The following is a 57671-nucleotide window of genomic DNA, read 5'->3' as shown; positions in this document are numbered from 1 at the left end:
AAGCTTTTTCCGGAAACGTAAGAGCATAGGGCGCTCACGATCTTAGGTCACTTCTCCTCGGAACCGGAAAGATTTTCACCGGATCACCCGCGGGTTCGTCATTCCGCGTTCTGAGACGCGGGAAAAGCCGGCGCACTAGAGCCGAGGCCGCCGATGCAGACATATTTGGTGTCGAGGTAATCCTCGATGCCCTGATGTCCGCCTTCCTTGCCGAGGCCGGATTCCTTGACGCCGCCGAAGGGTGCCTCCGGCGTGGTGATGAGGCCTTCATTGACGCCGACCATGCCGTATTTCAGCCCTTCCATGACGCGGAAGGCGCGGCCGAGATCGCCGGTATAGAAATAGCAGGCGAGGCCGAATTCGGTGTCGTTGGCGAGCGCTATCGCTTCCTCTTCGGTCTCGAACTTGAACACCGGGGCGACCGGCCCAAAGATCTCTTCCTTCATGAAGCGCATATTGGGTGTCGCGTTGGCGATGACGGTCGGCTGGAAGAACGAGCCGCCGAGCGCATGGCGCTTGCCGCCGGCAACGATCTTGCCGCCCTTGGATGTGGCGTCGGCGATCAGTTCTTCGACCTTCTCGACCGCCTTCTCGTCGATCAGCGGCCCCTGCTGCACGCCGTCCTCGAGGCCGGAGCCGACCTTCAGCCCATTGCTGGCGGCAGCGAGCTTCTCGACGAACTTGTCATAGACACCAGCCTGGACAAGGAAGCGGTTGGTGCAGACGCAGGTCTGGCCGGAATTGCGATACTTGGCGGTGATCGCACCGGCGACCGCACGCTCGAGGTCGGTGTCATCGAAGACAATGAACGGCGCGTTGCCACCGAGTTCCATCGACACTTTCTTGACCGTGACCGACGACTTCTGGATGAGAAGCTTGCCGACTTCGGTCGATCCGGTGAAGGTGATCTTCGACACCAGCGGATTGGCGCAGATCTCGTCGCCGATCTCGCTTGCCGAACCGGTCAGGATGTTGACGACGCCCTTGGGGAAGCCGACCTCCTCTGCGAGCGCACCCCAGGCGAGGCCCGAATATGGCGTCTGCGAGGCCGGCTTGACCACTGCGGTGCAGCCGGCGGCGAGCGCCGGGCCGAGCTTGCGGGCCAGCATCGAGGACGGGAAATTCCACGGCGTGATGGCGGCGATGACGCCGACCGGTTCCTTGGTCACCAGGATACGGCGATCCGCCCACGGCGACGGCACCACGTCGCCATAGGTGCGGCGGCCTTCCTCGGCGAACCACAATATGTAGGCCGCGGCAGAGCCAATCTCGCCCTTCGATTCGAACAGCGACTTGCCCTGCTCGATGGTCAGCAGTTCGGCCAGCACGTCCTGATTGTCCATCATCGCGTCGTGCAGCTTGCGCAGCAGCTTCGAGCGCTCGAGCGCGGTCGTCTTGCGCCAGGTCTTGAAAGCTTCCGCGGCGGCTTCGATGGCGCGGCGGGTCTCGGCTTTGCCCGACTTCGGCACGGTGCCGATCTTGAGACCGGTGGCCGGGTTGTTGACGTCGACCGTCTGGCCGCTGTCGGCCTGCACCCATTCGCCGTTGATGAGATTGGCCTGGCGCATGAAATGGCTGGTTTTCTGAAGCATGGTCTGGCCTCCGTTCGGATAAGACAATCAGGATCCTGTATGCTGGCTGCGGCTCGCGCTTGCCCAAGCGCCTTTCGCGCGGCCGGCCGCTCCAGCGACGTCTCGCCGCACGCCGGGCGGGTTCATGCCGACTGGTCAGTCCGCGCATGGGCCGCCGCGGTCTCATCAAGAGCCGCGCGAATGCCATCAACCATGTAATCGATCTCTTTAGGGGCGATGACGTAGGGCGGGCAGATTGCCAGCACGTCGCCCATGTTGCGGATCATGACTCCGTGCTCGCGGCACCGCCGCTCGACATCGGTGCCAATTCGCAGCTCCGGCGCAAAGGCGCGACGGGTGGCGCGATCCTCGACGATCTGGATCCCCGCTATAAAACCGCGGCCGCGGACCTCGCCGACCAGTGTATGGTCGTTGAGCGCGTCCGCGAGCGCTGCATGCAGATAATCGCCGAGACGGCGCGCCTGGCTCACGAGATCGATCTCGCGGTAGATCCTGATCGCCTCGGCGGCGACGGCGGCTGTCACCGGATGGCCGGAATAGGTGAAACCGTGGCCGAACACGCCGACCTTGTGGGCCTCGTCGGCGACGCACTGGTAGACCTTGTCGGAGATAATGACGCCGCCAATGGGCAGATGACCGGATGAAAGCCCCTTGGCGACCGACAGCATGTCCGGTTCCATGCCAAAAGTCTGGCTGCCGAACCAATTTCCGGTGCGTCCGAAACCGCAGACCACCTCGTCGGACAGCATCAGAATGTCGTATTTGCGCAGCACCGCCTGAACCTTTGGAAAATAATTCTCCGGCGGTACCAGCACGCCGCCGGCGCCCATGACTGGCTCTGCGATCATCGCGGCAATCGTCTCTGGCCCCTCCGCCAGGATCAGGGCCTCGAGTTCCTGGGCCAGGCGCGTGGCGTAGTCATGCTCCGCCTCGCCCGGCAGACCGTCGAGATAGTGGAACGGCCGCGCGGCGAATATGACGGGAAGCGGCGGCAGGTTGAAGGACTTGTGCATGTGCGGCAGCCCACTCAGCGCCGCGCCCATGATCGTACTGCCGTGGAAGGCGCCAAACCTGCTGATGATCTTGCGTTTCTCCGGACGTCCCCGCGCGGCCTGGTAATACCAGGCGAGCTTGACCATCGTGTCATTGGCTTCCGAACCGGAGCCGACCAGAAAGACGCGCGCGTGGTCGAACGGCGCCAACGCGGTAAGCTGTTCAACGAGTTCGACGGTGGGCTCATTCGAGCGGTGATTGAAGGTGTGATAGACGGCGAGCTTGCGCATCTGGCGGTCAGCAGCGGCGGCCAGCCGGCTGTCGCTGAAGCCGAGCGAGGCACACCAGAGTCCGCCCATGCCCTCGATATAGCGGTTGCCCGCGTCATCCGTGACGGTCGCGCCTTCGCCGGCCACGATCGTCAACGGACCATGATCCTCATGCAGGCGTGGATCCGTTTGGGAATGAAAGTGCCTGGCCATGTCCAGCACGCGCGATTCGTTGTTCATCAAAATTCTCCTTGCGACCAGATAGGCGGTTGCTTCGGCGAGGAATATCTTATAACTTATAAGTTGTCGAGAAAAAACGATCCTGAGAGTGACGTCCAATGGCCAACGCACCCACTCCTTCAAACAACACCCTGCCACCCGACGCGGAGCGGATCGCCCTGTTGCGCGACAGGGCAGAGTTCGTCCGGCTCGAGACGCTGCGCCTCATCCAGATCGCCAAGGTGGGCCACTATTCGTCGGTGTTCTCCTGCGCGGAAATATTCGCCACGCTCTACTACGATGCGATGCGGCTGAGGCGCGGCGAGCCGCAATGGCCGGATCGCGACCGCTTCCTGATGGGCAAGGGACATGCCGCGGTCGGCCTTTACCCGCTGCTGGTCGACTGGGGCTTCTTCTCCAAGGACGTCCTCGATGGCTACACCCGGCTCGGCAATCCGCTTGGCGATCATCCCGACATGCGCAAGGTGCCCGGCGTCGATTTCAGCTCCGGCTCGATCGGCCATGCCCTGTCCGGCGGCCTCGGCATGGTGCTTGGCGGCCGTGCGGCCAACCGGCGCTTCGATGTCTATGTCCTGCTCGGTGACGGCGAGATGCAGGAGGGCCAGGTCTGGGAAGCGGCGCTCTCCGCCGCCCACCATAAGGCCGGCAATCTGATCGCCATCGTCGACCGCAACGGATACCAGCTCGACGGGCAGGTCGACGACATCATCGGCATCGAGCCCTTGGCCGACAAATGGGCGGCGTTCGGCTGGCGGGTGCACGAGGTCGATGGGCACGACGTCGTCGCGCTCGCGACGCTGCTGCGACAGTTGAAGGCCGAGGCAGACCGCACCCGGCCCGTCTGCATCATTGCCAAGACCTCCAAAGGCAAGGGCGTTGGTTACATGGAAACCGAACCCGGCTGGCATCTGGGCTATCTCGCGCCATCGGACGAGGCCTTGGCCGCCGAAGAGATCAAGCGTGGAGGCAAAACACAATGAACGGCCCGATCGATACCAACTCCTGGCAGTACCGCCAGATCAACGCGCGTGCGCCTGGCCTGAGTTATCTGGCCAACGCGCTCATTGATCTGGTCGAAGACGGTTATCCGGTCGTGGCCGGTACGGCCGACCTTCAATATTCCAACGGGCTGGTGCGGTTCGCGCAACGCTTTCCCGAACGCTTCACGCAATTTGGCATTTCCGAGCAGAACATGGTTTCGGCTGCTGCCGGCATGGCCAGCACCGGCGCCATGCCGTTCGTCGCTACATTCGCTTCTTTCCTGGCGCTGCTGTGCTGCGAACAGATCAGAACCGACGTCGCCTATTCGGCGCTGCCGGTGCGGCTGATCGGTCATCATGCCGGTATTTCACTCGGCTTCTACGGCACCTCCCACCATGCGACGGAAGATCTTGCCATCATGCGAAGCATCGCCGACCTCACGGTCGTCGCGCCAGCTGACGGCCCGCAACTGGCGGCCGCCGTCAAGGCGTCTGTCAATCATGCCCAGCCAATCTACTTCCGCATTGGCCGCGGCCAGGAACCGCTGGTCTATGAAGACGACGGCGTCGACTTCCAGTTCGGCAAGGCGATCGTTCACGGCGAAGGATCGGACCTGACCATCATCGCCTGTGGCTCGATGGTCCATCCCTCAAGGGAGGCTTACCGCGCGCTGCGCGCGGCGGGCAAATCCGTCGGACTGATCGACATGCATACGGTGAAGCCAATGGATACGAAGGCAGTGCTCTCGGCCGCGGCTCACTCCCGCTTCATTCTAACCATCGAGGAACACAATATCCTGGGCGGTCTGGGCGGCGCCGTGGCGGAAATCCTGGCGGAGGCGGGCAGCCCGGCACGGTTGATACGCCATGGCATCCGCGACGAATACAGCCTGATTGCGCCGCCAACGCATCTCTACAAGCACTACCGGCTGGACGCGGCGGGAATCGAGGCCACCGTTCTTGAAGCCCTCGGCTGAGCCGGCGGACCATAGCCATGCACGGACATTCCGATGACCGATCAGAATAACACCGCCCGACTCATTGAGCGCGCCGGTGCGGTGATGCCGGGCGGATTGCTCAGCCCGAGCCGCAGGCTCGGCGCGCCGCATGTATTTGCCCGGGCGCAGGGTGCGTTTCTCTACGACGTCGATGGACACCAGTACACCGACTTCCACTGCGGCTTCGGCGCCAATGTGCTTGGCCACTGTCATCCGGCGGTGCGTGAACGCATCGCTGCGGTCTCCCAGGACATCGATCTTGTCGGCGCGGGAACGATGCGGCTAGAGATCGAGGTGGCGGAGGCGCTGGTCGACTGCATCCCTTGCGCGGATCTCGTCGCCTTCTGCAATTCCGGATCGGAGGCGACCTATCACGCCCTGCGCCTTGCCCGTGCCGCCACCGGTCGCAAGCGCATCATCAAGTTCCAAGGCGGCTATCATGGCTGGCACGACTATGTCGCCATGAACGTACAGTCGCACGCGCAGGCGATCGGCAAGTACGATCCCATCAGTGCTGGCATCCTCGAGGATGCCGCCCGTCACACCATCGTGCTGCCTTACAACGATGCCGGCGCCGTCGAGGATTATCTCAAGGCCAATCCAGGCGATGTCGCGGCGATCATCATCGAGCCAATCGCTCACAATATGGGGTCGGTGATCGCGACGGATGTTTTCCTGCGCGAGCTGCGTCGCCTGACCAGCGATCATGGTGTCGTGCTGATCTTCGACGAGGTCATCACCGGCTTTCGCCACGCGCTCGGCGGCTATCAGTCGATCGCCGACGTCACGCCTGATCTCGCGACCTTCGGCAAGGCGGCCTCCTCAGGCTATCCCGTTGGCGTGGTGGCCGGTCGTCGCGATCTCATGGCGCTCGTCGGCCGGACCGGGGAAGGATCCGTGTTCATGGGCGGTACTTTCAACGGCACGCCGTCGACGCTCGCCGCCATGCAGGCGACGATCGAGGAGCTGTCGAAACCAGGCTTCTACGACCGCCTGTTTGCCCTCGGCGCTTTCATGCGCACGCAGCTGGATGGCATTATCGATCGCCTCGGCCTGCCCGCGCAGAGCGCCGGGTTTGGCTCGGTCTGGCTGATCTATTTCCTCAGCGGTCCTTACCGCGACTACCAGGACTTGCTGGGCAACGACGATGTTTTCGATCTTGCATTCCGCAGAGAGATGGTGGCGAACCGGCTGATCGGCCAGCCGCTTCCGCTCAAGCGTCTCTACCTGTCAGGGAGCCATGACCGGGCGACAGTCGAGAAATCGCTGGATATCATCGAGACAATCCTGCGCAAGCTCTCCGCTGGGAAACCCGCCAGCTCCTAGCCATGTTTCGCAACGGACTTATAGGATATAAGAGCGTCTCGCACTATCCGTTGTCGATTCGGTGCGGCCAAGATTGCAGCGGTGGACCATGAGCACGATGCAGCCAATCGAGCAAGGCAGTCTATCGGCGAGAACTTATATCTCGCTGCGCGAAGCCCTGATCGCCGGCAATTTCCGGCCCGGCGAAAGACTGTTGATGCAGGATCTGGCGCAACGGCTGGGCACCAGCGTCACGCCTGTGCGCGAGGCCTGTTTCAGGCTCGTCAGCGAGCAGGCGCTGGAACTGCGGTCAGGGCGGTTCATCACCGTTCCAGAGCTGACCCGGTCGCGTTACTGGCAGGTCCGGCTCATTCGCATCGCGCTCGAGGGACTAGCGGCCGAACTCGCCGTTGAGCATGTTTCGGAGAAGGACATTGCAAAACTGGTCGAGATCCATCGCGATTTCGTGGCCGGCGAAACGTCCGGCGATGCTGACCGCGCCCGTCGCGCCAATCGTGAATTCCACTTCGGCGTCTACCGCCTGTCCAAGATGGATATGCTGATCGCCCAGATCGAAAGCCTGTGGGTCTCGATGGGCCCTATCCTTAACGTGTATTATCTGCAGGCCGAGAACGATTACATCGGCGCGGAGGAGCACGAGACGCTGATCGAAGCGTTTCGGACCCGCAACAAGAAGGTGGCGCGTAAGGCGATCGAACGCGACATCGTGCGCGGTGGCATGAACCTGTTGCGGTATTTCGACGAACAGGACGCTGCCGCCAAGCGGGCGTGATCGAAGCCGCCGGTCATTTGCTGGCGACCTCTCTTCGCGCTGGCTCAGGCCGCCCGAAGGCGCGCGGTGGCATCCTGGTCGACGGCCCAGACGCCCTGCTCGGCGTCCAGCACCAGGGCAACCTTGTAGGATTGGCGAGCCGCTTCGCTCGTCAGCCAGCCGCGGTCAACGCTGGCCGCGACACGGCGGACATCGCGCTTGGTCGGGTCGCCGTAGCCACCGCCGCCACAGGCAACGAACTCGATGCGCTCGCCGGCGCGACACGCCTCCTCATGGAACGCAGGCAATTCCACCAGCTTGCCGTCCGTGCCGCGCTTGGCGCTGCGACTGGCCTTGGCGTCACCGCCGCCCAGCACGCCACGCGGCGGAAAGGTTGTGCCATCGGCCGAGTAGACCAGTGTCATCTCGTGGTCGACGGGATAGAAGACACCGCCCACCGCGGGAGCGCCCTCGAACTCGCCAATTCCTTGGGTATCCGCCACCACGCCGCGCGATTCAATGATGATGGGATACATAGATTCGTCCACCTCCACGGAATCCAGCGCGATCAGGCCGCCATTCGCCGGCCCGCAATATGTCAACCAGCCGTCATAGCCGTGACGCGCGCCGCCGCCGGCGTAGCCAATGAAGACCTGGTTGACGTAGGGCTGCCCGTCCTTGAACGGATCCTTGCCCGAAATCACCCCGATCCCCGCCGGCAGGTGCGAGCCGCTCTCGGCCTGGCCATAGGGTTCTCCCATCGTCGAGAACACGCAATTGCCGGCGATGATCAAGCGGTCGTTGACATTGGTGGTCGCCACCGAGGTGCCTACGGGGTAGCGGGGTTTGCCAACCACGCTTCCCTCCCGCATCAACACCTTGATCCGGCTCTTGGCGCCCTCGTTGTGCGGGATGCCGTCGTCGAGATTGTTGAAGACGCCAATGCGGCACGAGCCCGTGCAGGTGTTTTCCGACAGGTTGAGACCGCCAGGGACGTTATCCATGTTGTCACGCACGTCGACCGTGATCTCGCCGGCTTCAGGGTCGACATCGATGGTGATCCGGACCGGGATGCCCTCCTCCGCCACGCCGGGGACCGGGTCATGGCGGACCTCGTAGGAGAACTTGCCCTTCGGCAATTTGGCGATCTCGGCCATGGCGCGACGCGCACCGTAGTCGAACCAGTCCTCGACGAAATCCAGCAGCGTGTCGCGGCCGTATTTTTCAAGCAGTTCCAAGAGACGGCGTCGACCGGTCCTGCAGGCGCCGATCTGGGCTCGCACGTCGCCCAGCCAGATGTCTGGAACACGGTTGCGCATCATGCCGATGCGCAGGATGTCCTGCTTCTCCCGGTGCTGTTCGACCACACGCACGCAGGGAAAATGGATCCCTTCCTCATAAACGTTCTTGGCAAATGGCAGATAGGTCGAAGGTGTCGGCGCGCCAGTATCGGCGTGATGGGAAAGCGCCACGGCCCAGAACAGCGGCTTGCCGTCGAAAAAGATCGGCATCGCCATGATCAGGTCGGCATGATGGGTGCCGCCAGTGTATGGGCAGTTGTTGAGGAAGATGTCGCCGTCGGCGATATCGTCGAACAACTCCGTTATCGGACGGGTCGCCAGATCCATCGACATGACGTGGATCGGCAGCGCGTCCTCGGTGGAAACGAGGCGGTGATCATAGGTCAGGATCGCACAGCTCAGGTCGCGGGCGTTCTTGATCACCGCTGAGCGGCTGGCCCGCATCACGACCAGCGTCATTTCCCGCACGACGGCCTCGAACCGGCTTTTGAGAACCGACATCAGGAACGGATCGACGCGGCGCGTTGGCGTCTCCAGGCGAATGACAGGTGAATTCATTTTATGATGCCTTGCTCGGGAAGGTTGGTGTCAATCGACGGTCACGACGATGTTGCCTTGTGGGTCGACGCGCCCGCGATGTCCGTCCTTGAGGAAGGCGGTGAACGTCGTCGCCTCCACCAGGCATGGCCCAACAAGCGCCGCCCCCGCGCCCAGCTGGTCCATGTCGTAAACAGGCAGAGAGCTCGTCCGCCGGGTTTCATGCAAATAAGCTGACCGATGGGTCTTGGCGACCGGCGCCGTCGCCTGGTCGGCCAGCCTGAAATCCTTCCAAGCATCCTGATTGGCCCGCTTGCCCACCGCGCGCAGCTTCCAGTTGGTGAATTCGACAATGTCGCGGTCGGATCTGATCGAATAGATGCGTTCGTGCATCTGATGAAACGCTTCGACGAGACTTGGGAGTTTTTCCGCTTCGAGGCGCGCCTCGTTGGCTTCGAAATGGACCTCGATTTCCCAGGATTGGTACTCGTAGCGACCAAGAAAGGAGAACTCGAAACGCCGGAGATCTGGCTCAACGCCGGCCTGTTCGAGGAATGCCTCGCCCGACACCTTCAACCGCGCCAGGATGTCGGAGACGCCAGCGGCGTCGAAGCGCCGGGTCGAGGTCAGGAAAACCGCGCTTTCCTCGCGCGTGATATCAGAGATCAACCCGCCGAACGCGCTCAACCCAGCCATGAAGCGCGGGATCATGTAGCGTTTCAAGCCCAATATGTCGGCCATCTCGGCGATGTGGATGGCGGTCGCGCCGCCGCCGCAGACAAAGAAACTGTCGCGTGGGTTTATGCCCTCGCGAATGGTGATTTCCTCGATGGCCCCGACCATGTTGTGGTTGCTGGTGGTCTGGATGGCGTAAGCCGCGTCGAGCAGCGGGATGCCGAGCCGCGTCGCGATGCTCGCGACCGCTTTCTCGGCCAGTTCGCGGCTGATCTTGATCCGGCCGCCTAGAAAATAATCCGGGTCAATGATGCCGAGCACGACATTGGCATCGGTGACCGTCGGCGCCGTGCCGCCCGCTCCGTAGCATGCCGGCCCCGGCCGCGCGCCAGCGCTTTGAGGTCCGACCCGCAGCAGGCCGCCATCATCGACCCAGGCAATCGACCCGCCGCCGGCGCCGACCGATCTCACATCCACCTTCGCGATCCCCAGCGAGTCGTCGTGGATCATGCTGTCCGGGGTGACGATGATCTGGTGGTCGCGCAAAGCCGAGACGTCGAATGTGGTGCCGCCCATGTCACCGACGATGACATTGGCTTCGTCGCTCAGCGCCAGCGCGGCCATCGGCGCCAGCGTCGGCCCCGACATGACGCTGTAGATTGGCCGCCGCAGCATCTCGGCGGGAGGCATCATTCCACCGACGCAGTTGGCGAGCAGCAGCTCGCCCTGGAAACCCGCCTGCGAAAGTGCTTGCCGCAAGTCCTCGATATAGGTGCGCACGATCGGATTGATCGACGCGTCGATAGCGGCCGCGATGATGCGCTTGTACTCGCGCGACATCGGATTGACTTCATGGCTAAGCGTGACCGGGATCTCCGGCCATGCCTGCGCGATGATATCGCGCACCGTTGTTTCATGGATGGGATTGACGACCGACCAAAGCAGACCGACCGCTATCGCTTCGACCCCATAGCGCCGGAAGTCGGCTATCGCCGCCTCGACATCGGATCTCGACAGAGGCGTGAGCTCCCGCCCGCGCGCATCGATGCGGCCCCGCGCCGTCTTCGTCAGGTGGCGCGGGACATAGGGCTCGGGATAGTCGAGCCGCCACTGGAAGGCGCCCTTGCGCGGCCCCTCGCGCAGGACGAGGATGTCCTGATGTCCTTCGTTGAGGATCAATCCGACCTTGACGGTCTTGCGCTCGACCAGCGCGTTGGTCGAGACGGTCGAGCCGTGTACGATCAAGTCGATCTTGGTCATGAACGTCGCGGGATCGAGCCCGTATCCGGCCGCCGCCACGTGCAGCACGTTGATGAATCCCTTCTCGAATTCGCCGGGCGTGGTGGGCGATTTGAAGATCGAGATTTTCCCACCGGGCTCGGAAATCAGGCAATCGGTGAAGGTTCCGCCGATGTCGATGCAGACTTGATAAGCCATTTAAGGTCCGAAGCTGTTAGCGTTTCTTGTAATCGCGGCCCAGTATCAGGCTGGCCAGAATGATGAGGCCCAAAAGAACCTGCTGCAGATAGCCGTCGACCTGCATGAGGTTCATGGCGTTGGAAATGACCGTGATGAACAGGGCACCGAGCAGAGCCGCGGTGACGCCTCCCTCTCCGCCGGTGAGGCGCACGCCACCGACCACCGCCGCCGCTATCGATTCCAGGGTCAGGTTGCCGCCGAGATTGGGCTCGCCCGATCCGGTCCGCGCGGTGAGCAGCATGGCGCCAATCGCGGCCAGCAGCGAGCAGACCACGTAGTCGATCGCAACGACGCGTCCGGTGCGAACGCCCGCCGCCTTCGCCGCGCGAGGGTTGGCGCCGATGAGATACAGGCCGCGCCCGAACACGGTGAAGCGCAGGACCAGGAACAGCAGTGCGAAACACAGCGCGGCGAACAGGATGGGCACCGGAATGCCGATCAGCCGTCCCTCCGCCAAGGCGTCCGTAAAGGCTTCGGGAACGCCCGGCACGGGAAAGCCGCCGCTGACGGTTGACGCCAGTGCCATGACAATGTTGGCCATGCCAAGCGTCGTCACCAGTGGATTGATGCCGATACCGGCGATGAGGACGCCGTTCAGCCCGCCGATCAGCAGCCCGACGCCAAGGCCAGCGGCGATCCCCCACAGGATGGGCATATCGCCGCTTCCGGTCATCACCATCGCCGATATGACGCTGACGAGCGAGACGGTAAAGCCAAGCGACAGGTCGAAGCCGCGCGTCAGCAGCACCATGGTCTGCGCCATGGCAAACAGTGCGAGATAACTCGTCTGGATCGCGATGTTCCAGAGATTGCCGCTTGAAACAATGCGCGGGTCGAGCAGACCGAGACCCAGCAGGGCCAGGAATACGAGCCCCGGCAGCTTGGCCTGCGACGCGAACTGGCGGATGTCCGGGCGAGCGCGGTCAAGAACAACCGGAGCCGCCATGTCTGGACGATCAGACATTGGCCCGCCTCCCCTGAACAATTCGGTCGAAAGCCAGTGCGCCGATGAGCACCGAACCCAGCACCAGCGTCTGGAATTTGCTGTCGATCTGCGTGAGGTTCATCGCATTGGCGATGATCGCCAGGCACAGCGCCGCCATGGCGACGTTCTCGGCGCGGCCTGAGCCGCCGCGCAATGAAACGCCGCCGATCACCGCCGCTGCGATCGTCTCCAGTCCGAGCGTCCCGCCGATCGTCGACTGGCCGGAACCGATACGGGCGGTGATCAGCACGCCGGTGAGTGCGGCCAGGAGACCGGAGAGCACATACGCGGTAATCAACACACGGTGTGTGCGCACGCCCGACAGTCGGGCGGCGCCGACGTTGCCGCCGACGGCGTAGAAGTGGCGCCCGAGCGCGGTCCGACGCTGCAGAATGATGGCGATGGCGATCACCACGATCGCCAGCAGCAAGGCCGGCGGCAGGCCAAGCACCTGCCCTCGCCCGATGGCATAGACGAAGGCGTCGGAAACGCCATAGATCGGGATACCCTGCGTGTAATAGAGCGTAAGTCCCGCGACGATCGACAACGATGCCAATGTCACCATGAAAGGTGATAGGGAAAGGCGCGCCACCAGCGTGCCGTTTACCAGGCCAACACAGGCGCCGCAGGCCAAGGCCAGCGCTACCGGCATCAGCAGCTGGAGCCCATGCGCGTCGGGCATCGCGGCCATCGCCGCGGCCGTGACCACGGACGCCAAGGCCATGGTGGCACCGACCGACAGATCAAAACCGCCGGTGGTCATGACGATCATCTGGCCGATCGCCGGAACCGCCAGGAAGGAGAAATTGCGCAGGACGTTGAGGATGTTCAGGCGGTTCAGAAAACGCGGTTCGACGATCGCGGCCGCGGCCGCAACCGCGACCAGAAGCAGGATGACGATCCCGCCGGTTTCCAGAAAACGGCGCCGCAGCGTGTCAGGGCTCATGCTGCCTCCGTGGCGCCGGTTTCGGCGTCGAAATAGTGACGCAGCACAGTGGCCTCGGTGATGCCGTCGGCTTTGAGTTCGGCGACTATGCGCCCTTCGCGCATGACATAGACGCGGTTGGCCAGGTGAACGAGCTCTGGCAGTTCGGACGATGACAGCAGAATAGCCGCGCCGTTCTCCACCAGGCTTTTCATAAGCCGGTAGACCTCGCTTTTGGCGCCGACGTCGATGCCAACCGTCGGTTCATCGAAAATATGGACGGAGACCGGGCGCATCAGACCGCGCGCCAGCACGAGTTTCTGCTGGTTTCCTCCCGAAAACGACGCCGCCGCGCGTTCCGGCGCCATCGGTCGCAGAGCCAGGGTCTTCAACGGCGCGGCTATTGCCCGGCGCTCGCGCCATGACTTGAGCAGTCCGCCCTGGGACAGTCTCGGATCGTCGAGCGCGGCCATGGTCACATTCTCGCGACCCGGGCGGCTGAGGGCCAGTCCCTCGGCGCCGCGATCGGCCGGGTAGTAACAAAGTCCAGCACGCAACATGCTGTGCGGCACTGGCGCTCTGACCACCTCGCCATGGAGTTCGATCTCACCGGACGTCACACGCTCCAGGCCGAACACGGCTCGGCAAAGTTCGCTACGACCGCAGCCAACCAAGCCCGCCAGGCCGACGATTTCGCCAGCTCTGACCACGATGGAGGCATCTGATAGGGTGCCGGAGACACTGATCCCCCTGGTCGCCAGCACGATTTCGGCGGGGCGCTGGCTAATTGATGGATAAAGTCGTTCGACCGGCTGGCCGACCATCATCTCGATCAGGGTCGCGTCCGATGCCGCGGCGATGGCCACTGTGTCGATCTTGCGCCCTCCTCGCAAGACCGTGACACGGTCCGCGAGCCGACGGATCTCGGCCATGCGATGCGACACATAGATGATGCCGACGCCCCGCGCCTTGAGGCCCGCGATTGCGGCGAACAGTTTTTCCGCTTCACCGTCGGTAAGCGACGCGGTCGGTTCGTCGAGGATGAGTATCTTGGCATCCGAAAGCATGCCCTTGGCAATCTCGACCATCTGCTTTTGCGCCCGGGTCAGCGTTTCGATCTTGCTGTCCAGCTCGACGTGAAAGCCAACGTCGCGGAAGCGTTCTTCCGCGCGGGCACGCATCGCGCGCCGATTTAGGAAAAGCCTTCCCTTGATCTCGCGTCCAAGAAACAGGTTCTCCTCGACTGTGAGGTCGGGGACAAGACTGAATTCCTGGAACACAGCCGCCACCCCGGCATCGCGGGATTTCTGTGGGGTCAGCGCGGAAACGGTTTGGCCGTCGATACGGCAAGAGCCTTCGGTCCAGCCGTAGGTTCCCGCTATCAGATTGATGAGCGTCGACTTTCCGGCGCCGTTTTCGCCGAGAAGGGCATGGACCTCACCGCTCAGCAGCGTGAAATCGACGCCGTCAAGCGCCACCACCCCCCCGAAACGCTTCGTCATACCCGTAAGTTCAAGCATCGCTGACACCACCGAACTCGAAGCAAAACGGGCGGCAGGCCAGGCCGAGGTCTACCGCCCATCGAAGATGCGACTATTGTACCGAAAATTCAGGCTTCCACCCATCGGGCGCGAAAATCTGCGTCGGGTCGATTTTGTCGACGTTGTCCTTGGTCACGATACCCGGCGCGACCAGCAGAACCTTCTCATAGTCCTTCTTTTCCAAGGCGCGCACCGCGAGGTCGACGCTGATGCGGCCCATCATCACCGGATACTCGGCGGCAAAGCCAAGCACCTTGCCTTCCTTGACCAGCTTCAGCATCGTCTGGTTCTCGTAAGACGACATGATCACGACATCGTCGCGGCCAGCGTCGGCGACGGCGCTGACGGCCGCTTCCGCCGCAGCAGCCCCGCCCCAGATGACATTGAGATCCGGATAGGTCTGCAGGGCGTCCTCGACGAGGCGCAGGCTTTGCGGAACGCCGGGCTCACCATAGAGCTCGGCCGCGAGCTTGATGTTGCCGGTTTTGATGCTGTCGCGAAAGCCCGCCATATAGCTCTCCGCCCAACCCGATCCCTGCGGACCCGGAAGGCCGATTGCGGTCGTCTTTTTGTCGCCGAGATACTTCTTGAGGTACTCACCCTCCTGAAAACCCTTCTGGTAGGTATCGGGCGTGATGCGCGCGGTGATCGGAGTTTCCAGGATGGGATTGGCGACGGCGATCTGGACAAGACCCTTGGCGTCGCCCTCCTTCAGCTTGGCCGCCAGGCCGGCTTCCGAGATGGCGGCGACGAGGATGCCCTGGGCACCGGATGCGACGCAATCGTCATATTGCGACAGCTGCTTGGGCAGCGCGTCATAGCCGCCAGCCTGCAGGACCGTCACTTTGACACCCAGGCGCTTTGCTTCCTCAACGATACCGTAGTCGACCGAGACCCAGTAGCTGTCCTTGAGGTGCGGAAACAAGACGCACAGGTTCCAAGGCTTCTCGGCCTTTTCCAGCGGCACATAGTCGAGTGCCTCGACTTTTTTCAGATCGCCGCCCTTGGCCGAGTTGATCTTGAAGGGCCACCAATCCTTGGCCTGGGCGGCGTTGGGCAGGACGGCCACGCCGGTGACGAAAGCCGCCGCGAGGATGGATCGGAAAGCGTGATTCTTGGTCATGTGATTCCCCATTTTCGTGTGTTCCCGGGTCCGGAGCCGGCGATTTCGCCGGCTCCGCGGTCTGCCTTGGGAGCAGAGGCTTGCTGGCGGATCGTAGTACCGTCTAGGCGAGTCCGCCTTCAGGGCCATCCGCGCCGTTGTTCATTTTCACAGTGCTACCGTACTACTTATAAGTTATAAGTCAATAGGGTTTTCATTAGCCGGTGCTCAGCCGGGAAGGTGTCTTCAATCGCGGTTTCGCTGCCTCGACCGGGATCACAATCCATTTGACGAAAGACGAGGTCGGAGACAGCAGCCATGCAACTGGCCGCGGCGATGTGGGCTTCCTCGCGACCGACCGGTATGCGGCTTGTCGATCGAGTTGCCTGACATCAAGCGCCGGCGAATAAGTCAAAGCCATCAGCGTGGCCTTCGAATACAGAGCCATTGGTCAGCAGCCGCACTTCGCTAGCCACCAAATCGTCTAGGGTCTTTAGGGAGGAGATGTGCCCAGTGCATTCGCGTGCTGCAACAGCCGCGCTGAACCGCACGGCAGCGTGCCATAACACGCTGCGGTCGGATGATTGTTGAAATGACGGTTCCCCGCGCACGACCGTGCCCCTTTCCAACTTCTCTCGTCTGGCGCTTGCCAGCCTGAGTTCTTCCTAGAGGTCGGCGCCCGGATTGCGGGTGTTGTCTTGCGACATCATTCTCCCGGCAGCCGGGCAAAGGCCCGCAACGTGGAGGCTTCTAAATGGAACGCGGGTTCCCGATGCTTAGTGGGTGGTGCTGCTTGAGCAGGGGCAGGGCAGCACAGCCTCCGCCGGCAAGCCGTCGCGGCCGGTTCCCTTGATAGCGTGCCGGCGCAAGTCCCGCGTCACCAGGCTCGCAAATCGCGATGCACGTCCAGCCATTGCGACATGGTTTTGCCAGCTGAGAGGCCGATCCCGTGTGCGGCGAACAGTCGAAACACTGATTGGTCGGTGTGCGTTCTTGGCGTATTGTGCAGCACTTCTGGCATTACTGGCCTTGCGGGGATGACGAGTCGGTCATGCGACAGTATGGATGTCCCTATCGGAATAGCCGGTCCGCCTTATCGGTCGTCACACCCGCATATCGCTCCGCTTCTAGGGAAACCCCATCACGCGAGGAAAGACATGGCCAGCAGGATTGATTTTTGTTTCCGGCTTCAGCTCAAACGATTCATCATTGAGTAGTTCGAGGCCGAACAGATCACCGCCGACGGCAATGCGGGCGGGTAGAGAGGGTTCTATGATATGACAAGCGATTTTTCCGCCGCCCGAGTGCCTTTAGATCGAGCGTATGACTACCTTTGTGGGGATGACCCGATGAGTCAAAGGGGCCGCGAAGCCTTGGACCTGCTAATTGAGGCGGTTGCCGTCGAAGAGTTCAAGCAGCCACGCCAAAGCGCTGAGGTGCTAAGGTTTCCGATCGGGCGCCGCTGCTGAGGTAATCTCCACGGCCGCCATGTAGCCTCGCGGGTGAGGCGCTCACGGCAGGGACTCGCCGCCCCGTGAGGGCCGGAACGAACGCATGGGCAAACGGAAAGCCCACTTGCCAGACCAGCGCCCGGCCGGCGTGGCAAGTAGGCCGGCGGTTCCAAGCGGAGACATTGATGCCGGACTATGTCGTGCTTTGCATCGCATTAAGCTGCTGCGGGATATACGTAACGCCATCCCTAAAAACATCGAATGCGGCAGCGACAGCGCGAATCCCAAAGCGATGCTCCCGCCGTACGCGGACAAAGCCGTTTTCGAAGTCCACTATCCCGTCCTTGGCCAGCATGGCCAAGCGCTCAGCCGAATCGCGAAGATGGATCGGATCAGATCCGTGGGCGACACAGATTGCCGGCACGTCAGCCTCGAAATCGCACATTAATCGCTCGATAATTGCGGCTCGCACGCGGTCGTCGTCTGTGAGGCGATGGCCCTTCGATGTCGCCAGTCGGCCAGCTGCGATGTGCTGGATGTAGGACTCCCGTGTAACTTCGTTTTGAACGTATCCCTGGCCGATGCGGCCGATAGCCGACGCGCCGAAACCGATCAGGGTTCTGCAGGTATCGGCCGAGTAGCCCAACGAGTTACGTCGCAGGCGACCTGTTTCCTGTGCCAGCGCGAGCTCGTCGTCCGGCAAGGCGAAATGGTCGAGCCCGATCTGTCGGTAGCCGGCGGCAATCAGCGTCACGGCGACAGCCGCATACTGTTCAGCGCGGGCAGCGCTGTCGGGAAGAAATTCCGCCTTGATGAGGCGCTGCTTCTTTACTTGGGATGGGATGTGCGAGTAGCCGAACAAGGCAAGCCGGTCGGGGCGCATGGCGACCGCCGCCCTCACTGTTTCGACGCACGACTCCACCGTTTGACGCGGCAGGCCGTAGATGAGGTCGAAGTTGATGCGGCTTACTCCATGCCGGCGCAGCACTTCCACGGCAGCCGACGTCTGGGCCTCGCTCTGGATTCGGTTGATCGCTTTTTGAACAATGGGATCGAAGCTCTGTACGCCCAGGCTCGCGCGGTTCACGCCGGCCGCTCCCAAGCCTTCCGCCATCTCGGGCGTGAGCGTGCGTGGATCGATCTCGATGGCGACCGTAGCTGTTTTCGAGATGGCGAAGCGGCATCGCAGGAACTCCATCAGAGCGAGGAACTCGGCTGGTCCGATGAGAGACGGCGTTCCGCCGCCGAAATGTATGTCGCTCACGGGCAACGTCTTCGGCACTCGCACCGAAACCAGACGGATCTCGTCACGCAGCGCCGCCAGATAGTTGAGGATGGGCGCATCACGGCGGGTGATGGTGGTTGGGAAGCCGCAATACCAGCAGGCTGATCGGCAGAACGGAACGTGCAGATAGAGTGACACCGGATCATCAGCCGGCAGGTTCCTGAGCCATTCCTCATAAGCCTCGGCGCCGACCGCCCCAGAGAACTCCGACACAGCCGGATAGATAGTGTACCAAGGCAGCCGGGCCTCTCGAAATTTCGTGGTCTGCAACGGTCACCGTCCCATGCTGATAACATCCAACCTTACCGCTGCGCTCGCCTGCGTCTTTGCGCTATGTCAGTCCGTTCCGCTTTGGGCTCGAAATTTTTTAGCAATGGGCGCCGTTCAGTCTTGGCTGGACAGCGATGGTCTGAGCGCACTCGGTCAGCGTGGTGTTCCCGCCGCAACCCTCACGCGCACCGTTTTGTTCCACCGTACCTTCCCTTCATCTGCGCGTGGGAGATTCTTCTGAGCGCAGATGCCGCATCCGACGAGACTATACGGTGTTGGGACCAGACTTTGCTCGCCAGCTAGCGCCGCCCCATAGTGATCTCTGCCATCTCGATGAGCTCGTTGTGTGAATTGCTGGCAAGAAGCATTAGCTGTGGCGCGCCGCTTTCAGGACGAGAACCTGCTCGACGCGACCGTCAGGTCCGCCGCACTGCCAAGGCTAGCGCCTACTGATTCAGTGGTGCAAGGCTGCGGCGCGTGGTTATCGACCATCAGCTCGCCAAAGTGACGGCGTCGTACCGGGCGGTGGCCGCCGCGTGTGCCTCAACGGCGGGGCTCACAGCAAACAATGCCGTCGCCATTAAGCCAAACTGTCGCGAAGCGAACAGACGAGCCGTAGCCGAAAGATTTGCCGTTCCTGCTTGGGTGGATCCGCAAGGCAAAAAGAACGGAAGCGGGAACCAAGGTCCGCCCGCACATTTGAGCTTCAAGCCGCAGCTGGGTCGTCAGGATGGTACGTTATTTGCAGTAGTACCCTTTGTAAGGCCCACCGCGGAGGTGAAAAGGGGTGATTGTATAAAAATGTTGTATGACCGTCCGGGAGTGATAACTGCTTAATATATGTGACAACAAGTCTGAGTCACATTCTAAATTCTCCTGAGTATTAGCACGACAGGTGCAGCAACACTCCTAGAATTCAGCTTGATGCGCTATCAATCGTTTGCTTAGCAAAAATCATTTACCGGTCTCGATTCCTTTTACTATTTAGACGGAGATCAACAATGACCATTGGGAGCCTCCTCCTCGGCTCAACTGCGGCACTGATCGCCGCTTCCGACGCTCGCGCCGTGATCATCGTCCCCGAGCCTGATCCCACTGAGTACCTCAAGATCTGCGACGTCTACGGCTCCAGCTACGTCTATATTTCAGGCACCGAGACCTGCCTGCGCATCGGCGGCTATCTTAGCTACTACGTGGGCTTGGGCGATGTCGGATTGTTTTACCACGCAAGAACCTCAGATGTGAGGACTGGTGAGGATCAGGGTACATGGCAAAACAACACGCGCTTCACACTGAAAGCTTGGACCGGCCAGGAGACCGAACTCGGCACGTTGAAGACCTACACCGAAACCCGCGTGAATTTCGGTAACCGCCACACTTCGGTTTCGGACAGTTCTCGGTCCTATGCCTTCAACGGAGACAGCATCTTGACTTTCGCCTGGATTCAGCTTGGTGGCCTCCGAGTTGGTAAGGACTGGTCGGCCTTCGACATGTTTATTGGCGGCGCGGGTGACGTACTCAACCAGACGCCGGTTCCGTACGGCGCTTTGGATACCAATGTGGTCCAGTACTACTTCGACGCCGGGAACGGCTTTTCGGCCGTGGTTTCGCTCGAAGAAGGCTCAGGCGTGGTCGGCACAATCGACAACTACGCTCCGCACATAGTCGGCGGCTTGAAATACACACATGGCTGGGGAGCGATCACCGGCGTCTCTGGTTATGATAGCAACTACGAATCGGTGGCCGCCAAGGTCCGTGTCGACATCAATGTCACCAACGAACTGTTGCTGTTCGGAATGTTCGGCTACGGTTCCAATGGCAAGCTCAACGACGACCCCATGAACGCGATCGACGCTCATGGTCGCGGCTTCTATAAGATTTGGGGCGGGAACTGGGCTTTCTGGGCTGGCGCCGCTTACGAGCTCAACGAGACAACTTCGTTGAACCTTCAGCTCTCGGGTGATCAGCTCAAGAACTATGGTGTCGCTGCGAACGTCGCCTACGCGCTTCTTCCAGATTTCACAGTTACGGCTGAACTCGACTATGACCGCTACGGAGGCTCCGCCGTCGGAAAGGTGAAAGCTTCCGAAGTGAACTGGACCAATGCCAACAAGAAGAGCAGTGTCGGCGGTATCCTGCGTTTCGAACGCTCATTCTAATGCGATTCCCCTACATTCCGTTGATTGTGGATCCACGGCTCGGACGGCCGTCGTACGCGGCGACCGTCATGGAGCTCAGGTTTGACGCCGTGCTCCTGAACACGGCGATCCCGAGGGCGGCCGATCCGGTCGGCATGGCGCGTGCGTTCGGCAAAGCGGTCGATGCCGGTCGTGAAGCTTTCAGCTCGGGAATGCTCGAACCGCGCTACCCACCGACGATCGGCAGGGCCGTCTTCTCATGAAGTCGTGGACGTGCCGGCGGGATTGACCGGCTGGTGCCGCTCGGCGTGAGTCTGGTGCAGCTCCGGATAAAGGATATGGACGAGAAAGGACTGCAGACGGAAATCCGCTGCGCGAACGACGCCTGCGCGGTCCATGGTTGCCAAGTGAGCGTCAACGACTATTGGCGCACGGCAATCGAGGAAGGCTGCGACTCGTCCATCTTGGTCAAAAGGATTTGGCTGCCGCCGATGCTGACGATGAAATACGCCGGATTAAAGCTCGGCCTTTCGATCCACGATCACACCGAACTGCGCCAGTGGCCGAGCCGGAGTATGTGGCGCTCGGCCCAGTCTATTCAACTAGCCTCAAGAAGATGAATGGGCGTCGCAAGGGCTCGAGCGGATCAGCGAGTGGAAGCACCAGGTCGCGCCGATCCCATTGGTCTCCATCGGCGGCCTCAACCTGACCGGCTCGAAGGCGTTTTTCGAGGCTGGCGCCGAAAGCGCAGCCGTGGTCACCGACCTTGCGCTGAACGACGCCCCAGAAGCGCGCACGCGAGAATGGATCGAAAGACAGAACAATAGCGCTGGGGCGAGAACCGCATGTGCTCGTTGTTGTAGGGTCTGATTCCCGCGGTGGGGCTGGAATTGCCCGCGAGATCGAGACGATCGCTTGCCTTGACGTGCGCACCTGCCTTGCTGTCAGCGCGCTGACGGTGCAAACCCAGGAAGACGCCTTGGAAATCCAAGTTACGCAACCCGGTCTGGTGGCGGATCAGATGCGCGCTGCGCTTCAGGCTAACAGAGTGGCCGGCACCAAGGTTGGCATGCTCGCAACAGCTGAGATCATCGTCGCTGCGGTTGCCGCTGTGCTGCGCGAATATCGGGCGCATATCGACAGTCCAGATCCGGTGCTGGCTTCCACGTCAGGCGAGCGCTTCTTGAAGCAAGCGCCATCCCGCATCATGAAGTAGCATCTGATGCCGCTTGCCGTGTCGACACCCAATGTCATTGAACTGGCGCTGCTTGCCGGCTCACAGCTAGCGGCCAATGAGGTCGGCGCGCTTCAAGAAGGACCACAAGCCATCCCGTCTGCTGGACTACTCCTCCACCATTCGAGACACGGATGGTTCCTATCCAGACAATTGATTTTATCAATCTGCGACAATACCGCATAGCGGTGCCGGCGGAATGATCACCGGTAGCAAGACGAGCTGTTTTCAGTGGCCTGCAGGACGCGCACCGCGACCGAGGTACAAGCCAGCTCGTCTGCAGCCATGTTCGGATCGGCCCGCATCGGTGCGGGATTGCCGGCGGAACGCTCTATTCGTGCAGCTGTGACGGCAGTCATCTCACCGGGGCCATCCTGCCGATGGATGGCCGGCAGTCGGTGCAGCATGGGCTGACACTGTTCACGGAATGAAGCCGCTCGCGCTTCGGACGTTTGAAATGGAGGACATTAGCTTGGAACCGATCAGTCTCGACGAGCTTCTGGCCAGCGTCGGCAAGGAAGTCGGCGTGTCGCCGTGGCGGGTGGTCTCGCAGCGGATGATCGACCAGTTCGCCGAGTCCACCGATGACCACCAGTTCATCCACTGCGATCCGGAGCGCGCCAAGCGCGAGACGCCGTTCGGCGGCACCATCGCACATGGCTTCCTGTCGCTTTCGCTTTTGTCGGCGATGACTTTCGAGACCATGCGGCCGCTCGAAAACTGCAAGATGGGTGTCAACTATGGCTTCGAATCGCTGCGCTTCCTGGCGCCGGTGAAAACCGGATCGCGCATCCGCACCCGTTTCGTACTGGCCGACATCAAGGTCAGGCCGTCGGGCTGGGTGCAGACGGCGCTGGGCGTGACGATTGAGATCGAGGGCTCGAAAAAGCCGGCGCTGACCGCGCGCTGGTTGACGCTGACGCTGATCAAACGCCAGCCGGAGGCGGCCTGAATTGCTCAACGAGCGTCAGCAGAGACGATCTTCACGTGCCGGGGCGATGTAGGCGACCAGTGCGCACCGATCGGCAACGCGGCCACGGGGGTCGGCTAGATAGAGTGGCAGGAATGCCTAATCGGGGCTCCGTCTCGGAAGGGGCGTCGATGTATCGGAAGCGCTTCGGCTTTCGGCGCTGCATTCCTTCTTCACGAAGGTCCATGGAGAATTCCCGACCACGGGGTCGACAGATCGGCTTGTGATCGGAGTGGGCAGATCCTCCCCGACTGAATCTGCCAATAGAGTTATCGAGTCAACCGGGTCGAACTTGAGGTCGCGGGTGTCGCTGATCGGCTGCTCGTCGAGCTCGAGAGCTGCCAGCCAAAGGCAGAACACGGCGATGCCAAGAGCTCCGCAGTTGATGTGGACGCCCAGAGAGTACAGACCGACGAGTACCCGGCGGGCGAACTTGCTATTGGTAGCGCGCCAGACCAGTCGCGAGAAAGCCTCGATGAGAAGGCCCCCGAGCCGCACGCGGGATCGACTACAGTGGCGTTGGCGAGAGGCCTTCGAAGACAGATCGAGTGTAAGATGGACGAGCTCGACACGCGTATCGCGCAGTCCCTGCGATCGCGCCTTGTCCGCGGCGCTCGTGCGTGCGAACTGTTGGTAGATCGAGCTGACTAGATGAACCGGGATGGCATTGAAGCGGAACTGGAAGAGACGTCCCTGGCCGAACTAAGCAAGATCAATCCAGCCATCGCTAGAGGTAGGCGAACACGAGACGTTCGGACTCCGTGCCGCTGAAATCCTCAAATTAAATCGGCCGGACCGTTGGAGCTATCATCACCCGCTTGGCTTCCAGAGCTACGGAGCGGGTTGATTATCTGAACGTCCTCGAAGTCCTTTTCATTGTCGGTCACTACGACACACTCGTTGGCTTCAGCTATAGCGGCAATGATTGTGTCTAGGGCGCTCCGCGAACGGCCTCTGGCTTTGCCGTTGGCCATCAGCCGCGCCCACACGAGGCCAGCTTTCTCGTCGAACGATAGCACGCGGCCAGCGAACAGCGCTGGCGGGCCTTCGGAGCCCTCGAACCAAGTTTCAAGGCTGCTGCGCTTTTTCCCCTTCGGCTTCTCTAGGATGCCTCGGCGAATTTCGGCGACAGTAAGCGAAGCAATGAAGAGGTCTTCGTCCTTCTGCGCGCCCATCCAGGCCAGCAACGAGCCCGAAGGCTCCGGCTTTATGACGTTGCTGATGATATTGGTATGAAGAAGGTAGCGCGTCACAGGTCGATCTTGCGCCCCTCTTCGCGCGGCCGGCTGAGGTCGAGACTGGAGCCAACCAGAGGCGAGCGACGCAACGCGGCGAGAATGCTGCCCGCTTTCGGTGGCTCACCCGCCACCGCTTGCTGTATGGTCCGACGAAGCTGTCGGGCATCCGGCCCGCTCTCCGTTAATTTTCGGGCAAGAGTTCGCAGTAGATCGCGGTCTGCGTCGAACGCCTGGATCTCGAACCGCGCGATGCCGCGCTCAGCCAGGCGAGAGCGATAATTCTCGATCGCTCTCTTCTGTGCAGTGTTGCCCATCGCGTGCCTCCGTTCTCTATCCGGATACATAGCCATGGCTTCTTCGGAGCACAAGGTGCCCCGTCATCGGCCAGCACTGGCTCCTGCGCGACGCGCGTTAGTGATCACAAGAATTTCCATCTTGTCGAAGCACTGTGACTTGGCATCATTGTCGCGAAACGGAGTATTTCGCGTCAGGACAGGAACGCGATCATAGCGCGACCGAAACGTGCAACAGCCGAAAAGCTCGTCTGGTCGCCGGCGCGGCCCACGAATCGGCTGTGCCTGCGTCGCCGAAGCCCGATCGACGCTTCGTCAATCTGGTCCGGCTGCTGGCGCGACAGGCCGCACGGGATTTCGTTCAGGCCGAAACGGATAGCCAAACGCGAGACCGCGTCCCGGAGTAAGGGGCCGCCTCATGAAGGTCGCGCTTGGCGCTCGCTACTCAACTGACAATCACCGAGACGCCTCGATCGAGGATCAGTTGCAGCTCTGCTGCTTGCGTGCTGAAAAGCAAGGCTGGACAGTCGTCGACAGCAATACCCACCGCGCGATCTGCGGCGCGTCGCTGTTGCGTCCCGGCCTTCAGGAGCTGATCAGCGATGCGATGCAGGGCAAATTCCTGATCGTGCTCGCAGAGGCGATGGATCGCCTGACCATGACCGCTGCAAACCGGGAGCAGGCCAGGCTGGGCAAACGTTGCAACAGATCCTTCAAGGAAATTCATAGACTCTTAGCAACTCCGGCTCGCTGTGAATGGTAGGCTTATTGCAACGTCTGAGGTCAGTGGTTCCAAACCGTGGCCCCGCTTATCTTCGACTCGCCGAACTGCTTGCAATTTCGGCTAAAGGCAAGAAGAGCGCCCATTTGTCTGTTCGACACAGGATATCGACGGTCGTCACGGCCACCGAGATTTGTCCGGTCGTTGGACAACCTTCGAAATCTGCAGCTTCTGTGGAGAACGCGAAATGAGAAATGCGGCAGGACTTGGTCCTGAGCCATGATGACACTGGTTAGTCGCCTACGCATGGCAGCGCATCCAGACCGCCTTCGAATCCTGGGCCTTTGTGCGCATGCGGACCTAACTGTCTGCGAGCTAGCGGCGATTCTGGGCGTGTGTCGAGAGCGGGTTGCGCGACACGTCCGGCTGCTCGCCAGAGCCGACTTTCTTTGCTGCAACGAACAGCCTCCGTGGCGCTCGTACCATCTCAACGCAGGATCCAACGACGGCGGGCTGGTTCAATTATTGGTGGATCTCCTGCCCCATCGCGACGGCTATCATAAACAGGACCTGCAGCGGCTCGAAGCGGTACGAGACACGCGGCCGAAGGGGACCGCGTGCTTGATCGTGAAATAGGTCAATCCAATTGGAGCGCGAAGCTACCATGGACAACTCCGCAGACGGTGCGATCGCACAGCCCGACACCCACGGGCGGTCTTCCTTGGCCGCGGTTGATTGCCGCGTTCACGAGCTGCTTCTGAGACAGGAGCGGCAGGAGCGGACGACCCTCAAGCTCATCGCCTCAGAGAACTTTGCGTCCTCGGCCGTGCTGGAAGCGAACGGCTCGATTTTCACGAACAAGTACGCCGAGGGGTACCCCGGTGCGCGCTACTACGCTGGAAACGAGATCGTTGATGAGCTTGAGAATCTAGCCATTGAGCGCCTGAAATCACTATTTGGCAGCGAGCATGCCAACGTCCAGCCTTATTCCGGCTCGCCGGCCAACCAGGCTGTCTATCGTGCGCTTTTGAGTCCCGGTGACAAAGTCATGGGCTTGCCCCTTCCGGAAGGGGGCCATCTGACTCATGGTTGGGCCATCAACTTTTCCGGTACTGACTATCAACGCGTGCCCTATGGGTTGGATGAAACGACACAGCAGATTGACTATGACCGCTTGCGCGAGACAGCCAAGCGGGAACGGCCGCGGCTCATCTGGGTCGGCGGAACTGCTTACCCGCGTGTCTTTGACTACGCGGCAATGGCAGAAATCGCCCTGGAAGCGAACTCCTATCTCGTAGCCGACATTGCGCACATCAGCGGCCTGATTGCCGCGGGAGCGCACCCGAATCCCGTGGGCCATTGCGACGTGGTCAGCAGCACGTCCCACAAGTCGATCCGCGGTCCCCGCGGTGGCTTCATTTTGTCAAGGAACGAAGATCGCTATCAGGCGCTGTATCATACAAAGAGCAAATACAATCTCGCCAGACGAATAGACCGGGCGGTCTTCCCTCACCTGCAAGGCGGGCCCCACATGAATGCCATCGCTGCGCTAGCGGTTGCCTTGCACGAAGCCGCGAACCCGTCCTTCCGAAGCTACGGCCAACAGACGGTCAAGAACGCCAAGGCTCTGGCACATGCACTGCTTGAGCGAGGTCATGACCTGGTGACCGGGGGGACGGACAATCACATGCTGATCCTTGATCTTCGCAATCGGCCACTATCGGGCAAGGCCTATGCCGAGCGACTAGCAAAGGCAGGAATCATCACAAACTTTAATATGGTGCCTGGCGACCCGCGGCATCCGGCGGTCACAAGCGGAATTCGCCTGGGGGCGCCAGCAGTGACGTCAATGGGCATGCGCGATGTGGAAATGGTGCAAATTGCTGGCTTCATTGACTCCGTGCTCCAGCGGCCAGACGACGAAGATCTCCATGCCTGCGTGCGAAGAGACGTTGCCGACTTGTGCGCTGCGTTCGAGGTCCCGGGCATCTGCGACAAGTAAGGTCGGCCAAGCAAAATGCCCATACCACATCCAACACCCGAAGCGAGGTATTCATGGCTAGGCAGTTCGTGTTCTCTTCCGAATCGGTTGGCGCGGGGCACCCGGATAAGTTGGCCGACAACATCTCGGATGCCATCCTCGATGCCATCCTCCGCACAGATCCCAAGGCGCGCGTCGCCTGTGAAGCGTTGGTAAAATCAGGGATAGTCGTTCTGGCTGGCGAGATTACCAGCGATGCCCAGGTGGATTACAGCCAAGTTGCGCGCGATACGATTCTCGACATTGGGTACGACGACGAGGCCGTCGGCTTCGACGGCCGGCGTTGCTCCGTCGTCCATGCCCTCACCGAGCAGTCGCCCGACATCAGCCAAGGCGTTGACGAGGGAAGAGGGCAAGACCTCCAGCAGGGAGCGGGAGATCAGGGCCTCATGTTCGGCTACGCATGCCGCGAAACCGATACCCTGATGCCTTTGCCGATCCAGCTCGCTCATCGCTTGACGAAACGGCAGGCGTATGTCCGGAAGGCACAGCTTGGCTGGTTGCGTCCTGACATGAAATCCCAAGTCTCAGTGCGCTATGAGGGGTTGCGCCCGGTCGCCCTGGATACCATCGTCGTGTCGACGCAACATGACGAGCAGGTCTCGCAAGAGACTGTCCGCGAGGGCGTCATTGAGGAAATCATAAAGCCTGTCCTGCCGACCCACCTGGAGACGGAAGGCATCAGAATTCTGGTCAACCCGACGGGGCGGTTCGTAGTCGGCGGGCCGCGCGGCGACTGCGGTCTCACTGGACGCAAGATCATCGTCGATTCCTATGGCGGGATGGGTCGTCATGGCGGCGGCGCCTTCTCGGGCAAGGACCCGTCCAAGGTTGACCGCTCGGCTGCCTATGCGGCCCGCTATGTCGCAAAGAACATCGTCGCCAGCGGACTTGCGGACGTGTGCGAGGTGCAGCTTGCTTACGCAATCGGCGTGGCCAGTCCGGTTTCCGTCATGGTCAACACGTTCGGGACAGCCAGGGTTGAGGAAAGCAGGATCGAGCGCCTCATTCTTGAGTTGTTCGATCTGAGACCGAAAGGCATTATCAAGATGCTTGATCTCTTGCGCCCTATATACCGCAATACAGCCACCTATGGCCATTTTGGCCGTGAAGAGCCTGATTTCACCTGGGAGAAGACAGACAGGGCGGACGAATTGCGTCGCGAGGCAGGACTAGCCGCCCCGTGAAGCCGCCGGCGAGCGAATTGGCAAGCGGAAAGCCCAAGCGGAGACATTGATGCCGGATTATGACGTGCTTTGCATCGGCAATGCCATTGTCGACATCATTGCCCAGTGCGACGAGGAGTTCCTCGAGACCAACGGCATCATCAAGGGCGCGATGAATCTCATCGACACGCAGCGCGCCGAATTGCTCTACAGCCGCATGGGCCCGGCGATCGAAGCGTCCGGCGGGAGTGCCGGCAACACGGCGGCCGGCGTCGCCAGCTTCGGCGGCCGCGCCGCCTTCTTCGGCAAGGTCTCCAGCGATGCGTTGGGCGAAATCTACGCCCATGACATCCATGCGCAGGGCGTCGCCTTCGACACCAGGCCGCTCAAGGGCGAGCCGCCGACGGCGCGTTCGATGATCTTCGTCACCCCCGACGGCGAGCGCTCGATGAACACCTATCTCGGCGCCTGCGTCGAGCTTGGCCCTGAGGATGTCGAGGCCGACAAGGCGTCTGGCGCCAAGGTCACCTATTTCGAAGGCTATCTGTGGGACCCGCCGAGGGCCAAGGAAGCAATCCGGCAGACGGCGAAGCTGGCGCACGCGGCAGGCCGCGAAGTCTCCATGACACTGTCGGATTCGTTCTGCGTCGACCGCTACCGCGACGAATTCCTCGACCTGATGCGCTCGGGCACGGTCGACATCGTCTTTGCCAACAGCCACGAGATCAAGTCGCTCTACCAGACGTCGTCGTTCGACGAGGCGCTGGCGCAGATCCGCAAGGATTGCCGGATCGCCGCCGTGACCCGCTCGGAAAAAGGCTCGGTGATCGTGCGCGGCGACGAGACCGTGGTCATCAAGGCGACCGCCATCAAGGAACTGGTCGACACGACGGGCGCCGGCGATCTCTATGCCGCCGGCTTCCTGCATGGCTACACGCAAGGCCGCGACCTGCAGACCTGCGGCGACCTTGGCTCACTGGCGGCCGGATTGGTGATCCAGCAGATCGGCCCCAGGCCACGGCAGAATCTGCGCCGCGAGGCGGAACGGGCTGGGTTGCTGTAGATGCGCGGGCAACTAACCAGCCGCCCTACTGACGCGATCATCGCAGTGGCGGAACTGTGTCAAAGCTCGCTGATAGCGACAGCCATTCGCTTCGGAGAACTGACCGATTCTGCTGCCGTGAAGCTCGCTGGAAGAGCGGTGCAAGGCGGCTTGCCTTGACGGCATTCACCGTCATCGAGATCGCCACCGGCATTTTCCAGAAGCTCAGCTTGGGGAAAGCCAGTAAGGTTCCTGAGGTAACGGAGAACTCGCGGCGGCCGTCGGAGCACTTGACTTGCGATCACGTCCCACGATGCTGAATGCGGGCATACTGGTTCGCCATTGGTATGGGACCAGCGGAATTGGCAGCAGGGCTTCATCTTCGTCAATCTCGACGAGGCGCCGGATGTGGAGCCCGGCATTCGCGGATATCAGGAAGTGCTCGCCTGGCTGGTATTCACATCGCGGTCTGGCTTCCACAATTTTGGGATCGTCGAGGGCAACGAGGAAGGGATTCAAAAACGGGCCCTGACGGGCGGAAAGGGACTATCCCGCCCTCTCCGATCTCCGTGTCAAAACTCTTCGGCAGACGCAGGATCGCATCACGGGGCCCGGCAGCCTTGGCGGCAGCAACATAGTTTCAGTTCATTTCAACAGGTGCTGGCATCTACTGGGTGTATCTCTTATCCGAACAATCGACAATTACCGCAAGCACGGTCCGCTCGATCGCGTCGCCAGCTATTTTCGCGATAAGCCGGTTCCTGAGGGCGCCGAAGGCGAAACGCGACAATCGGTCGCCATTTGCTCTGACGCTCGTCAGATTCTCGTCAGCAGGGGGTGTGCCAATCTGGGAATGCCAGTTGCTCCATCATGGGGAAATATTCAACGGAGGCATGAAATGGACGCATTGAACAACGCCAACTCGCCGCGCCGGAACCTCACATGGCAAACTGGGGCTGTTCACGAACCAATCGCTTTTGAACAACCCCTGAGAGACTTGCCACAGGAGCGAGAACAACAAGCCGAAGTTGGCCCGTCCCGTCTGTTGTCTCAGCCGCAGACCAGCGCTTCAACACGGCGGCCCAGCAGCCACATAGGAGTCTTATCGCAATTTCCAACCGCGGTGCGACCGTCAATTCTGATCAGCCCAAGACAGGCGGGCTTTCGGCGGCCCTGGAGTGCGTTGTGGAGCGTTCCGGCGCGGTCTGGGTAGGTTTTTTCCGAGCATTTGGGCGACGGCAATAAGCAACAGGTGACCCTCGCGCAGCGTGGCAAAGGTCAAATCGGGCGGCTCGATGGGCCGGCAGCGGACTATCCTCGGTACTATCAAGGTTTTGCAAATTCATACTGTGGCCGGCACTCCACTCGCTGCCGGACCGGATCTCAGGCTCGGAAGAGGATTATAAAAGTTATCGCGACGTCAATGCCTTCATGGCGCGCGCGGTGTCCGAATTGGGAGATAACGCAGTCTACTGGGTTCATGACTATCATCCTGCCGCTCGGCGCTGATTTGCACAAACTCGGCATTGACAGGCCGATCGGCCATTTCCTGCATACGCCGTGGCCGGAGTCTGACATGATGGAGCGCGTGCCCAATTCTGGCGAGCTAATGAAATGTATGCTCGAGTATGATCTGCTCGGTTTCAGACCGACCGTGATGTGAGCAATTTCCTCGCCTGTGTCCAATCTCATTTGGGGCTGGAGAGCAAGAACGGGGCCGTTTTCTCGGACCATGGCCAGACGCAATGCCAAAAGTTTCCTATAGGTATCGATCCGAAGCGATTCGAACAGTGTGCCGCAGATTCGCTTGAGGCGCAGAAAGCCTACATTTCGCAGCTGAAACTTGGTGGAGCAAAGCTAGTTATCGGCGTCGATCGGCTCGACTACACCAAGGGCATCGACAATCGGATTAAAGCTTTCGATCTGCTGGCAGTCGAGCCGCAACGTGTCTCGCTCTTGCAAATCGCAACTCCCTCACGTGGCGACATCCAAGCGTACAGCGAATATCGGCGCGACGTCGAAAGACTCGTCAATTAAGTCAACAACCGGCATGGCACGGACGAGTGGATGCCGATTATCTATGAGAACAGGTCGTTCACCCAAGCTGAGATCGCGGGTCTTTACAGAGCCGCGCGTGTTTGCGTTGTGACGCCGTTGCGCGATGGCATGAATCTTGTGGCGAAAGAATACATTGCTGCACAAGATCCGAGCGACCCTGGCGTTCTGGTGTTATCGAAGTTTGCCGGCGCGGCCGAAGACTTCGGCGAGGACGCCCTGCTGGTAAATCCGAGGCTCTCCGACGAGATAGCTACCGCGATCTCAAGAGCGGCCAGGACTTCGTTCGGCAACTGGACAGCAGCCGGGTTACGGTCCCTGCGGATCACTTCCACTATGTTGGCTTGGGCTGGATCAGCGAGGCCCAAATGCCTTCGTATCGGACCGAGCCAGAATTGCACACCGCGCTGACGCGTGCACTGGATAAAAACTGGGTCCTGCCGATCGTATGATGCAGAATATGAAGCACGCGAGCTTTGCCTGCATTTGCGCATCCCTCAATGCCGAGCGCTTGGAGAGAGAGATACTTATACTGACCGCCTGAATGCGGCTTAAGCGGCTTATCGGGACCACAGTCGGGCTTTGCATCAGACCCTTGAGCCAGGCCTCCGCCTCCGCCAGTGTGGTCTCTTGCCGCCGAGCGGAGTCATCACGATTGCCTAGTCACCCGTGATGACGACTGGCGTGCCAATTCCCGCGGTTTGGCGCTCACCCCGAGAAAACCGCTTCTACCACGCACGCACGGCTTGCCGCCGCATCGTTAAACATCGCCACCAATGCGATCTTCTGCGTTCTAACGACGTTGTCACGCGCTTGAAGTCTTGTCCGAAATCCTTCATCGGCGACCTGCGAGGGATGTCGCAGCCCGACAGGGATCCATTAGTTGGACAATGGTGGCAGCGGAGCAGCGCCGCCAATGGGCGACTGAATATTTCACAATGTTAGACAAGCGTAAAAGCGAACTCACATAACGACATAAACATTTCGTTATGCGTCATTGACAAAAGAGCGGACTGCTGTGATTGTCTGCGTGTCGTGGTTCTCGCGTGCGGCGCTGCCGCAGCGGAGCTAAGAGGGAAGCCGGTGCAATGCCGGCGCTGCCCCCGCAACTGTTAGCGGCGAGCCAACCCCCAGTCATGTCACTGAGGCGAATACCCTCAGGAAGACGGGTAGAGGCTATGACCCCGCGAGCCAGGAGACCTGCCACGGCGAATTACGTCCACGGGCGGGGTGTCTCGGTGGCCGCTGCAAGCCGGCGTTCGTGCCGGTCTGCTAGCGCCTTCCTTGTCATCGGCGCCCCAACCATCGGGGTATGACATGACTGACTCTCAGGAAATTCCTGTAGCAACGCTCGGCGTGCCGCGCTTCGGTCGTCGGCGAGAACTGAAATTCGCGCTTGAAAGCTACTGGTCCGGAACATCGTCCGCTGGCGACCTTCTCACGACGTCGAAGGCGCTCCGTGCCGCTAGCTGGGAAGAGCAGCGCGATCGCGGCGTGTCGAAAATCCCGTCGAACGACTTCTCGCTTTACGACCATGTGCTCGACACCGCAGCCATGGTCGGGGCCGTTCCATCCCGTTACGGCTGGAATAGCGGCGAGGTCCCACTTGACATCTACTTCGCAATGGCGCGCGGCAACCAGGGTCAGACGGAGGATTGTGGACACGCTGGTCACCAGGAGGAGGCTCATGGACCTGGTGTAACCGCGATGGAAATGACCAAGTGGTTTGACACCAACTACCACTACATTGTGCCGGAACTCGATGATGATCAGACGTTCGCCCTCTCGTCATCGAAGCCGGTCGATTACTTCCTCGAGGCCAAAGCTCTCGGCATTCACACACGCCCAGTCATCCTTGGACCCATCACCTTCCTCAAGCTGGCGAAATCGCCTGCCGAGGGGTTCGGTCCCATCGCGCTCCTACCGCGGCTGCTGCCCGTTTACGAGCAAGTCCTGCAGAGGCTGAAGCTGTCGGGAGCCGACTGGGTGCAGATCGATGAGCCAGCGCTTGTCCTCGATCTGAACCCGAACGAACGAGCTGCGTTCGAATTCGCCTATGGCCAGCTGTCGAAAGCCGCGCCCGAGCTGAAGATCATGCTGGCTACGTATTTCGGGTCGCTGGGAGACAATCTCGAAACCGCGGTTTCTCTGCCCTTGGCCGGGCTGCATATTGATCTCGTGCGCGCTCCCGAGCAGCTGGAAACGGTGGGTCGGCTCGCTCCGAAGGATCTGGTGCTCTCGCTTGGCTTGATCGATGGCCGCAACGTCTGGCGTGCGAACCTGCCCGCCATTCTCGACCGCATCAAACCGATCGTCGCCGGCTGGCCCTTGGACCGCGTCGAGATCGCGCCTTCTTGCTCGATGCTGCATGTGCCGATTGATCTGCGCATGGAGACGGAACTCGACGCCGACATCAGGTCGTGGCTCGCCTTCGCGGCCCAGAAGACCGACGAGCTGGTCTTGCTGGCCCGGGCCCTGTCCCAAGGCAGGGATGCGGTGGCAGGCGCGTTGAAAGCGTCTGCCGAGGCTGCCGCCACGCGCGTGACATCCACGAGGATCCATGACCCGCTTGTTCAGGGGCGGATCGCTAGCATTGAGGACAGCGCGAAGCGACGAGAGAGCGCTTTTGGCGAGCGCTCCAGAGTCCAAGCCGGCTCACTCGGGCTGCCGCCGTTCCCGACGACGACCATCGGGTCCTTCCCGCAGACGCCGCAGGTACGCAAGGCGCGGGCCGCTCATGCGAAGGGCCAGCTGAGCTATGTCGACTATGAGACGTTCCTGAAGAAGGAGATCGAGGCTGCAATTCGCTGGCAGGAAGAGATCGGGCTGGACGTGCTGGTGCACGGTGAGTTCGAGCGAAACGACATGGTACAGCATTTCGGCGAGCAGTTGTCCGGCTTCGCGCTCACCCAGCATGCCTGGGTACAAAGCTATGGGTCGCGCTACGTGCGTCCCCCCATCATTTTCGGCGACGTATCGAGGCGCAATCCGATGACAGTGCGCTGGTGGCAATTCGCCCAGTCGCTTACGGAAAAGCCCGTGAAGGGAATGCTCACAGGCCCAGTCACCATTCTCAACTGGTCTTTTGTTCGCGACGACGTACCCCGCTCCGAAGCCTGCCGCCAGATCGCGCTCGCCATCCGCGACGAAGTGACGGATCTCGAAAGGTCCGGCGCAAGGATGGTCCAGATCGATGAGGCCGCCTTTCGCGAAGGATTGCCACTGCGCCAATCTGACTGGAAAGTCTATCTCGACTGGGCTGTCGAATGTTTCCGGATCGCTTCAACGGGTGTAAAGGACGCGACTCAAATTCATACCCACATGTGCTATTCGGAGTTCAACGAGATCATTCACGCGATCGCTGGAATGGATGCGGATGTCATTTCGATTGAGACGTCGCGCTCGAAGATGGAACTGTTGGACGCCTTCACGAGCTCCAAATATCCGAACGAAATCGGTCCCGGCGTCTATGATATTCACTCACCACGCGTCCCGGAAGTCGGCGAGATTTCGGACTTAGTCATGCTTGCCCGCGAGCGACTGTCCGACGGCCAACTGTGGATAAACCCGGACTGTGGCCTCAAAACACGCAAATGGGAGGAGGTCCGCCCTGCCCTCATTAACATGGTCGCTGCAGCACGCGCGCTCCGGCAGAAAGTGCAGGCGTGAGGCTTCTCTTCCTCACCGTGTGGGGAGTTGCCGACTGGCGGATGTCGGCCGGGAATATGCCAAACCGATCACACTCTTGGAAATAAGCCACTCGGCGAAAATGTGCAATTTTCCTTCGGCACGTGTCCTCATCCCGCAGAAATATGAATGTGACACTACGCTATAGTATTGGTCCTTGGGAACATACAGGCCCCGCGCCTCGAACAAATCGTACACACGTCGTTTCTCAAAGTAGACTGCTTGGCATGTTCGCTCAGGCGGCGACAATATATGATGCTGCGCGTCTGTCCGCTTCCCCAGTTGATTCGCGCAGACTACGGGCGAGGTGGCAGGTTTCGGGTATTGCTAGCCTCCCGCCAATTCGGAGATGGATGTGGCAATTCGTGTGGCCCAAGTGAAAGCCGCAATCATTTTCGATTGCGACGTCCGCAGCCAGTTGGCCCTTTATTTTCCTGAGATCTGCGTTACAGGCCGGGGCGTTGTCGCCGTTTCGGAGGGTAAGATGGGATAGGCGACCTCGGGTGCCTCTCCGGTCAGCGAGTTGAGGAAGGCAACAAGCAGGTCAACTTCTTCGTCCGCCAGTACTACGCCAAGCTGGGTGGTCCCCATGATGGCGACGGCCTGTTTCAGATCCCAAACCTTGCCCGAATGAAAGTATGGCGCGGTGAGTGCAACGTTGCGCAGCGGCGCCACGCGGAAAACATAGTGGTCATCGGCTGCATTGGTGACCGCAAATCGGCCCTTGTCTTTGTCCGGCAGGACCTCGGCGCTGGGCTGTTCCACGAGGCCGAATGGGAAATAGGCTTGCCCACCAACGTTGATGCCGGCATGGCAGGACGAGCAGCCTTTGTCCATGAAAAGCGCCAGGCCCTGTTTCTGTTCGGAAGTCATGGCAAGCTCATCACCATTCAGGAAGCTGTCGAACGGGGCCGGTGTGACCAGTGTCGCCTCGAAGGCTTCGATCGCCTTGGCGAAGTTGTCGAAGGTGACCCGATCGGCTTCAGCCGGAAAAGCTGCATCGAACCACTCGACATATTGCGGCATGGACTTGAGCGTGGCGATGACTTGGTCCGGTGTATTGGCCATTTCGATGCCGGCTTGGACCGGTCCCTTCGCCTGAGCCTTCAGGTCTGCGGCACGACCATCCCAGAACTGAGCGATGTTGAAGACAGCGTTCAGTACAGTCGGCGCGTTGCGCTGTCCCTTCTGCCAACCATGGCCGATCGAGGTTTCGTGATTGTCGTCGCCGCCGGTGGCCAGGTTGTGGCACGAGTTGCACGACAAGACGCCTGACGCCGAGACGCGTGGATCGAAGAACAGTGCCTTGCCGAGAGCGATCTTTTCCGGGGTGATCGGGTTGTTGGCGACTGTCGGCGTGGTGGATGGCAAAGCCCTGAAGGTGGCCAATGCCGTATCTCTGAGGTCGGTGGGGATCGAATCCGCAGCAAAGGCGGTGGGTGCCAGCAAGGTGACAGCCATCGTTCTGAATAGGATTTTCATAAATGGTCTTCCTGCGTCGTGCACGCAGCCACTATGCGATCTGCGGCTCATGAACGCCCTGAGCTAGATCAGTTGAGGGAGAGGATCGGGGTCTGGCACCCGTTTTCGCGGCGGAGCTGGGACCCTCTTGGAAGTGATCGCTGTTGTCGATTGGACTTCAGGGAGGAGGAGTATCCCTGCTCGGCAACCGGTTGGATGTAGCAAAGCACGCACTGAGTGCGCTTCGTAGATTCGGTCACTGCGATCTTCCAGCCATCGTTGAGAAAGTCGATAGCATCTGCAAGACTTGGCAATCTCTTGCACCATGTGCGCTGCACGCCTTGCGAAAAGTGAGCTTCTGAAACCTCAGGGTTCATTCGTTCCTCCTGACCTGCTGATTGCGTGAATCGGCCTTATCGACACCCGCGGACTGCACATTGTGGTGTCACCAGCGATGGCGGTCTCAATACCTAAGCAGCAACGGTCTATGCGACAGCCATGGATGTCCTGTCGGAATAGCCGGTTCGCCTTATCGACGTCACACCGGCATATAGCTCCGCTTCTACGAACATCCCATCACGCGAGGAAAGACATGGCCAACACGCGCAGTATCGCCAATCTAGCCCTTGTGTCGGCGCGGCGCTTGAGCAGGTCCACCGGCTGTAAGTGCCTCACACCTTGATCCACAGATCCTAGGCGATGACCACGTTGTCGTCATAATTTGACGGGCGCGGGGCATTGGCCCATAAGCGAGCCACCGCAATCCGTGCGGTTGCCAATACGTAATGAAGTGAATTGGAATGAATCTCCGGTTTGCGAAACACGCACGTCCGACGCAGCTTGCGTTGACAGAGGCGGTTTTACGCGCAATAGCACTTCCGCCGGCCTATTTTTGTGGAGTTCAATTGTGGTTCGGCCAAGGGGCGCTGGGCGCCGGACGGGCCCCGTGTAAACCTCATTAAAGAGAGAGAGACCCTGCATGGAAGAATTCTTACCGCGCATCGCCACTGGTGCGGGCATCGGCCCGGCTGTCGCAGAGAAGGCCGTTGGGTTAATGCTGGGTTTCCTGCAAAGCCACGCGGCCGACGGTCCCGTTGCGCGCATGATCGAGGCCATTCCGGGAGCTTCAGAATTAGTCGCGAAGTATCATGGCGACGACCCAGAGGGTGGCGGCCTTATGGGGCTCGGCCAGCAATTGATGAGTGAGGGTCTCAGCATGGCAAAGATCGCCGGCCTCGCCAACGAGACGATCGCCTGCGCCAAGGAACATGCCGGCGACGAACTCGTGGACGAGGTCCTCAATTCCGTTCCTGGCCTTCCCCAGTTCGTCTGATCAGCGGCAGCCGGGGGCGCATGACCTCGTGCGCCCGTGCCGGCCCGTCTGCGCAGCAGGCATTCTCCGCCGAGCGTTCCGTACCGATCTCGCCAGACCACCGACCGCCGGGCACGCGAAGCGAGCGTTGGAGTACTTCATTCGTCTATTCCAAAATCGACCTCAGGCGAATCGATGTGTATAATTTCCGGCGGTAAGGGTTTATCCTGAACGCTTTCGATGAAGCTCGCGAGATAAGCAAACGTATTGTATTTCTCGAGGACCAACCGCTTCGCCTCTCTTATTGCGCCGCGACGTTCCTTCCAGAGGTCCGAGTTGATGATTTCTTGAATTTTTGGGATTACGTTCTTGTCCTCTGGGTCAATCAGAACCATAGAGTCCGAAGGGAAGAACCTCGTGATTGCCGGGCTGCCGTAATAGATCGGCATTGTTTCAGCGACGAAGCAGTCCATAAGCTTCTCTGTAAAATAGTAATCAGCACGAGTATTCTCGAACGCTATACTGTAACGGTAAGGTGCGAGTGCGTTCCATTTATCTCCAATCAGCCGAAAACCTCGGCCGAACAGGTCAAAATCGAACTCCTTTCTCAGCCGTTCCAGAAACGCCAGCCGATATCGATGTCCTTTAAGCAGGGCGATGTCACTGGTAATCCATGAGAGCCGAAGCGGCTTATCCACGACTTCGCTGACCAGAAGTTGGTCATATGTCTTGTTTACAGACCAAGACCGAGTGATAGGTGGAGACAAAACGAATCGGCGCGCTGCATTCTGCCGAGCAGCCAGCTCTGCGTCACACGTCAGGACGATAGTATTTTTCCCCTGCCCTTCATGAAACGCGCGATGAGCTTTCGTCGGCGGTTCGCCGATTGCAAAAATTGTCCTGTTTGGGCTCGCCTCGATATCAACAGGGAGCCCGAAAAGAGAAGCAGAGTTAAAGACGATATGCCAATCGGGCACGAAGGATGTCGTGCGAACAAAAGCGACATTGTTCCAGATTCCACTGCCCTTTGGAGTGAGATGGTGGATTGCATCATCCAAAACGCCCCAAGAATCTAGACATGTAGCAACAATGGGCGCCGGGCGTTCCGTCAACAATTTGGCCGACAAAGAAGTTTCACTCCCTTCACTCGTGAAGGTACTCAATCGCCATTCCGGATTGCGGTAACATTGGGCAGCATAAACCTTCCGGGACCCGCTGTCGAGGCAATTGTCGCTTTGCACTTGACCAGGTTCTTCCTCGCTTTGTGTGGTGATCAGGCCGGCTGAGTGGCAGCATGCGTGCCCTAATGAGTTCGCAGCCCGCTCTGCCCAATGGTACGTTTAATCGTCTTGAGGCGGTTGATCAGCCCTTCCGCCTGGCCGTTGCTCCACGGTAGTTCAATGGCATCGCGAACGGCGTCAGCGTCACGGCGTAGGACCCGACCGAAACGCGTGATGGCGACGGACCCGGAGTTGACGCCACGTCGATCGAAGTGTCGAGCTCGCCCAATTCACAGGCCCCGCAAAATGCCGCGGAAGCGCATGGCAAGCCTGCGCATAGTGGCAAACTCATGTGATCCCTGCTTCAGGACGTCGACCTTTGTGGCCTGGTTGATCATCAGCACATCCCGAGGCTTCGTGCAGAGGGCCGGGGCGACTACCGGCGAGATCACACGGCCAGTCGCGGGATTCCGTATCGGGACAGCGTCGCTGGCTGGTTGATGCGCATGATTGAAGCAGGCGACGCACTGTCCTTGCCCGGCCTCTCGGTGCGGCGCCAACTTGCGAGAAGCCGCTCCAGATTCGAGAAGCTGCCTGTGTCGCCGCGCTGTTCGATATCGTGGAACAGGTGTCGTCCGCAGCGATTGCCGTCTCTCGAGGACCGGCTAAGAAACGCCCCGAAATACATTGATGTCCTTTGTTACCAGCGGCGGTTCCCAGCCCCTTGGAAGAGTGGCTCACCGGGCGATGAACTTACATTTGGCCATGGCCAATGAACGTCCATCGTCCCTGACGCCACCAGCAAGCGATCACGATCCCTGATTTCACAGTCAAAAGAAGTAATACCGAGACAAAAAACCGCGCTTAGGCTCAAGACTAAGTTTGACGCAAAGTTACAGCCGGGACGCGCCACGCACCTCGGCAGGGTCGCCAACAACGAGTGGCTCAGCGTCACGACGGGAAATATGGCGCATCGATGTCGCTTCTGGACGAGCATTGGCAATAACGCTGTCGAGCATTGTTGCTTTCAGCGGCAACCGGCCCTATGAAGCCACGCTTCGCTGACTATGTTTCACCGCCTGGAGAGTTTCATGACAGAAGAAGCCGGAAAAAACGTCGACACCCTCATTGAGCTTGCCGCCGATGTCGTGTCGGCCTATGTCTCCAACAATCCGATCCCGGTGGGGGATCTCCCTGCCCTCATCGGCCAAGTGCATGCGGCTCTGAGAGCGACGGCCGGAGGTGTCTCTGCGCAAGAGCCGGTTGCCCTTACGCCTGCAGTCTCGATCAGAAAATCGGTGACACCGGACTACATCATCTCCCTTGAGGACGGGAAGAAATTCAAATCGCTAAAGCGCCATCTGTCGACCCACTATGGGCTGACGCCGGACGAATATCGGGCCAAATGGGGCCTGCCGGCGGATTATCCCATGGTCGCGCCGAACTACGCCGCGGCGCGCTCGACATTGGCCAAGACGATGGGGCTCGGCCGCAAACCGAAGGCGCCGGAAGCGCCGGAGCCTGCGCCGACGAAGCGAACCCGCAAGAAGGTCGCGGCTTGATTTCGGCAATCGAGATTCGTTCTGGAGCGTTTCAGCCATCGGCTTAATCTGCGCGGTCATATAAAAAGGCGGGGCCAACCCCGCCTTCCTTTCAAACAACTTTGTTTCATGAGGAATTCGCGACGCCTGCAGCAATCTGCTGCCCTCAGTTTTTGCTCGGTCCCATCGAGCGGCCGTGAGGACCTACGTGCCTACTCTTGCCAGGACGCAGGAGAAAATTTCAACCAGCTTTGCTGAGGCTGCCAGCGGAGGACTTGCCAGTGCGGCGATCCTGCTCGATCTCATAGTTGATCTTCTGGCCGTCAGCGAGGGTCGAGAGGCCCGCGCGTTCGACAGCGGAAATGTGGACGAAAACATCCGGACCGCCATTGTCGGGCTGGATAAATCCAAACCCCTTGGTGCTGTTGAACCACTTTACCGTTCCAGTCGGCATATACTTGTTCCTTCTTTTACAATGCAACGTGGGCAGGCCATTAGGCCTGTCCGAGTCATAGCCGAGAGTTGGGCGCAGCAAAAAGCGAAAAATTGTTAAGCCCCGATCAGCTGGCGCACTCCATTGTGGGCGTAGCCGCCAGCAAGCACTGTCCTACACTACCGCTCGAGCGTGGCCGGAAGCGCCCAATTTCTTCCAACGCTCCTCAGCGCCACGTCGATGGCTCGTGTTTGGAGGCACGGGACGTAAGGCCGACCGCTGCTCGTGCCGCAGGTCAAAGGCCGGGTAGTTCACGGAACTGCCTTCGAGCATAACGGCTTGGCAAGCGCATGAAGGAGTTTCGATTTGGATTGTTTCAAGAGGGTCGAGGGGTTGATCGATGCGACCAGCGTGGAAGCGATCGATAGCGCGCGCGTTTTGCTGGACCAGTTCAAGGGCAAGTCAGAAACAATCGCCCAAGCGATTGACGACTTCCTGCTTGATTTCATGACCTTGCTGTTTGTGGTAGAAGCCACCCGCGAGCAGTTCCACAATCCGGCGAGGCGGTTAGCGCGCATCAGATTGAGCAAGGTCAGGCTGTTACTCACGCGATGCTCTTGACCTAAGCGACCACTCCGCCAGGCATGCATTTGCAGCCGAGCGCACCAGGCGGTATTTTACGCACATGAAATGAATCGCGACTGCTAATTCCCCTGTTTGGTGCCCAGGGACAACGGCAAGCGCGCACAGCTTCGGTGCTGCTGTCCTGCAGCGACAAATGTTGCCTGCATGCCCCCACGGCGAGCGCTGGAGCGACAACATCTCAATTCTGTCCGTCAGTGCAGCGGCCTTCGAAGCGCATCGTGTACCCCTCCCCGGCAGCGCGCCTCATCGTCTTCCGAAGGAAGAAGATACTCTCAGCCATGCTCGCGTCGCCTTCAGCCCTGTTCGATGGGCCCATAATGTCGGATGCGCAACATGTCAGACCCGACTTGTCTTCATGCCTCGAATGGTTTTCTGATCTGGCACGGTGCATGCCTGGTCGTCCGCAGACGTCGCGGACCAAGGAAAATCCGTCCAATGACCACCTCGCCAAGAACACCGCCGCAGGTCTCCTGGGTCCATCCGAAGATGAGGCTCGAGTGAGGCCTGGCCGCATGTTGGTCTGGCTCGGCGCTGCCCGCCGATCCTCCCCACGGGGAGGCGAAGACGCAACGCGTTCATCAAAATGAGGAACAAATCACTTTGCCTCGAACCTTGCCTTTCCAACCGGAGCCATCGATCGCTCCCCCTGGCTGCGCACGGCGTTCACTGCCACCGCCCTGGCCCTGGTGACGACCGCTCCGGCTCTGGCCGCCACCGACGGCGGCAATCGCGGATTTCCTGCTCGACTATGGCATGGAAGGATCGACATCCGCGATCACCGCGCGCCAGTCGTCACTCACATGGTACAAGGTCAGCAGCGCCGACGAGCCACCCGGCAAATCCGGACTTGCCCATTTCCTTGAGCGTCTGATCTTCAAGGCGACCACCAACCGCGCCGGCAGCGAGTTCGACCGAGCCGTCTCAGTCAGCGGCGGCTACAATAACGCCCCCAACGCTATGACTAGCTTTGGGCGACATGATTGGCTTCGAGGCCGATCGCATGTTTAACCTCATCCTCAACGACGATATCAAGACCGAGCGAAACGTGATTCTGGAGGAGCGCCGTTGGCGCAGAGAGACGAACCCGCAGGTCTGCTGGACGAGGAGGTCAACGCGACGTTGCGGCCGATCAGCCCTACCGCATTCCGGTCAACGGCTGGATGCAGGAGATGGACAAGCTGAACGGCACCGACGCATTCACGATCTACAACAAATGCTGCCGACCCGAACAACGCCGTGCTGGTGGTGGCCGGCGACGCAGAGCCTGAGACGGTGAAGGCGCTGGCCGCGAAGACCTATGGCAAGGTTGCGCGCGGGCCGGTCCTGCCCCCGCGCACCTGACCGGCCGAGCCCGACTAGTAGAACCGCGAGGCATCTTCTCGCGATTTCAGGGTATTCTCCTTTCCACTTGGGTACCGTGGTCTGCTAGCTGTCTGGCCGAGGCCCTATAAGGAACTTGGCATCCGGAATAGACACCGCACTTGCCATATACCCCTGCTGCGTTTGAGGAGGAATCCGGTATTGCCCCTGTGCCTGCCGATGACCCGTCACCTGAGATCCCCTGACCTGTTTCGATCCATTGATCGCCTGCCGACACTTGGCACGCGGATTAGCGAGCGGACATTCGAGGTTCTCAACCCGTCGACCGGCGAAGTGCTGGCAGAACTACCCGACATGGGTGTCGAAGAGACATGCGCTGCGATCGACAAGGCCTATGTCGCGCAGCCTGGATGGGCAGGGTTTACCGCCCGTGAGCGCAGCGACGTTCTATGGCGATGGTATCAGTTGATCATCGACCACGCCGACGATCTCGCTGCAATTCTCACCGCGGAGATGGGCAAGCCGCTTGCAGAGGCCAAATCGGAGCTATCGCATGCTGCGGCGTATCTGCAATGGTACGCCGAGGAGGCAAATCGCGTCTATGGCGAGACGATCTCCGCACCATCGATGGACCGCCGAATGTTGGTGATCAAGCAGCCCATCGGGGTCGTCGGCACGATAACGCCATGGAATTTCCCAGCCTCGATGGTGGCGCGCAAAATCTCGCCAGCCTTGGCAGCGGGCTGCACGATCGTCCTCAAGCCCGCTGAACAGACGCCGCTCGTGGCTGGAGCAATGTTCGCCCTCGCCCATCAGGCAGGCTTCCCCGAAGGCGTCGTCAACCTGATCTATGCGTCCGAAGGTGACGCGGTCGGCCGCGAACTTTGCACAAATCCCAAGGTCCGCAAGATCAGCTTCACCGGGTCTACGGAGATCGGGCGCCTACTCATGCGCCAGTGCTCGGACCAGATCAAAAAAGTCAGCCTAGAGCTCGGCGGCAATGCACCTTTCATCGTGTTCGATGATGCGGATGTCGATGCCGCAGTTGACGGTGCGATCCAGGCGAAGTACCGTAATGCCGGCCAGACCTGCGTTTCAGCGAACCGCCTTTACGTCCAGTCGGGCGTTCACGACGAGTTCGTCGAGAAATTCGTGGAACGGGCTCGCCAACTTCAAGTTGGTGACGGTTTCGCGCCCGGAGTGGACATCGGACCCCTCATCGACAAGCAGGCTTTGGCCAAGATTGAATCCCATATTGCCGATGCCGTAACTAAAGGCGGCGCAATTCGATGCGGGGGCAAACGCCTCGGCACGAATGGCACGTTTTTCCAACCAACGGTCCTGACCGGTGTCACCAGCGAGATGACCGTCGCGCGAGAAGAGACATTCGGGCCGCTCGCACCGATTATTCGCTTCAAAGATGCGGATCAGGTCGTGCGTGATGCCAATGAAACGATCTACGGCCTCGCGGCCTATTTTTATGCCTCGAACCTGAAGCGTGTCTGGCGTGTCGCCGAGGCCTTGGAATATGGAATGGTCGGGGTAAATACCGGCCGGATGTCTTCGGAAGCGGCGCCGTTCGGTGGGATAAAACAGTCCGGCATCGGTCGTGAGGGATCCCGCCATGGCCTCGAGGACTACCTCGAAATGAAATACCTCTGCATGGGCGGCATCTGAAGCATCGGCTTGCAGGGTTCACAGACGGGTTACCTAGCGAGCGATCTCCAAACATGTGAATTGTAGAATCGCTCCTCGATTGGAACTGAGGGGCGGTCCGCACCCGAGCAAACACGCAACCCTGATGAGCCCCCTAAAATAGCTGGATGTATCTCTCGACGAGACAAGCGTCTGCATTTTCGGCGAAGACGGCGCGCATGCGACGGAGGATACGCTTGCGATTTGGCGGCCCTCGCCGACTATCCTCAGGCGACGGGCTGTCGTTGCGCGGTCTGGTTGGAAGCTTGTGCACCAAGCCATCGTCAACGCTGATTGAGCAATATCCGGCTTCAGGGGCAGAATTTGGACCTGCTCCATTCCGATTCCGATATCAGTAGCTCAGCTGTTCTTCCGCTGACTGCCGCGCCGGTACACGCTCGGACAGAATCGAAGGTACCATCACGCGGCATTCGCATCCACATTGTGATCGGCGCACGGTCCAGGGCGCGCCAGCTTGACCAAGCGGGTCGAACCGAATGACAGCCTTGACCGGCTGGAGGACGGAAATCCCGATGCCGAAGAGGTTGGTCAGCCCAGTCGAGCCCACACGCATTTTCGGCACGAACAGCAAGGGCTGGGAAGCGATCGGCCGAGCAGTCCTTGAAGGGGCGGGCCAGGGTTGTTTGACGACGCGTTGGTTCAGGTCAGCTAATCTAGTCTCTACCCTTCAGAGCGGCTTCCCTCGCCAGTGACAGCGAGCCAAGATATTTGGCATCGTCGGCTTTGATTGCCGCGCAGATCTGGTCGAGATGGGGACAGCTCACTGGTGCATCTTTGGGCTCATAGTGTTTCCTCGTCATCGAGATGAGGATTGCCGGATTTGGCGTAGAACACCAACACGGGTCCGAGATCAAAGCGCGTCCCGGGCACAAGGCGCTGGACGGACCGGGGCCATGTTTCGGTTGAGGCGCCATCGATGCCTCGCGCCAGCGTTCTGGCGAAGCGGGGCATCAGCGGAGCGAGTGTCGGTGCCAGGATCGCAGCGGCCGTCGTCTGAAGGGCTAGCGAAGTCCGATTGCGGGCAGGATAGAAACGTCGCGCCGCCGCAAAGTCTCGCGCCCCGCGGTAGATCACGCAATCGCGCACGAATTCGCAGACCTGAGTGGCCGCGCGCCGAACCGAGAAGCCTTCGTCCGAATAGGCGCGCTCCATCGCAGCGCGATAGATCTCTATGCGAGCAAAGAAGGCGCGGTCGACCGGGCTCCAGTCGCCTGCATCGGGTACACGGCCGGCAAAATCCTGCTTGATTTCCTGGTTCAACGCCTCAAGCCAGTTCAGCCAGATGCTTTGGAACACCTCTTTCTCGGTGCGGCGCAGCGCGTCCAGCGTGAAATCCGTCCGCTCACCTTCCGGGCGTGTCAGGCCCAAATGAAGGCGCACGACGTCGACTGTCTTTGGGCTCAGAACCTCCTTGCCCCAGACCGCATGGCGGCAGCTGGTTGAGAACTTCTTGCCGTTGAGCAGGTAGAACTCGTTGACGTGATAGCGGATGCGTGGCGTCCAGTGGGAGAAGACCTCGGCGTAAAGAGCGGGGTAGAGTAGCGCGTGGTAGAACGAATTGTCGAAGCCGAAGAAATGGACAATCTGCCAGTCGTTGCCGGGCATCTCCGCCTTCCAGTCGCGACCCATCGAGCGGCCAAGCGCCTGGATGTTGTACAGAAAACCGAATGCCATCTCCGGCCACACCCAGATCACTTGCCCCGGGAACCCCTCCGCCGGCAGGCCCCAGTCCGAGGGGTGGGTAATGGGCACTGAAAAGTCGCCGCGTTGGCGTAGGCGCGCGAAGAGATCCAAGATCCGTAGCGGGACGCCCGACGCCCTTAGATGCCGGTCGATATTGTCGTAGCATTGGTCCATGGCAAGTTCTGGACGGCGGAGGGAGCCGACCACCGGCGCCTCGGCAGACTGCCGTGACCGCGCTGCACCTAAGTCGTGGCAAAGGTTTGGGGCACCGCATTCCTCGCAGATGTTGCCAGCGGCGGAGCCGCCGCAATCGGGGCAGAGGCCGCCAACATCCGGCTCGTAAAGATAGTGGCCTGTCACAGCATCAAAAAGCGCAGGGCTCTGGCGCAAATCTACCGCCGCGCTGCTCAGAAGACTCCGGAAACACGCGGTTTGGAACTCGCCGTAACCGTCATCGTCCATTGTGGCTTGGAAGCTGTGGACCTCACAATCGAGAAGTGCAAGCGTGGCGCGAATCTCGTCGGCATAGTAGCGCGCCACGTTTGCCGGCGTCGATTGATCGGCATCAGCGCGCGCGGCGACGTAGCTTTGGAAATCATCGCTTCCGGTCAGGTGATAGGCCTCGACTCCTTTCATGCGCAGGAAACGAGTATAGACATCAGCGCCGAAATAGGGGCCGGAAAGATGCCCCAGATGCAGATCGCCATTTGGCGTCGGCGGCGTGGAGAAGACGAAAGTCGGCGCGCGGGGAGCCGTGAGCTTTGCAGCGACATGATGAGCGGCGTCGTCGTCACGCCAGTAGACATCGACGAAATTTAGGTCTTCGTCCCCATCGTTGCGCAGCACATGCGCTTCAAAAGGGTGAAACAGAACGACATCGCCCGCCTCGACCGAGATTTCCCCCCGGTCGGTGGTGACCTTGCCCGCACCAGACAGGACCACGAAGGCCTCGATTTCGTCGTGCCGATGGGGCTCGGATGTGACGCCGGGTCCAACCTTTCCGAATGAAAACCCCGTGCGAGCGCTGCCCGTTCCAAGCGTGGCCGTGTCGATACCAAACGCCCGCGACAGCTCCGTTCGAGAAAACGTGTATTTGCGCATGACAACCAACCTAAGCTGTTGAAGCAGTGGGACCTTCGGCTGCCAACGCAACAGCCTCCCGTGCAATTCGTGGAGAGAAACGGCAGTCTGACCATTGGCGGCCCGGCCAGGATAGTGCAGCTCTGGACCGGCAAGCGGGCAACCAAGGGGGGCACTAGTCGGGCTGTAGGCGCACAGAAGACCGCATGCGACCACCTCCGCAATCCACGTGCCAAAGCGTCGTAACGGGCTGCGGTCGATGCTCCGCGAGCCCGCAAATCAGACGTCCATACCGTCCGCGCATTTTTGAGCGGTCGATCAGCTTCGTGTGCATGCCTCCGCCTGGCTGCGTGAGCTCAATCGCGATAGAAGATGCCATTTGGGGGCTTGAGATTGTCGAGATCGGCCACTTTGCCCTCGGGCGGGTTAAGGGCGCGCTTAAGCACGTTATATTCAGCACGGGTCGGCCCGCCGGTTGAAGCACGCTGGAACACCAAGTAGAGTGTCCGCCGAGAACGATTGCTTTTGTTCGGTCGTGAGTAGTGTGGTGCGTAATCGTCGAAGATGAAGATGTCGCCAGACTTCCATACTACGGGTTCCCAGGAGAACTTTTCGGCAACTTGAGGGTCGATCACCCCACCGGCATCCATGGGAAACACCCCCTTCTTGTGGTTGCCGGGGCTGAAGAAAAGCCCGCCGTTTTCCTCGTCGGAGTCGTCGATGCCTATGGCAACCACCGCATGGACCATCCGATCCGGGAGTTTGTGTGGAATGTGATAAATGTCCTGATGCGGGAGATAGCCGCCGCTGTCGGGGTAGTGGAAAATCAGCAACTCCTTGAGCCTGCGCGAATCTTCGCCAAGCAACTCCTCGACCGCTGACTTTATGCGCTGATCTTCTAAGAGCAAACGACGCAATGGATCATGGAAGTCGAGAAAATTCTCCATCTTGGAGGTGATCTTTCGATTGTCCGTCGTTTTCTCGAACCACATGAGCCATTTATCATCGCTGACGACCCAGCGTGACATATCTTCGACAAAGGTAGAGATATCTTCCTGAGCCGCTGGATCGAAGAACCTTTCGAGCCTGACGTATCCGTCCTTCTGCCACTTTTCTCTTTGTGCATCAGTCAACATGCGAAAAGCCTCCTGTTGGAAAGACTGGTTTGGTTGGACATGCCAATTAGGGCGGTCGGGCGCTGATCAAGTTGCGGGTCCACGGAGACGGACTCACGTGATGAGGGAGGCGATGCTAAGTGCGTTCCGCTCCGGCGGATATTGTCCGCAGAAGCTCGGCGCGAGACTGCCTATGTCAGGCTCAGCCGGGTCCAGGGGTTCCGTAAACTGGGCCGGATCAATCGCTTCACCCGGTTCAACCACGACACGCATCGCCAAAGGCCGGCACCATCCGCTACCTGCCGACCCAGCCATGGCCGCCAAGACCACGGCGGTCTTTCGAGTGAGCGACTTGGTACGGCCTTGGCAACCGTAGGGGAAATGCACGCCCCCAGAGTGATGCGATGCGCCGCTTGGTCGAAGGGCTTGGTCGGTCACGATCATATCGGAGAAGCCTCCGGGGTTCGCCGCAGCGCAGGCGGGCATCATTCCTAGGATGCCACCGCCGATGATCAAAAGCATACGAGTCATATTCCACTGCCCATTTCTTCGGCTGCGTGGTCGGGCCAGCTCTCGATCGAGGTATGAGTGATGAAGCCAGGATGCTCGGGGTTCGCGCATGGCGCGCGCCCAAGTAGGCTATCGAGGATGCGACGCGCGCGCCAGGCCAGCAAGCTTAGGTTCGGATCGGCCAGGCCGCGCTGCCCGAGGCTCGCATTTTGTACGAAGATGCGTCTGTCACACGGTCCGTCCCAGCTCACCGAAAAATCCTCGCGAATAGCTAATTCATTGTCGATCTGCTCCAAGCGGCCCATGATCGGTTCCAACAAGCTTGGGACCGCGTTCTCGTAACCGGTGGCCAGGATGACGATGTCAGCCGTGACTTCTTCGACCTCGTCCATGCCATGCTGCAGGGTCAGCCTGTGACCCGGTCCGGCGTTGATGCAGTGCGAGACGGTGCAGCCCGGCCGCAGTGTGATGTCGCATCGGTATGGCTCGAAAAATGCATGGCGGTACAGCGCCTGATAGATCGCGCGCAACGTGCTTTCCGAAATGCCGTCCGAAGCAAGCACGAAACGCCGCAGGAGCAGCTTACGCTGCGACTCGCTCATCGCCGCGAAGCGATCCGAAAAGCAGGGCATGAACAACTCGTTTGTGAACGGGCTGTTGTCCAGAGGCAGATAGTTTTCGCGCTGCGAGACCCAAGTGATCGAGGCAGGCCGCCGTTCGTTCGGCAGGCCGACAAGGTGCAACATCACCTCGGCTCCCGACTGGCCTCCGCCGACCACGCAGACATGCTTTCTCCGCACCTCAGGGTGGATGTGCAGTAAAACCGATGAGTGGAACAGGTTGCGTCCAACCCAGCCCTGAAATTGAGGCGGAATTTGCGCCTGCTTGCCAATGCCGACCACAACGTTTCTGGCGCCGAGAACCGCCTTATCCGTCCGCACCTGAAACTCGCCGTCAAAGCGGATTTCGCGCACTGTCTCGCCGCCACGCACAAGTGGGTTCCTGTGGAAGACCCAGTTCAGGTATTGTTCGAACTCCACTCTGAGCACGGCTTCGAACTGTGCGTTCAGGAAGTGATACAGACGCCCGTTCTCGTGCAGGAAGTTTACGAAAGTGTAGGCTGATCGCGGATTCACTAGGGTGACCAGGTCCTTGAAGTGGCTGACCTGGAGCTCCGAGGAATCGAATGCGATGCCTGGATGCCAGCGGAAGCCGACCTGCCGATCCAGGAACACTGCCCCCTTCCCAACTTGCTCGTGTATCTGACACGCAAGGCTCAAATTGGACGGGCCAGCACCGATCCCAACGCAAGATAACTCCACCTGCTTCCTCCTATAGCGTCTTCGCACTAGGCGGCTTGTTCGCGGCGAATATCGGCCATAGCCATTAGCCTCCGCTCACGGACTTCGAGCCCTAGTCCCGACCGGGCTTTGCGAGAATTTATCCTGCGCGTTCGGGTCTTCGCATGTAGACCCGCGCATTCCAGCGCGGTGACAATCGACGAGTCATGCCGGCGACGTGGGGCAACGACGTTTGTCCTTTCCGCCCGTCTGGATGCCCCCTCGCCGTCACGCGAGGAGCTTTCCAGGCCCACTAAGGTGTTTGAAGCCGGCGCAATCGCCTGCCTCGACCATGACGCGCCGGCCTTTCGGCGGCTTGATGGCAGGCGAGAGCGCGGTTTTCACTGCGGCGACGGCATTTTCGGTGCGCATGATCATGGACGACGTCTCGCTGATGCGTTCGCAGAGTCCCATGCATGGGCCGTGCCAGAGAAGGAAATTTTATAAAACAAGGGGTTGGCGGATTTACGATCCTGTCGGAAATCCGACATTGGGGGGGACGCCTCACTGCGGCGCCCGATTTGCACATCGATGTCGCCTTTTTCCGGTAGCTAATCGGGCACCTTCTGCACCAGAATACTTCTCTTGTGGAGACCAGCACGAAGTCTTCATGAACGGACAGTGCAGAACCTTGCGTCTCTGCCGGACAGAGTACCCGCACGATCGGCATCTGTTCCCCGCCGACCAGCCGACCGCGTGGCAAAGATTGAGAGCGGCGAAGCTTGCGCTAACGGCCACATTTGTCCGGTATTTCAGCGATGCATTCCTCGAGACGCTTCAGGCGGCACTTCGCATTGCGAAGTTCATGTCCGGCTTCGAAACGCCGATGGCGCCCCTGAGGTGTAATCGCCACGAGATCGCGCTCCAGTTCGGCAATGCGCGCACGACGCAACCTGCCGAGCCTCTTCCTGACGCAATGCATTTATCCATCCACGCCCGCGAATCGGTCTTCCTAGCAACACCCTAAAGGCTATGCGGGTTATGCCACCGAGACGGAATTTCCGGCAAGCCCACGCTCTAAACATCCGCTATGCAATCTGGAGAAAGCGTTCTTCGGGAAGAAGGCTGACGCTGCTTGGGGGAAAGCACTAGGAACCCTCGGATCTGACGCGTCGCGTCGGCCGATTGCGGCAGCTCCAAAGCGCAGGGACAGGCCGTCAAGCGCCGGGCAGCGTGCCCTTCATCGACATTGCGAAGACATCGAGCAGGATGGCCAGCCCGACGCCGCACGCGGTCAGGATAAGGCCGGCCATGAAGATGCGGTTGGCGCGTTCGTAGATGGGTCGGCGCAACGAACTCATGTCGAGTAGCAGGGACAGCGCCCGCAACTGCAACGTGATGCCGACCAGGATCGGCACAACGGCGAACAGGTCGTAGAGCCGCCATGGCATGGGGTTCGCCGCCCAATGCGTGACGAAGCCGAGCGAAAAGGCAAGCAGAATGCCGACGACGGTGATTGTGCCGTTGCGAAAAATCGTCTCGATCAGCTCTTCCTTCGGATCGTGTTCGTCCAAGCGTCCCTCCTCTCACTCAGCAGTTGCAGGCCTTTGCCCGGTCGACGTAGGCTCTCGGGAAATCCCTGTACATCGCCGCCAACTAGTCAAGGGCAGGACCGAAGCCGCGAGGCAAACGTTTTTGGTTGCGCTGCCCTCATCACTTCCTGGGGCGCCATCGGCCTTTGCCGCGAAGTGAACGATGGAAGGCCGCCTGCCACGGGTGCTGCGCTCAGAGCGGCAGGGTCAAGGGCGCCATTTCAGCTGGAGTGAAATAAAAAAAGCTGAATGGCACTCTAGGTGTTTGGTCCCGAGCTTTGATGGTGCATTATTTTCTTCCGAATGGAAGGAGGCATTATGGGCCAGGTTCTACACGGCAGCGCCACGACGACAGAGGCAGTCCGTCGAGCCATACAAAATAGTCATGTCTGGACGGCGCCCGCTGATCAATGGTTTGTTTTCAGCGATGGGATGTTCGCGGGTGCGGTCATGTCTCCGGCCTGTTGCTGCGGTCTTGTGACTGCTGGCCCTGATGGTATCCGCTGATCCTTTGGCCTGATCAAGAGAGCGAGCTCGAAGCTCCGACTATGCTGCAGGCTTTCAGGATCTGTCCTCGTCTGTTCCCATCACGTCATTGTCACCCTCGATTCCGGTTCGCGGCCTTTGCCGATGCTGTTGGTACGCCGGTGTGCCGGCATAGTGTGTTGCGTCGCGCATAAGTGCGAAGACGATACGGGCGAGCTTGTTGGCGGTCGCCACGGCGACAAGCATGGAGGGCTTGGTCTCCATCAGGCGATCCGCCCAGTTTCTCAACGCATCTCCGGAACGCTTGCGATGGAACAGAACGGCATGAACGCCGACTACGAGCAGCTTGCGCAAATATCGGTTACCCATCTTGGAGACGCGTCCCAGCCGTTCCTTTCCGCCGGAGGAGTTTTGCCGTGGCGTGACCCTAAGAAGGCGGCGAATTCGCGCGAACCTGAGAAGGTGGAGATATCCTGGATGCTCGCCGCAAGCGCGGAAGCAGTAATGGGGCCGATGCCGGGAACGGTCATCAGACGGCGTGCCATTTCATCAGTCTTGGCGAGGGCCAGAATAGCCTGATCGCTCTGCCTGATCTCGGCATCAAGTCCGCTCAGTTGGCGCACCAACGGCAACAGTGCCGAACGCACGGTCGCCGGGATCATGTCGTTGCCCTCCCCTCGACAAGCCAATTCGATCCGCATCCCGCTGCGGCGTCACCGCATCGCTCTTGATCGCCTTGCGCCGCCAGCCGAACAGCTGCGAGTCGCCACTCCAGCCTCTCGCGCGATCGCCGACACATTCGCGCCCGGCTTCAGCGTCGCCTCGATCAGAGCCGTGCCTTCGCTTGCGCCGACCAGCGCCGCAGACGCTGCGGGCTTGCCTCCGGTTCGGAACCGCCTCAAGAACATGGGAACTTCTATCATCAGATAGGCGCAGACATAGAAATTGACACCGCAAGCTCCTCGCTCCTTCAGTGTCATCATCTCTCACAGATCATCTGATGCCGCGCCAGATGGGATTGGCTCCGCGCTTACACCAGATCAATCAGGCGCCTACCGTCGCAGTCATTGTCGGAACTACGACGATGTCGGACATAAGACACAGCGCTATCAAAGTGATCGTATTGTTCTGAAAAGATTTTCCTGGTTGGCACGACACATGCAAGCCTATGCGCAAACGCACTGCCGCGCCGCACCAACTGAGAAGACCTCATCCCATGATCACGCTCGCCGAGCATGCGGTCGCCGCCGCAAACACTGAGCTTTCCCGGGCGGAAGGAAGCCTTTGCGCTGTCATTCTTCAGGTTGTACGGACATGACCGCGTTCGATTTCCGTCCAACTCTGAATACTCTCGACGATGATCCCTATCTTTGGCTTGAAGATATAGAAGGCGAACGGGCACTTGACTGGACCGCCAGCCAGTCGGCCAGGACACTGGGGCACTTCGGTGGAACGCAATTCGAGCGCGACCGCGCGGCCCTCACAGCGATTTTCGACCGTCCGGACAAAACTCCCCAGATCAAGCGCCACGGTCATTACCTCTACAATTTCTGGCAAGATGCCCGCAACCGGCGCGGACTGTGGCGCCGGAGCACCCTTGCCGCCTACATGAAGGCGGATCCCCAATGGGAGGCACTGCTCGATCTGGACGCCGTCGCCGTTAGCGACGGAGAGGACTGGATCTGGGCCGGCACGTCGATCGAGCCGGAGAGACGGGAAAGAGCCGTTCTGCGCCTGTCGCGCGGCGGAAGCGATGCGGTCGTGCATCGCGAATTCGATCTGAAGTCTCTTAGCTTCGTCGCCGACGGTTTCAACCTCGCGGATGCCAAGGGCGGGGTTAATTGGCTCGACCCTGACACGCTCCTGCTTTCTAGTGCGTTTGGTGATGGCATGGCCACCCGCTCCGGCTACGCGCGCACCGTGCGGCTGTGGAAGCGTGGCGCGGATCCGCTCACCTCAGCGGTAATCTTCGAGGCCGATTCCGAATCCCTCGGCGTATCTGGTCATTTGGACCGTACTGCCGGGAGCGAGCGCCTTTGGTTCATCGAGACGCCGGCCTTCTTCGAAATGATAGGTCATATCGGCGACAGGAGCGGGCCGAAGATACAGATCGACCTTCCACGGGACGCCCGCTGGAATGGATTCGGCGACTGGCTGGGGGTAAGGCCGCGCACGCCGTGGACGGTGGGAGGGGCGACCCATGCCGCCCACGCGCTGATCGGCATCTCGCTTTCCTCGTTCATCGCCGGCGAGCCCAGTCTTGCCGCCCTCTTTGAATCAGGCGACAGGCGCTCCTTGCAGTCATTCTTCTGGAATGACGGGAAGCTCATTATCTCCTACCTCGTCAAACTCGATCCGCGTTTGGAGATGTTCACTCCCGACCGCCAGGAATGGACGCGCCGAGCCCTGGACACCGTGCCCGCCGAAGGGACTGTTCACCTCTGGCCATTCGATGCGGAACGTCACCAGACCAATGGAGCGGCTCAAGACCCGATCACGCCGCCGCAGCTTTTTCTGATCGACCTCAATACCGCGCCACCTCTCAGCGCCCCAGTGATCCTGAGGCGCAGCCCCGAGCATTTCGACGCATCCGGACTGGTGGTCACGCGCCACGAGGCAATCTCGACCGATGGGGAGATGATCCCCTATACGCAGGTCGGCCCGGCGAGCGGGAACGGAGATGCCCCGGTTTATCTCACCGCCTACGGTGGGTTCGGCGTATCGGTCCTGCCCTACTACAACTCCTCGATCGGCAAGCTGTGGTTAGAACGCGGCGGCACGTGCGTGGTCGCCAACATCCGGGGCGGCGGCGAGTTCGGCAGCCGTTGGCACGACGCCGGGGGCAGACAGGGCAAACGGCTCGCCCATGACGATTTCGCCGCTGTTGCCACCGACCTGGTGCGAAGGGGCATTACGCGGCCGAGGCGGATTGCCGCCGAGGGCGCTTCAAATGGCGGCCTCCTAATCGCCAATATGCTGACACGCTATCCTGATCGTTTCGGCGCACTGTTTAGCACAATCCCACTTACCGACATGCATCGCTACACCAAGCTTTTGGCGGGTGCGAGCTGGAAATATGGCGATCCTGACAAGCCGGACGATTGGACTTTCCTGAAACAAATCTCCGCCTATCACGCCGCGGCGCCGGGACAGCCCTATCCGCGGATCCTGCTTGCCACCAGGAAGCGAGACGACCGCGTCCATCCGGGCCACGCGCGCAAGATGGCCACAAAGCTGCAGGCTCTTGGCTATCCCGCTTACTTCTACGAGCCCGGCGCAGGCGGGCACGTCTCCGGCAAGAACAGTCGTGAGCGAGCCGCATTCATTGCAATTTCCTTCGCAGTGCGATCGGCTGGCAAGTCGATGGCGTTCGATAGGTGCACGGAGACAAAGGGCAACGTTTCACAAGTGAGTACAGGTCGATGATTGGCGAGCAAAGGGCAAACAAAAAAAAAGCGCGCTGTCCCATGCAAACTGCGCATGAGCGCTTCGTCGATTCCAGCAGGTTTTTTCATGGTGCGTCGCATCATTTCTGAAGAGCAAGGAGAGAATATCATGGCGAGAAAGCGAATGGGCGTGGCGCGGGGAGCAACAGCGGCCGTCGTCCTCATGGTGGTGGGACAGCAAGCCGTTGCGGCCGACCTTGTGCAAGCCCCGAGCGTCCCGCAGGCAGGAGCCTCGGTCCCGGAACGGCCAAGCCCTTGGCAGATCCGCCTGCGTGCGTTGGGGGTCGTCACTGAGGATTCGGGCTACGTCAATGCAGTGCCCGGCTCCGGTCTTTCCTATTCGGACACTGTGACGCCGGAACTCGATATCTCCTATTTCTTCACGGGCAACATCGCCGCCGAGCTTATCCTCGGCACCACCTACGCCAACATCGAGGGCCAAGGAGCGATCGGCGCGCTGGGCAATATCGGTAAGATTTGGCTGCTGCCCCCCACGCTCACATTGCAGTATCATTTTACCGATTTCGGCGCATTCAAGCCCTATGTCGGTGCCGGCGTGAACTACACGATCTTTTATAACCAGGACGTCGGCAGTGCAGATGCTCTCCATGTTAAGAACACGTTCGGCACGGCGCTGCAGGTCGGATTCGACTACATGGTGGATCAGCACTGGGGTGTTAACTTCGACGTGAAGAAGCTGTTCCTCAAGCCAGACTTCGACGTAACGGTCGACGGCGCGAAGCTGACTGGAAAGGCGGAGCTCGATCCCTGGTTGATAGGCGCAGGTGTCACCTACCGCTTCTAACAACGAAAGGTGAAGGCGGCTGCTGATAGCCGATCTGAATGAAGGGCGCCTCGTGCGCCCTTCATTACGGTCTTCCCTGCACTGGCGACACTTGAAGAAGCCCTTGTCGACGGGCGGCCGCCCTCCTCCTGCGGACCAAGAAGGGTACCCCTGGTCAATACGGCCTCGACTAACGCGCGCTTCGGACAAGGATGGCTGTTGGTGGTTGTTGATGAGCTTAAGTTGGGGTCTTTGCCCGACATCAGTCTCCCGGACGTCATGTCTGAGCTATGCGCCTGCGTAAGGCGAGCACGGAGCTCCTCGACGCCGGACAGGATGCCTTGTTCAGCCATGCTGCGACAGCTGCTGTTCTTTGCTGCAGGAGCGGTGGCTGGCGCCCCGGAAGCATTCCTCGGCAGGCCAAGGCCTGCTTTTGCCTGCCCCATGGCTTGACCCATGGCACGGTACCGCGCTCCAGCTCGGCAATGATGCGGTCGGTGATCTCCTGATAGAGGCTGGGGCCCGGGCGCCTGCCCTTGCCTGCGCCAGCCTCTCCGCTGGTGGTAGGCTTGCTGTTTGCATGCATCGTTTCATCCTCCGCTCACCAATCGCCGCGCCTTTCCCCGGAAGCGGGGTGGGCGGCGAGTCGCGACCGGAATGGCCCGCCCAGTAGGCGGACCGCATCCGAAGGACCGGAACGAAGAGGAGGACCCTGAGCGGCACGCGAAGGGTTGCGGGCTGCCGCAGCGGGTCTAGAAGGGA

At 60.3% G+C, this 57671-nt stretch carries 46 protein-coding genes, 7 pseudogenes and 1 riboswitch (1 of these 54 running past the window's edge); of the genes and pseudogenes, 29 read left to right on the top strand and 24 right to left on the bottom strand.

Annotation, left to right across the window (positions count from 1 at the left end):
* Nucleotides 1-21: the end of a Fic family protein gene (locus tag NKK51_RS27250; protein ID WP_023737287.1), read on the top strand. The gene continues 399 nt to the left of window position 1, outside the view; 21 of the gene's 420 nt are visible here — the last part of the coding sequence; its start codon lies off the left edge, out of view; it ends in the stop codon at nucleotides 19-21.
* 77 nt (nucleotides 22-98) lie between these two features.
* Here the strand turns inward: NKK51_RS27250 and NKK51_RS27245 are convergent, their stop codons facing one another.
* Together NKK51_RS27245 and NKK51_RS27240 are read right to left on the bottom strand one after the other, a co-directional pair.
* Nucleotides 99-1592: an NAD-dependent succinate-semialdehyde dehydrogenase gene (locus NKK51_RS27245; protein WP_023768617.1), complete on the bottom strand. Its 1494-nt coding sequence runs from the start codon at nucleotides 1590-1592 to the stop codon at nucleotides 99-101.
* A 122-nt stretch (nucleotides 1593-1714) separates the two neighbouring features.
* Complete coding sequence (locus NKK51_RS27240; protein ID WP_023747618.1) at nucleotides 1715-3094, bottom strand: aminotransferase; 1380 nt, start codon at nucleotides 3092-3094, stop codon at nucleotides 1715-1717.
* Nucleotides 3095-3255: 161 nt separating this feature from the next.
* On the opposite strand from NKK51_RS27240, the gene NKK51_RS27235 reads away from it, so the two are divergent.
* The 4 genes from NKK51_RS27235 to NKK51_RS27220 all read left to right on the top strand — a co-directional run bounded on the left by NKK51_RS27235 (nucleotide 3256) and on the right by NKK51_RS27220 (nucleotide 7170).
* Entirely contained in the window at nucleotides 3256-4074 is an 819-nt protein-coding gene (locus NKK51_RS27235) for a transketolase (protein ID WP_352555212.1), read from the top strand.
* On the top strand, nucleotides 4071-5051 hold the full coding sequence (locus NKK51_RS27230; protein WP_023747620.1) for a transketolase family protein: 981 nt from the start codon (nucleotides 4071-4073) through the stop codon (nucleotides 5049-5051). Before NKK51_RS27235 ends, NKK51_RS27230 begins: the two co-directional genes overlap by 4 nt.
* Before the next feature lie 33 nt (nucleotides 5052-5084).
* Complete coding sequence (locus NKK51_RS27225) at nucleotides 5085-6398, top strand: aspartate aminotransferase family protein (protein ID WP_023737065.1); 1314 nt, start codon at nucleotides 5085-5087, stop codon at nucleotides 6396-6398.
* Nucleotides 6399-6486: 88 nt separating this feature from the next.
* Nucleotides 6487-7170, top strand: a complete 684-nt coding sequence (locus NKK51_RS27220; RefSeq protein WP_023737066.1) for a GntR family transcriptional regulator — start codon at nucleotides 6487-6489, stop codon at nucleotides 7168-7170.
* Between the two features lie 44 nt (nucleotides 7171-7214).
* Here NKK51_RS27220 and NKK51_RS27215 read toward each other — a convergent pair whose 3' ends face one another.
* The 7 genes and pseudogenes from NKK51_RS27215 to NKK51_RS27185 form a co-directional block, all read right to left on the bottom strand.
* A complete protein-coding gene (locus NKK51_RS27215) occupies nucleotides 7215-9008 on the bottom strand; it encodes a hydantoinase B/oxoprolinase family protein (RefSeq protein WP_352555210.1) in 1794 nt (597 codons plus the stop codon).
* 30 nt (nucleotides 9009-9038) lie between these two features.
* Entirely contained in the window at nucleotides 9039-11099 is a 2061-nt protein-coding gene (locus tag NKK51_RS27210) for a hydantoinase/oxoprolinase family protein (protein ID WP_352555208.1), read from the bottom strand.
* Nucleotides 11100-11115: 16 nt separating this feature from the next.
* A complete protein-coding gene (locus NKK51_RS27205) occupies nucleotides 11116-12105 on the bottom strand; it encodes an ABC transporter permease (protein ID WP_031204409.1) in 990 nt (329 codons plus the stop codon).
* Nucleotides 12098-13072: an ABC transporter permease gene (locus NKK51_RS27200; protein ID WP_352555206.1), complete on the bottom strand. Its 975-nt coding sequence runs from the start codon at nucleotides 13070-13072 to the stop codon at nucleotides 12098-12100. The genes NKK51_RS27205 and NKK51_RS27200 overlap by 8 nt, the downstream gene beginning before the upstream one ends.
* Nucleotides 13069-14553, bottom strand: coding sequence for a sugar ABC transporter ATP-binding protein (locus NKK51_RS27195; RefSeq protein WP_352555204.1), 1485 nt, complete (start codon nucleotides 14551-14553; stop codon nucleotides 13069-13071). The genes NKK51_RS27200 and NKK51_RS27195 overlap by 4 nt, the downstream gene beginning before the upstream one ends.
* A gap of 91 nt (nucleotides 14554-14644) precedes the next feature.
* Nucleotides 14645-15715 carry a TMAO reductase system periplasmic protein TorT gene (gene torT, locus NKK51_RS27190; RefSeq protein WP_023707089.1) on the bottom strand — a complete coding sequence of 357 codons (1071 nt, stop codon included), beginning with the start codon at nucleotides 15713-15715 and terminating at the stop codon, nucleotides 14645-14647.
* Between the two features lie 475 nt (nucleotides 15716-16190).
* Nucleotides 16191-16696 (bottom strand): annotated as a pseudogene (locus NKK51_RS27185) (ISNCY family transposase); the annotation flags it as partial.
* A gap of 275 nt (nucleotides 16697-16971) precedes the next feature.
* Here NKK51_RS27185 and NKK51_RS27180 point away from each other — a divergent pair.
* On the top strand, nucleotides 16972-17163 hold the full coding sequence (locus tag NKK51_RS27180; RefSeq protein ID WP_352555201.1) for a hypothetical protein: 192 nt from the start codon (nucleotides 16972-16974) through the stop codon (nucleotides 17161-17163).
* 175 nt (nucleotides 17164-17338) lie between these two features.
* On the opposite strand, the gene hemN is transcribed toward NKK51_RS27180, so the two are convergent.
* A complete protein-coding gene (gene hemN, locus NKK51_RS27175; RefSeq protein ID WP_352555200.1) occupies nucleotides 17339-18700 on the bottom strand; it encodes an oxygen-independent coproporphyrinogen III oxidase in 1362 nt (453 codons plus the stop codon).
* Between the two features lie 1001 nt (nucleotides 18701-19701).
* On the opposite strand from hemN, the gene NKK51_RS27170 reads away from it, so the two are divergent.
* From NKK51_RS27170 to NKK51_RS27145, 6 genes and pseudogenes are all read left to right on the top strand, one after another.
* Nucleotides 19702-20859, top strand: a complete 1158-nt coding sequence (locus NKK51_RS27170; RefSeq protein ID WP_352555198.1) for a porin — start codon at nucleotides 19702-19704, stop codon at nucleotides 20857-20859.
* A 5-nt stretch (nucleotides 20860-20864) separates the two neighbouring features.
* Nucleotides 20865-21101, top strand: a pseudogene (locus NKK51_RS27165) (thiazole synthase); the annotation flags it as partial.
* A 75-nt stretch (nucleotides 21102-21176) separates the two neighbouring features.
* Nucleotides 21177-21458 carry a beta/alpha barrel domain-containing protein gene (locus tag NKK51_RS27160; protein WP_352555197.1) on the top strand — a complete coding sequence of 94 codons (282 nt, stop codon included), beginning with the start codon at nucleotides 21177-21179 and terminating at the stop codon, nucleotides 21456-21458.
* Nucleotides 21459-21483: 25 nt separating this feature from the next.
* Nucleotides 21484-21708, top strand: coding sequence for a hypothetical protein (locus NKK51_RS27155; RefSeq protein WP_502902016.1), 225 nt, complete (start codon nucleotides 21484-21486; stop codon nucleotides 21706-21708).
* Complete coding sequence (locus NKK51_RS27150) at nucleotides 21686-22054, top strand: bifunctional hydroxymethylpyrimidine kinase/phosphomethylpyrimidine kinase (protein WP_245271027.1); 369 nt, start codon at nucleotides 21686-21688, stop codon at nucleotides 22052-22054. The genes NKK51_RS27155 and NKK51_RS27150 overlap by 23 nt, the downstream gene beginning before the upstream one ends.
* A 475-nt stretch (nucleotides 22055-22529) precedes the next feature.
* Nucleotides 22530-23024, top strand: coding sequence for a MaoC family dehydratase (locus NKK51_RS27145; RefSeq protein WP_031246656.1), 495 nt, complete (start codon nucleotides 22530-22532; stop codon nucleotides 23022-23024).
* Between the two features lie 794 nt (nucleotides 23025-23818).
* Here the strand turns inward: NKK51_RS27145 and NKK51_RS27140 are convergent.
* A complete protein-coding gene (locus tag NKK51_RS27140; RefSeq protein ID WP_352555193.1) occupies nucleotides 23819-24295 on the bottom strand; it encodes a type II toxin-antitoxin system VapC family toxin in 477 nt (158 codons plus the stop codon).
* Nucleotides 24292-24594, bottom strand: coding sequence for a hypothetical protein (locus NKK51_RS27135; protein WP_023737099.1), 303 nt, complete (start codon nucleotides 24592-24594; stop codon nucleotides 24292-24294). Before NKK51_RS27135 ends, NKK51_RS27140 begins: the two co-directional genes overlap by 4 nt.
* A gap of 397 nt (nucleotides 24595-24991) precedes the next feature.
* Here NKK51_RS27135 and NKK51_RS27130 point away from each other — a divergent pair, with 397 nt between their 5' ends.
* The 9 genes and pseudogenes from NKK51_RS27130 (at nucleotide 24992) to metE (ending at nucleotide 35267) form a co-directional block, all read left to right on the top strand.
* Nucleotides 24992-25336, top strand: a complete 345-nt coding sequence (locus NKK51_RS27130) for a recombinase family protein (RefSeq protein WP_023737101.1) — start codon at nucleotides 24992-24994, stop codon at nucleotides 25334-25336.
* A gap of 237 nt (nucleotides 25337-25573) precedes the next feature.
* On the top strand, nucleotides 25574-25930 hold the full coding sequence (locus NKK51_RS27125) for an ArsR/SmtB family transcription factor (RefSeq protein WP_352555190.1): 357 nt from the start codon (nucleotides 25574-25576) through the stop codon (nucleotides 25928-25930).
* Nucleotides 25931-25958: 28 nt separating this feature from the next.
* Nucleotides 25959-27296 carry a serine hydroxymethyltransferase gene (gene glyA, locus NKK51_RS27120; RefSeq protein WP_352555188.1) on the top strand — a complete coding sequence of 446 codons (1338 nt, stop codon included), beginning with the start codon at nucleotides 25959-25961 and terminating at the stop codon, nucleotides 27294-27296.
* A 53-nt stretch (nucleotides 27297-27349) separates the two neighbouring features.
* The gene (gene metK / locus NKK51_RS27115; protein ID WP_023812683.1) at nucleotides 27350-28522 is read left to right on the top strand and encodes a methionine adenosyltransferase; all 1173 of its coding nucleotides are present in this window, start codon (nucleotides 27350-27352) and stop codon (nucleotides 28520-28522) included.
* Between the two features lie 49 nt (nucleotides 28523-28571).
* On the top strand, nucleotides 28572-29564 hold the full coding sequence (locus tag NKK51_RS27110; RefSeq protein ID WP_352555187.1) for an adenosine kinase: 993 nt from the start codon (nucleotides 28572-28574) through the stop codon (nucleotides 29562-29564).
* 1323 nt (nucleotides 29565-30887) lie between these two features.
* Complete coding sequence (locus tag NKK51_RS27105; protein WP_352555222.1) at nucleotides 30888-31052, top strand: hypothetical protein; 165 nt, start codon at nucleotides 30888-30890, stop codon at nucleotides 31050-31052.
* Nucleotides 31024-31206 (top strand): trehalose-6-phosphate synthase, encoded by a 183-nt coding sequence (locus NKK51_RS27100; protein WP_352555185.1) that lies wholly within the window; start codon nucleotides 31024-31026, stop codon nucleotides 31204-31206. Before NKK51_RS27105 ends, NKK51_RS27100 begins: the two co-directional genes overlap by 29 nt.
* Nucleotides 31203-32009, top strand: a pseudogene (locus tag NKK51_RS27095) (alpha,alpha-trehalose-phosphate synthase (UDP-forming)). Before NKK51_RS27100 ends, NKK51_RS27095 begins: the two are co-directional and overlap by 4 nt.
* A gap of 608 nt (nucleotides 32010-32617) precedes the next feature.
* A riboswitch (cobalamin riboswitch) is annotated at nucleotides 32618-32820 on the top strand.
* 95 nt (nucleotides 32821-32915) lie between these two features.
* Nucleotides 32916-35267, top strand: a complete 2352-nt coding sequence (metE, locus tag NKK51_RS27090; RefSeq protein ID WP_352555184.1) for a 5-methyltetrahydropteroyltriglutamate--homocysteine S-methyltransferase — start codon at nucleotides 32916-32918, stop codon at nucleotides 35265-35267.
* A gap of 444 nt (nucleotides 35268-35711) precedes the next feature.
* On the opposite strand, the gene NKK51_RS27085 is transcribed toward metE, so the two are convergent.
* Nucleotides 35712-36767, bottom strand: coding sequence for a cytochrome-c peroxidase (locus NKK51_RS27085; protein WP_352555220.1), 1056 nt, complete (start codon nucleotides 36765-36767; stop codon nucleotides 35712-35714).
* 958 nt (nucleotides 36768-37725) lie between these two features.
* Between NKK51_RS27085 and NKK51_RS27080 the strand changes: the two genes are divergently transcribed.
* Nucleotides 37726-38079, top strand: a complete 354-nt coding sequence (locus NKK51_RS27080; protein WP_023783327.1) for a hypothetical protein — start codon at nucleotides 37726-37728, stop codon at nucleotides 38077-38079.
* Nucleotides 38080-38216: 137 nt separating this feature from the next.
* Here NKK51_RS27080 and NKK51_RS27075 read toward each other — a convergent pair whose 3' ends face one another.
* Both NKK51_RS27075 and NKK51_RS32445 read right to left on the bottom strand, forming a co-directional pair.
* Nucleotides 38217-39221 (bottom strand): glycosyltransferase family 10 domain-containing protein, encoded by a 1005-nt coding sequence (locus NKK51_RS27075; protein ID WP_352555182.1) that lies wholly within the window; start codon nucleotides 39219-39221, stop codon nucleotides 38217-38219.
* A gap of 124 nt (nucleotides 39222-39345) precedes the next feature.
* Nucleotides 39346-39963 (bottom strand): annotated as a pseudogene (locus tag NKK51_RS32445) (transposase); the annotation flags it as partial.
* A 406-nt stretch (nucleotides 39964-40369) separates the two neighbouring features.
* Between NKK51_RS32445 and NKK51_RS27070 the strand changes: the two are divergent.
* Nucleotides 40370-40840: a Ros/MucR family transcriptional regulator gene (locus NKK51_RS27070; RefSeq protein ID WP_352555180.1), complete on the top strand. Its 471-nt coding sequence runs from the start codon at nucleotides 40370-40372 to the stop codon at nucleotides 40838-40840.
* A 220-nt stretch (nucleotides 40841-41060) separates the two neighbouring features.
* Here NKK51_RS27070 and NKK51_RS27065 read toward each other — a convergent pair whose 3' ends face one another.
* Complete coding sequence (locus NKK51_RS27065; RefSeq protein WP_023679670.1) at nucleotides 41061-41273, bottom strand: cold-shock protein; 213 nt, start codon at nucleotides 41271-41273, stop codon at nucleotides 41061-41063.
* 345 nt (nucleotides 41274-41618) lie between these two features.
* Between NKK51_RS27065 and NKK51_RS27060 the strand changes: the two genes are divergently transcribed.
* The 3 genes and pseudogenes from NKK51_RS27060 to NKK51_RS27050 all read left to right on the top strand — a co-directional run bounded on the left by NKK51_RS27060 (nucleotide 41619) and on the right by NKK51_RS27050 (nucleotide 44894).
* Entirely contained in the window at nucleotides 41619-41873 is a 255-nt protein-coding gene (locus NKK51_RS27060) for a hypothetical protein (RefSeq protein ID WP_023671853.1), read from the top strand.
* Between the two features lie 656 nt (nucleotides 41874-42529).
* Nucleotides 42530-43232, top strand: a pseudogene (locus NKK51_RS32440) (M16 family metallopeptidase); the annotation flags it as partial.
* Nucleotides 43233-43436: 204 nt separating this feature from the next.
* A complete protein-coding gene (locus NKK51_RS27050; RefSeq protein WP_352555218.1) occupies nucleotides 43437-44894 on the top strand; it encodes an NAD-dependent succinate-semialdehyde dehydrogenase in 1458 nt (485 codons plus the stop codon).
* Nucleotides 44895-45713: 819 nt separating this feature from the next.
* On the opposite strand, the gene NKK51_RS27045 is transcribed toward NKK51_RS27050, so the two are convergent.
* The 4 genes from NKK51_RS27045 to NKK51_RS27030 form a co-directional block, all read right to left on the bottom strand.
* Nucleotides 45714-47717: a class I tRNA ligase family protein gene (locus NKK51_RS27045; protein WP_352555177.1), complete on the bottom strand. Its 2004-nt coding sequence runs from the start codon at nucleotides 47715-47717 to the stop codon at nucleotides 45714-45716.
* Nucleotides 47718-48052: 335 nt separating this feature from the next.
* Nucleotides 48053-48832: a phytanoyl-CoA dioxygenase family protein gene (locus tag NKK51_RS27040; RefSeq protein WP_352555175.1), complete on the bottom strand. Its 780-nt coding sequence runs from the start codon at nucleotides 48830-48832 to the stop codon at nucleotides 48053-48055.
* A 506-nt stretch (nucleotides 48833-49338) separates the two neighbouring features.
* Entirely contained in the window at nucleotides 49339-50643 is a 1305-nt protein-coding gene (locus NKK51_RS27035) for a lysine N(6)-hydroxylase/L-ornithine N(5)-oxygenase family protein (protein WP_352555173.1), read from the bottom strand.
* Between the two features lie 246 nt (nucleotides 50644-50889).
* On the bottom strand, nucleotides 50890-51075 hold the full coding sequence (locus NKK51_RS27030; RefSeq protein ID WP_352555171.1) for an iron-sulfur cluster assembly accessory protein: 186 nt from the start codon (nucleotides 51073-51075) through the stop codon (nucleotides 50890-50892).
* A gap of 196 nt (nucleotides 51076-51271) precedes the next feature.
* On the opposite strand from NKK51_RS27030, the gene NKK51_RS27025 reads away from it, so the two are divergent.
* Nucleotides 51272-51628 carry a hypothetical protein gene (locus NKK51_RS27025; RefSeq protein ID WP_352504769.1) on the top strand — a complete coding sequence of 119 codons (357 nt, stop codon included), beginning with the start codon at nucleotides 51272-51274 and terminating at the stop codon, nucleotides 51626-51628.
* A gap of 190 nt (nucleotides 51629-51818) precedes the next feature.
* Here the strand turns inward: NKK51_RS27025 and NKK51_RS27020 are convergent, their stop codons facing one another.
* The 3 genes and pseudogenes from NKK51_RS27020 to NKK51_RS27010 form a co-directional block, all read right to left on the bottom strand.
* Complete coding sequence (locus NKK51_RS27020) at nucleotides 51819-52175, bottom strand: hypothetical protein (protein ID WP_023736366.1); 357 nt, start codon at nucleotides 52173-52175, stop codon at nucleotides 51819-51821.
* Nucleotides 52176-52754: 579 nt separating this feature from the next.
* The gene (locus NKK51_RS27015; protein ID WP_352555223.1) at nucleotides 52755-53033 is read right to left on the bottom strand and encodes a hypothetical protein; all 279 of its coding nucleotides are present in this window, start codon (nucleotides 53031-53033) and stop codon (nucleotides 52755-52757) included.
* A gap of 6 nt (nucleotides 53034-53039) precedes the next feature.
* A pseudogene (locus NKK51_RS27010) lies at nucleotides 53040-53209 on the bottom strand (transposase); the annotation flags it as partial.
* Nucleotides 53210-53993: 784 nt separating this feature from the next.
* On the opposite strand from NKK51_RS27010, the gene NKK51_RS27005 reads away from it, so the two are divergent.
* On the top strand, nucleotides 53994-56105 hold the full coding sequence (locus tag NKK51_RS27005) for a prolyl oligopeptidase family serine peptidase (protein ID WP_352555169.1): 2112 nt from the start codon (nucleotides 53994-53996) through the stop codon (nucleotides 56103-56105).
* A gap of 129 nt (nucleotides 56106-56234) precedes the next feature.
* Nucleotides 56235-56930: an OmpW/AlkL family protein gene (locus NKK51_RS27000; RefSeq protein ID WP_352555216.1), complete on the top strand. Its 696-nt coding sequence runs from the start codon at nucleotides 56235-56237 to the stop codon at nucleotides 56928-56930.
* 380 nt (nucleotides 56931-57310) lie between these two features.
* On the opposite strand, the pseudogene NKK51_RS26995 reads toward NKK51_RS27000, so the two are convergent.
* Nucleotides 57311-57495: pseudogene (locus tag NKK51_RS26995) on the bottom strand (ArdC-like ssDNA-binding domain-containing protein); the annotation flags it as partial.
* Nucleotides 57496-57671: the final 176 nt, after the last annotated feature.

Source organism: Mesorhizobium sp. M0011 (genome assembly GCF_040324155.1).
Lineage (GTDB): Bacteria > Pseudomonadota > Alphaproteobacteria > Rhizobiales > Rhizobiaceae > Mesorhizobium.
This window is presented reverse-complemented; position numbering and strand designations above follow the sequence as displayed.

What these genes read in the sequence shown, in the direction of transcription:
- NKK51_RS27005 (WP_352555169.1), top strand. Translation starts at nt 53,994, where the DNA reads ATGACCGCGTTCGATTTCCGTCCAACTCTGAATACTCTCGACGATGAT.
- NKK51_RS27240 (WP_023747618.1), bottom strand. Translation starts at nt 3,094, where the DNA reads ATGAACAACGAATCGCGCGTGCTGGACATGGCCAGGCACTTTCATTCC.
- NKK51_RS27245 (WP_023768617.1), bottom strand. Translation starts at nt 1,592, where the DNA reads ATGCTTCAGAAAACCAGCCATTTCATGCGCCAGGCCAATCTCATCAAC.
- NKK51_RS27180 (WP_352555201.1), top strand. Translation starts at nt 16,972, where the DNA reads ATGACAAGCGATTTTTCCGCCGCCCGAGTGCCTTTAGATCGAGCGTAT.
- NKK51_RS27215 (WP_352555210.1), bottom strand. Translation starts at nt 9,008, where the DNA reads ATGAATTCACCTGTCATTCGCCTGGAGACGCCAACGCGCCGCGTCGAT.
- glyA (WP_352555188.1), top strand. Translation starts at nt 25,959, where the DNA reads ATGGACAACTCCGCAGACGGTGCGATCGCACAGCCCGACACCCACGGG.
- NKK51_RS27070 (WP_352555180.1), top strand. Translation starts at nt 40,370, where the DNA reads ATGACAGAAGAAGCCGGAAAAAACGTCGACACCCTCATTGAGCTTGCC.
- NKK51_RS27000 (WP_352555216.1), top strand. Translation starts at nt 56,235, where the DNA reads ATGGCGAGAAAGCGAATGGGCGTGGCGCGGGGAGCAACAGCGGCCGTC.
- NKK51_RS27085 (WP_352555220.1), bottom strand. Translation starts at nt 36,767, where the DNA reads ATGAAAATCCTATTCAGAACGATGGCTGTCACCTTGCTGGCACCCACC.
- metE (WP_352555184.1), top strand. Translation starts at nt 32,916, where the DNA reads ATGACTGACTCTCAGGAAATTCCTGTAGCAACGCTCGGCGTGCCGCGC.
- NKK51_RS27200 (WP_352555206.1), bottom strand. Translation starts at nt 13,072, where the DNA reads ATGAGCCCTGACACGCTGCGGCGCCGTTTTCTGGAAACCGGCGGGATC.
- NKK51_RS27220 (WP_023737066.1), top strand. Translation starts at nt 6,487, where the DNA reads ATGAGCACGATGCAGCCAATCGAGCAAGGCAGTCTATCGGCGAGAACT.
- NKK51_RS27025 (WP_352504769.1), top strand. Translation starts at nt 51,272, where the DNA reads ATGAACGGACAGTGCAGAACCTTGCGTCTCTGCCGGACAGAGTACCCG.
- NKK51_RS27135 (WP_023737099.1), bottom strand. Translation starts at nt 24,594, where the DNA reads ATGGGCAACACTGCACAGAAGAGAGCGATCGAGAATTATCGCTCTCGC.
- NKK51_RS27125 (WP_352555190.1), top strand. Translation starts at nt 25,574, where the DNA reads ATGATGACACTGGTTAGTCGCCTACGCATGGCAGCGCATCCAGACCGC.
- NKK51_RS27160 (WP_352555197.1), top strand. Translation starts at nt 21,177, where the DNA reads ATGGACGAGAAAGGACTGCAGACGGAAATCCGCTGCGCGAACGACGCC.
- NKK51_RS27040 (WP_352555175.1), bottom strand. Translation starts at nt 48,832, where the DNA reads ATGTTGACTGATGCACAAAGAGAAAAGTGGCAGAAGGACGGATACGTC.
- NKK51_RS27230 (WP_023747620.1), top strand. Translation starts at nt 4,071, where the DNA reads ATGAACGGCCCGATCGATACCAACTCCTGGCAGTACCGCCAGATCAAC.
- NKK51_RS27225 (WP_023737065.1), top strand. Translation starts at nt 5,085, where the DNA reads ATGACCGATCAGAATAACACCGCCCGACTCATTGAGCGCGCCGGTGCG.
- NKK51_RS27050 (WP_352555218.1), top strand. Translation starts at nt 43,437, where the DNA reads ATGACCCGTCACCTGAGATCCCCTGACCTGTTTCGATCCATTGATCGC.
- NKK51_RS27170 (WP_352555198.1), top strand. Translation starts at nt 19,702, where the DNA reads ATGACCATTGGGAGCCTCCTCCTCGGCTCAACTGCGGCACTGATCGCC.
- NKK51_RS27080 (WP_023783327.1), top strand. Translation starts at nt 37,726, where the DNA reads ATGGAAGAATTCTTACCGCGCATCGCCACTGGTGCGGGCATCGGCCCG.
- NKK51_RS27195 (WP_352555204.1), bottom strand. Translation starts at nt 14,553, where the DNA reads ATGACGAAGCGTTTCGGGGGGGTGGTGGCGCTTGACGGCGTCGATTTC.
- NKK51_RS27110 (WP_352555187.1), top strand. Translation starts at nt 28,572, where the DNA reads ATGCCGGATTATGACGTGCTTTGCATCGGCAATGCCATTGTCGACATC.
- NKK51_RS27045 (WP_352555177.1), bottom strand. Translation starts at nt 47,717, where the DNA reads ATGCGCAAATACACGTTTTCTCGAACGGAGCTGTCGCGGGCGTTTGGT.
- NKK51_RS27130 (WP_023737101.1), top strand. Translation starts at nt 24,992, where the DNA reads ATGAAGGTCGCGCTTGGCGCTCGCTACTCAACTGACAATCACCGAGAC.
- NKK51_RS27210 (WP_352555208.1), bottom strand. Translation starts at nt 11,099, where the DNA reads ATGGCTTATCAAGTCTGCATCGACATCGGCGGAACCTTCACCGATTGC.
- NKK51_RS27205 (WP_031204409.1), bottom strand. Translation starts at nt 12,105, where the DNA reads ATGTCTGATCGTCCAGACATGGCGGCTCCGGTTGTTCTTGACCGCGCT.
- NKK51_RS27030 (WP_352555171.1), bottom strand. Translation starts at nt 51,075, where the DNA reads ATGGGACTCTGCGAACGCATCAGCGAGACGTCGTCCATGATCATGCGC.
- torT (WP_023707089.1), bottom strand. Translation starts at nt 15,715, where the DNA reads ATGACCAAGAATCACGCTTTCCGATCCATCCTCGCGGCGGCTTTCGTC.
- NKK51_RS27100 (WP_352555185.1), top strand. Translation starts at nt 31,024, where the DNA reads ATGACTATCATCCTGCCGCTCGGCGCTGATTTGCACAAACTCGGCATT.
- NKK51_RS27145 (WP_031246656.1), top strand. Translation starts at nt 22,530, where the DNA reads ATGGAGGACATTAGCTTGGAACCGATCAGTCTCGACGAGCTTCTGGCC.
- metK (WP_023812683.1), top strand. Translation starts at nt 27,350, where the DNA reads ATGGCTAGGCAGTTCGTGTTCTCTTCCGAATCGGTTGGCGCGGGGCAC.
- NKK51_RS27065 (WP_023679670.1), bottom strand. Translation starts at nt 41,273, where the DNA reads ATGCCGACTGGAACGGTAAAGTGGTTCAACAGCACCAAGGGGTTTGGA.